55 protein-coding genes and 1 tRNA gene (1 of these 56 running past the window's edge) are annotated in these 57671 nt (G+C 50.5%); 26 read left to right on the plus strand and 30 right to left on the minus strand.

The features are described from left to right. A protein-coding gene (ychF, locus tag BD749_RS01205) for a redox-regulated ATPase YchF (RefSeq protein WP_101442559.1) crosses the window boundary here: on the minus strand, positions 1-84 show its beginning. It extends 1014 nt beyond the left edge of the window; only the first 84 of its 1098 coding nucleotides appear in the window; its start codon is at positions 82-84; the stop codon falls past the left edge of the window. Between the two features lie 132 nt (positions 85-216). After that, positions 217-573 carry a DUF3276 family protein gene (locus BD749_RS01210; protein WP_101442560.1) on the minus strand — a complete coding sequence of 119 codons (357 nt, stop codon included), beginning with the start codon at positions 571-573 and terminating at the stop codon, positions 217-219. Positions 574-721: 148 nt separating this feature from the next. Between BD749_RS01210 and BD749_RS01215 the strand changes: the two genes are divergently transcribed. Then, complete coding sequence (locus tag BD749_RS01215; protein ID WP_101442561.1) at positions 722-1132, plus strand: septal ring lytic transglycosylase RlpA family protein; 411 nt, start codon at positions 722-724, stop codon at positions 1130-1132. A 12-nt stretch (positions 1133-1144) separates the two neighbouring features. Continuing rightward, the gene (locus BD749_RS01220; RefSeq protein ID WP_101442562.1) at positions 1145-2056 is read left to right on the plus strand and encodes a DUF58 domain-containing protein; all 912 of its coding nucleotides are present in this window, start codon (positions 1145-1147) and stop codon (positions 2054-2056) included. A gap of 9 nt (positions 2057-2065) precedes the next feature. On the opposite strand, the gene BD749_RS01225 is transcribed toward BD749_RS01220, so the two are convergent. From BD749_RS01225 to pyrE, 4 genes are all read right to left on the minus strand, one after another. After that, entirely contained in the window at positions 2066-2710 is a 645-nt protein-coding gene (locus BD749_RS01225) for a DNA-3-methyladenine glycosylase family protein (RefSeq protein ID WP_245868592.1), read from the minus strand. A gap of 25 nt (positions 2711-2735) precedes the next feature. Continuing rightward, entirely contained in the window at positions 2736-3776 is a 1041-nt protein-coding gene (locus BD749_RS01230) for a threonine aldolase family protein (RefSeq protein ID WP_101442563.1), read from the minus strand. A 369-nt stretch (positions 3777-4145) separates the two neighbouring features. Next, positions 4146-4643 (minus strand): metallophosphoesterase family protein, encoded by a 498-nt coding sequence (locus BD749_RS01240; RefSeq protein ID WP_101442564.1) that lies wholly within the window; start codon positions 4641-4643, stop codon positions 4146-4148. 77 nt (positions 4644-4720) lie between these two features. Next, the gene (gene pyrE / locus BD749_RS01245; RefSeq protein ID WP_101442565.1) at positions 4721-5359 is read right to left on the minus strand and encodes an orotate phosphoribosyltransferase; all 639 of its coding nucleotides are present in this window, start codon (positions 5357-5359) and stop codon (positions 4721-4723) included. A 110-nt stretch (positions 5360-5469) separates the two neighbouring features. Between pyrE and BD749_RS01250 the strand changes: the two genes are divergently transcribed. After that, positions 5470-6150, plus strand: a complete 681-nt coding sequence (locus BD749_RS01250) for an NUDIX hydrolase (protein ID WP_101442566.1) — start codon at positions 5470-5472, stop codon at positions 6148-6150. Here BD749_RS01250 and coaD read toward each other — a convergent pair. The 3 genes from coaD to BD749_RS01265 all read right to left on the minus strand — a co-directional run bounded on the left by coaD (position 6104) and on the right by BD749_RS01265 (position 8244). After that, positions 6104-6583, minus strand: a complete 480-nt coding sequence (coaD, locus tag BD749_RS01255; protein ID WP_101442567.1) for a pantetheine-phosphate adenylyltransferase — start codon at positions 6581-6583, stop codon at positions 6104-6106. The genes BD749_RS01250 and coaD overlap by 47 nt on opposite strands. Positions 6584-6804: 221 nt before the next feature. Continuing rightward, a complete protein-coding gene (locus BD749_RS01260; protein WP_101442568.1) occupies positions 6805-7692 on the minus strand; it encodes a DUF3822 family protein in 888 nt (295 codons plus the stop codon). A gap of 63 nt (positions 7693-7755) precedes the next feature. After that, complete coding sequence (locus BD749_RS01265; RefSeq protein WP_101442569.1) at positions 7756-8244, minus strand: NUDIX domain-containing protein; 489 nt, start codon at positions 8242-8244, stop codon at positions 7756-7758. Between the two features lie 37 nt (positions 8245-8281). On the opposite strand from BD749_RS01265, the gene BD749_RS01270 reads away from it, so the two are divergent. The 3 genes from BD749_RS01270 (at position 8282) to BD749_RS01280 (ending at position 10853) form a co-directional block, all read left to right on the plus strand. Further along, positions 8282-8731, plus strand: coding sequence for a PaaI family thioesterase (locus BD749_RS01270; protein ID WP_101442570.1), 450 nt, complete (start codon positions 8282-8284; stop codon positions 8729-8731). Positions 8732-8920: 189 nt separating this feature from the next. After that, on the plus strand, positions 8921-10327 hold the full coding sequence (locus tag BD749_RS01275) for an ATP-dependent DNA helicase (protein ID WP_101442571.1): 1407 nt from the start codon (positions 8921-8923) through the stop codon (positions 10325-10327). Positions 10328-10406: 79 nt separating this feature from the next. Beyond that, positions 10407-10853 (plus strand): DUF1573 domain-containing protein, encoded by a 447-nt coding sequence (locus BD749_RS01280; protein ID WP_101442572.1) that lies wholly within the window; start codon positions 10407-10409, stop codon positions 10851-10853. Positions 10854-10932: 79 nt separating this feature from the next. Here the strand turns inward: BD749_RS01280 and BD749_RS01285 are convergent, their stop codons facing one another. From BD749_RS01285 to BD749_RS01315, 7 genes are all read right to left on the minus strand, one after another. Next, positions 10933-11310 (minus strand): DUF423 domain-containing protein, encoded by a 378-nt coding sequence (locus BD749_RS01285; protein ID WP_394341653.1) that lies wholly within the window; start codon positions 11308-11310, stop codon positions 10933-10935. A 54-nt stretch (positions 11311-11364) separates the two neighbouring features. Next, a complete protein-coding gene (locus tag BD749_RS01290; RefSeq protein WP_245868595.1) occupies positions 11365-12228 on the minus strand; it encodes a glycerophosphodiester phosphodiesterase family protein in 864 nt (287 codons plus the stop codon). Between the two features lie 165 nt (positions 12229-12393). Continuing rightward, on the minus strand, positions 12394-12849 hold the full coding sequence (locus BD749_RS01295; RefSeq protein WP_101442575.1) for a DUF2750 domain-containing protein: 456 nt from the start codon (positions 12847-12849) through the stop codon (positions 12394-12396). Positions 12850-12890: 41 nt separating this feature from the next. After that, positions 12891-13577 carry a YggS family pyridoxal phosphate-dependent enzyme gene (locus BD749_RS01300; protein ID WP_101442576.1) on the minus strand — a complete coding sequence of 229 codons (687 nt, stop codon included), beginning with the start codon at positions 13575-13577 and terminating at the stop codon, positions 12891-12893. Positions 13578-13712: 135 nt separating this feature from the next. Beyond that, on the minus strand, positions 13713-14765 hold the full coding sequence (locus BD749_RS01305) for a vWA domain-containing protein (protein WP_101442577.1): 1053 nt from the start codon (positions 14763-14765) through the stop codon (positions 13713-13715). Then, positions 14746-15657 (minus strand): hypothetical protein, encoded by a 912-nt coding sequence (locus BD749_RS01310; protein ID WP_143741209.1) that lies wholly within the window; start codon positions 15655-15657, stop codon positions 14746-14748. The genes BD749_RS01305 and BD749_RS01310 overlap by 20 nt, the downstream gene beginning before the upstream one ends. Continuing rightward, complete coding sequence (locus BD749_RS01315; protein ID WP_101442579.1) at positions 15650-16531, minus strand: DUF58 domain-containing protein; 882 nt, start codon at positions 16529-16531, stop codon at positions 15650-15652. Before BD749_RS01315 ends, BD749_RS01310 begins: the two co-directional genes overlap by 8 nt. Positions 16532-16590: 59 nt before the next feature. Here BD749_RS01315 and BD749_RS01320 point away from each other — a divergent pair, with 59 nt between their 5' ends. Next, positions 16591-17001, plus strand: coding sequence for a DUF4296 domain-containing protein (locus tag BD749_RS01320; protein ID WP_245868598.1), 411 nt, complete (start codon positions 16591-16593; stop codon positions 16999-17001). Here the strand turns inward: BD749_RS01320 and BD749_RS01325 are convergent, their stop codons facing one another. Further along, positions 17002-17358 carry a tRNA-binding protein gene (locus BD749_RS01325; RefSeq protein ID WP_101442581.1) on the minus strand — a complete coding sequence of 119 codons (357 nt, stop codon included), beginning with the start codon at positions 17356-17358 and terminating at the stop codon, positions 17002-17004. A 183-nt stretch (positions 17359-17541) separates the two neighbouring features. On the opposite strand from BD749_RS01325, the gene BD749_RS01330 reads away from it, so the two are divergent. Further along, positions 17542-19083: an FAD-dependent oxidoreductase gene (locus BD749_RS01330; protein WP_101442582.1), complete on the plus strand. Its 1542-nt coding sequence runs from the start codon at positions 17542-17544 to the stop codon at positions 19081-19083. A gap of 61 nt (positions 19084-19144) precedes the next feature. Here the strand turns inward: BD749_RS01330 and BD749_RS01335 are convergent, their stop codons facing one another. The 4 genes from BD749_RS01335 to egtB form a co-directional block, all read right to left on the minus strand. Then, on the minus strand, positions 19145-19732 hold the full coding sequence (locus tag BD749_RS01335; RefSeq protein WP_101442583.1) for a DUF922 domain-containing protein: 588 nt from the start codon (positions 19730-19732) through the stop codon (positions 19145-19147). Between the two features lie 72 nt (positions 19733-19804). Then, complete coding sequence (locus BD749_RS01340; RefSeq protein ID WP_101442584.1) at positions 19805-21145, minus strand: MATE family efflux transporter; 1341 nt, start codon at positions 21143-21145, stop codon at positions 19805-19807. Between the two features lie 214 nt (positions 21146-21359). Further along, positions 21360-22367: an L-histidine N(alpha)-methyltransferase gene (egtD, locus tag BD749_RS01345; RefSeq protein ID WP_101442585.1), complete on the minus strand. Its 1008-nt coding sequence runs from the start codon at positions 22365-22367 to the stop codon at positions 21360-21362. A 4-nt stretch (positions 22368-22371) separates the two neighbouring features. Beyond that, complete coding sequence (gene egtB, locus BD749_RS01350; RefSeq protein WP_101442586.1) at positions 22372-23637, minus strand: ergothioneine biosynthesis protein EgtB; 1266 nt, start codon at positions 23635-23637, stop codon at positions 22372-22374. A 139-nt stretch (positions 23638-23776) separates the two neighbouring features. Here egtB and menC point away from each other — a divergent pair, with 139 nt between their 5' ends. Further along, positions 23777-24856 (plus strand): o-succinylbenzoate synthase, encoded by a 1080-nt coding sequence (gene menC / locus BD749_RS01355; RefSeq protein ID WP_101442587.1) that lies wholly within the window; start codon positions 23777-23779, stop codon positions 24854-24856. Between the two features lie 75 nt (positions 24857-24931). On the opposite strand, the gene BD749_RS01360 is transcribed toward menC, so the two are convergent. From BD749_RS01360 to topA, 3 genes are all read right to left on the minus strand, one after another. Next, entirely contained in the window at positions 24932-27718 is a 2787-nt protein-coding gene (locus tag BD749_RS01360; protein ID WP_245868601.1) for a TonB-dependent receptor, read from the minus strand. A 314-nt stretch (positions 27719-28032) separates the two neighbouring features. Next, positions 28033-28731 carry an SIR2 family NAD-dependent protein deacylase gene (locus BD749_RS01365; protein ID WP_101442589.1) on the minus strand — a complete coding sequence of 233 codons (699 nt, stop codon included), beginning with the start codon at positions 28729-28731 and terminating at the stop codon, positions 28033-28035. A gap of 137 nt (positions 28732-28868) precedes the next feature. Next, entirely contained in the window at positions 28869-31286 is a 2418-nt protein-coding gene (gene topA / locus BD749_RS01370; RefSeq protein ID WP_101442590.1) for a type I DNA topoisomerase, read from the minus strand. A 166-nt stretch (positions 31287-31452) separates the two neighbouring features. Here topA and BD749_RS01375 point away from each other — a divergent pair, with 166 nt between their 5' ends. The 11 genes from BD749_RS01375 (at position 31453) to BD749_RS01425 (ending at position 44984) form a co-directional block, all read left to right on the plus strand. Continuing rightward, positions 31453-31941 carry a SixA phosphatase family protein gene (locus tag BD749_RS01375; RefSeq protein ID WP_101442591.1) on the plus strand — a complete coding sequence of 163 codons (489 nt, stop codon included), beginning with the start codon at positions 31453-31455 and terminating at the stop codon, positions 31939-31941. Positions 31942-32037: 96 nt separating this feature from the next. Then, a complete protein-coding gene (locus tag BD749_RS01380) occupies positions 32038-32784 on the plus strand; it encodes a ParA family protein (RefSeq protein ID WP_101442592.1) in 747 nt (248 codons plus the stop codon). A 133-nt stretch (positions 32785-32917) separates the two neighbouring features. Beyond that, positions 32918-37483, plus strand: coding sequence for a HAMP domain-containing protein (locus BD749_RS01385; protein ID WP_101442593.1), 4566 nt, complete (start codon positions 32918-32920; stop codon positions 37481-37483). 14 nt (positions 37484-37497) lie between these two features. Further along, positions 37498-38094: a chemotaxis protein CheW gene (locus tag BD749_RS01390; protein WP_101442594.1), complete on the plus strand. Its 597-nt coding sequence runs from the start codon at positions 37498-37500 to the stop codon at positions 38092-38094. A gap of 35 nt (positions 38095-38129) precedes the next feature. Beyond that, a complete protein-coding gene (locus tag BD749_RS01395) occupies positions 38130-38492 on the plus strand; it encodes a response regulator (RefSeq protein ID WP_101442595.1) in 363 nt (120 codons plus the stop codon). 87 nt (positions 38493-38579) lie between these two features. Continuing rightward, positions 38580-39671, plus strand: coding sequence for a chemotaxis protein CheB (locus BD749_RS01400; protein WP_245868836.1), 1092 nt, complete (start codon positions 38580-38582; stop codon positions 39669-39671). Continuing rightward, positions 39668-41302 carry a chemotaxis protein CheA gene (locus BD749_RS01405; protein WP_101442597.1) on the plus strand — a complete coding sequence of 545 codons (1635 nt, stop codon included), beginning with the start codon at positions 39668-39670 and terminating at the stop codon, positions 41300-41302. Before BD749_RS01400 ends, BD749_RS01405 begins: the two co-directional genes overlap by 4 nt. Positions 41303-41344: 42 nt before the next feature. Continuing rightward, the gene (locus BD749_RS01410) at positions 41345-41962 is read left to right on the plus strand and encodes a chemotaxis protein CheC (protein ID WP_101443571.1); all 618 of its coding nucleotides are present in this window, start codon (positions 41345-41347) and stop codon (positions 41960-41962) included. Positions 41963-42188: 226 nt separating this feature from the next. Next, positions 42189-43517, plus strand: coding sequence for a polyamine aminopropyltransferase (speE, locus tag BD749_RS01415; RefSeq protein WP_101442598.1), 1329 nt, complete (start codon positions 42189-42191; stop codon positions 43515-43517). Then, complete coding sequence (locus BD749_RS01420) at positions 43489-44580, plus strand: agmatinase family protein (RefSeq protein ID WP_101442599.1); 1092 nt, start codon at positions 43489-43491, stop codon at positions 44578-44580. Before speE ends, BD749_RS01420 begins: the two co-directional genes overlap by 29 nt. Before the next feature lie 71 nt (positions 44581-44651). Then, positions 44652-44984, plus strand: a complete 333-nt coding sequence (locus tag BD749_RS01425) for a phage holin family protein (protein ID WP_101442600.1) — start codon at positions 44652-44654, stop codon at positions 44982-44984. 73 nt (positions 44985-45057) lie between these two features. On the opposite strand, the gene BD749_RS01430 is transcribed toward BD749_RS01425, so the two are convergent. Next, positions 45058-45390, minus strand: a complete 333-nt coding sequence (locus tag BD749_RS01430; protein ID WP_101442601.1) for a four-helix bundle copper-binding protein — start codon at positions 45388-45390, stop codon at positions 45058-45060. 167 nt (positions 45391-45557) lie between these two features. Between BD749_RS01430 and recQ the strand changes: the two genes are divergently transcribed. Continuing rightward, positions 45558-47693: a DNA helicase RecQ gene (gene recQ, locus BD749_RS01435; protein WP_101442602.1), complete on the plus strand. Its 2136-nt coding sequence runs from the start codon at positions 45558-45560 to the stop codon at positions 47691-47693. Between the two features lie 75 nt (positions 47694-47768). Here the strand turns inward: recQ and BD749_RS01440 are convergent, their stop codons facing one another. After that, complete coding sequence (locus BD749_RS01440) at positions 47769-49238, minus strand: S8 family serine peptidase (protein ID WP_101442603.1); 1470 nt, start codon at positions 49236-49238, stop codon at positions 47769-47771. 525 nt (positions 49239-49763) lie between these two features. Here BD749_RS01440 and BD749_RS01445 point away from each other — a divergent pair. After that, complete coding sequence (locus BD749_RS01445) at positions 49764-50540, plus strand: XRE family transcriptional regulator (RefSeq protein ID WP_101443572.1); 777 nt, start codon at positions 49764-49766, stop codon at positions 50538-50540. Between the two features lie 142 nt (positions 50541-50682). Then, a complete protein-coding gene (locus BD749_RS01450; RefSeq protein ID WP_101442604.1) occupies positions 50683-51402 on the plus strand; it encodes a pirin family protein in 720 nt (239 codons plus the stop codon). A gap of 62 nt (positions 51403-51464) precedes the next feature. On the opposite strand, the gene rmuC is transcribed toward BD749_RS01450, so the two are convergent. The 3 genes from rmuC to BD749_RS01465 all read right to left on the minus strand — a co-directional run bounded on the left by rmuC (position 51465) and on the right by BD749_RS01465 (position 54066). Then, positions 51465-52799 carry a DNA recombination protein RmuC gene (gene rmuC / locus BD749_RS01455; protein WP_101442605.1) on the minus strand — a complete coding sequence of 445 codons (1335 nt, stop codon included), beginning with the start codon at positions 52797-52799 and terminating at the stop codon, positions 51465-51467. Positions 52800-52847: 48 nt separating this feature from the next. Further along, positions 52848-53528: an HD domain-containing protein gene (locus tag BD749_RS01460; RefSeq protein WP_101442606.1), complete on the minus strand. Its 681-nt coding sequence runs from the start codon at positions 53526-53528 to the stop codon at positions 52848-52850. A 64-nt stretch (positions 53529-53592) separates the two neighbouring features. Then, the gene (locus BD749_RS01465; RefSeq protein ID WP_101442607.1) at positions 53593-54066 is read right to left on the minus strand and encodes a hypothetical protein; all 474 of its coding nucleotides are present in this window, start codon (positions 54064-54066) and stop codon (positions 53593-53595) included. A 152-nt stretch (positions 54067-54218) separates the two neighbouring features. Between BD749_RS01465 and BD749_RS01470 the strand changes: the two genes are divergently transcribed. The 3 genes from BD749_RS01470 (at position 54219) to gmd (ending at position 57422) form a co-directional block, all read left to right on the plus strand. Then, positions 54219-55049 carry a DUF481 domain-containing protein gene (locus BD749_RS01470; RefSeq protein ID WP_101442608.1) on the plus strand — a complete coding sequence of 277 codons (831 nt, stop codon included), beginning with the start codon at positions 54219-54221 and terminating at the stop codon, positions 55047-55049. Positions 55050-55301: 252 nt separating this feature from the next. After that, on the plus strand, positions 55302-56255 hold the full coding sequence (gene fcl, locus BD749_RS01475) for a GDP-L-fucose synthase (protein ID WP_262502986.1): 954 nt from the start codon (positions 55302-55304) through the stop codon (positions 56253-56255). A 54-nt stretch (positions 56256-56309) separates the two neighbouring features. Continuing rightward, positions 56310-57422, plus strand: coding sequence for a GDP-mannose 4,6-dehydratase (gmd, locus tag BD749_RS01480; protein WP_101442610.1), 1113 nt, complete (start codon positions 56310-56312; stop codon positions 57420-57422). A gap of 170 nt (positions 57423-57592) precedes the next feature. On the opposite strand, the gene BD749_RS01485 is transcribed toward gmd, so the two are convergent. Continuing rightward, positions 57593-57666, minus strand: a tRNA-Asp gene (locus BD749_RS01485). Positions 57667-57671: the final 5 nt, after the last annotated feature.

A 57671-nucleotide genomic window follows, 5' to 3' on the forward strand; every position in this document is an offset into this window, starting at 1 on the left:
CTCTGCCTTGGCATTCGAAATAGCGTTGAACAAAGTGGACTTGCCCACGTTTGGCAGTCCCACGATTCCGCATCTTAGTCCCATTTATCTTTATCTTGTTTTATATCAGGGCGCAAAGATACGAAAATTCGCGCAGTTTAGGGCAGGGGAGGCAGGTATAAAAAAAGCCCGTGCTGGAAACACGGGCTCTCGGTCGCTAAACTAAAAACGGGGAGATTATTCCCACTTCAGTTCTTCATCAAAAGACACCTCGGCAGTGGCTACCGGCACCGGAGCAGTTTCGGCTTCGGTTGGGTTTTCGAGGGCGGCAAGAGCCTCTTCTGTCAAAAGTTCAGATTTAACGTGATCGATTGTTCCCTGCAAGGCTTCCATAAACTTCACGAAGTCCTCTTTGTAAAGGAAGATCTTGTGCTTCTCGTACGAGAACTCATCATCCTTGAACTTGCGCTTGCTCTCTGTGATCGTCACATAGAAGTCATTTGAGCGAGTTGATTTCACATCAAAGAAATACGTTCTCTTCCCTGCTCTTACTCTTTGGGAATAAATTTCTGCTTTGTCGTTGTTCTCTTCCACCGTGTTATAGACGTTAAATTCAACTTTCTGAACCTAAAACTAACATATTGTTCTGATATATAAAAATTTTTGAATTTAAAATTTAGCTCTTTTACAGCCCTATAGAGAATTAATTCTATATTTGCCACCGGACCAAATATAGTATAGTATGAATTTGCTTTCACTTATACTAGTATTTCTCTTTTCTTTCGACTCGGGCGCGGCCCTGTATTCCGCTGATGGCAAGGCCTCTTACTACGCCGACCGCATGCATGGGCACCGGACAGCTAACGGAGAACGCTATGACAAAACGCAGCTCACTGCCGCACATGCCACACTGCCCTTTAATACATTTGTGCAGGTAACCAATGTGCGCAACGGCAAATCGGTGGTGGTGCGCATCAACGACCGCATGGCCCACAGCAGGCACCGCCTCATCGACCTGTCCAGGGCGGCTGCTCAGCAGATCGAGGTGATCCGGGAGGGAATTGCATCGGTACAGCTGCAGGAACTGCCCGATGACGGACAACCTGAAATGGCCACCATCGTTTCTGAGATAAAGCCGACCGGAAAGAAATAAGCCTATACCTGTATGAAGAAGCCCCTCACCCTAGCCGATGTTCAGAAATTTGAAAACATGGAATTTCTGGCCAGGCAGCTGGTGGAGGGCTTTATTACGGGACTTCACCAGTCGCCTTACCACGGCTTCTCGGTAGAGTTTTCGGAACACCGCCTTTATAATAGCGGCGAAAGCACCCGCCACATCGATTGGAAGGTATACGCCCGCACCGACAAACTCTTTATAAAGCGCTTCGAGGAAGAGACCAACCTGCGCTGCCACATCCTGCTCGATGTTTCCCATTCTATGTACTACCCGGTAGAGAACCATGGGAAGCTTACATTTAGCGTATTGTGTGCCGCTGCCCTGGCCACTCTGCTCCGGAAGCAGCGCGACGCGGTGGGGCTTGTCACCTTCGCCGATACCATTCGCCAGCAAACGCCGGTTCGCTCGACAGCCTCGCACCTGCATACTTTGCTGCTGCTCCTGCAAAAACAGCTGGAAGAAGCGCCAACCCGTGCGCAGACCGATGTCGCCGCAGTCATCCACCGAATTGCCCAGCAAATTCCGAAGCGATCGCTGGTGGTCATCTTTAGTGACATGCTCGGTCAGCACGAAAACAGCGACGCCATTTTTGCCGCCCTGCAACACCTCAAGCACCAGAAACACGAAGTGCTGATCTTTCATGTGATGGACCGGCGCACAGAGGAGGAGTTCGACTTTGCCGAGCGTCCTTATGTGTTTGTGGATGTGGAGACAGGCCAGGAACTGAAGCTACAACCCTCGCAGGTAAGAGCCCACTATCAAAGTGCCGTTGCCAGGTATAAAAAAGAGCTGGAGCTCAAATGCGGGCAGTATAAAATTGATTTTGTACCCGTCGACATCAGCGAACCTTTTGACAAGGTGCTGTATAGCTATCTGGTGAAAAGGGCGAAGGTGAGGTAGGTATAGCGTCTACTTCGGCATATTATCCAGCGACTGCCACAGATACTTGCAGGCTATAGTGCGGTAAGGCCGCCAGTTCTCAGCTATTTCGATCATTCTGGCTTTTAGCTCTTTGCCACTTAGCTCCAACCCGTAGTGTCGCTTCATTGCATTTTGTATGCCCAGGTCGTCGACCGGCATCACATCCGGCCGCTCAAGGGCAAACATTAGCAGCATTTCCACTGTCCAACGGCCAATGCCTTTGATCTGGGTCAGGTGTTGAATCAGCGCTTCGTCTTCCATCGCATCAATCACGGCATGCTCCAGGTTTCCCCCTTGTGCGAACGCAGCCACGTTGCGTACATAGCCAATCTTTTGGAAGGACAAGCCTGCGCCTCGCAGCGTTTCATTGGGTGTTTCCAGTACCAGGTGAGGGTGCGGATATTGATCGGTGTATAGCCCTTTGAATCGATTGAAAATAGTAGCCGCTGCTTTTGTGCTGAGTTGCTGCGACACGATGGCGCTGAGCAGCCTAAAGTAAACATCCTCGGAGCGGGATGAGGAAAGCGGTTTCCCCTGACCTACAATCCTGGTGAGTATTGGGTCTTTGGAGAAAACGGCCATCACTTCAGTGGCCGGGTAGTCAGGCAGTGTGAAGCTCATATCGGTAGCCATGAAAATGAAGAAGGTATAGCCGAAGCTATACCTCTACTTGCTGTTTTTTAAGTTGCTGCAATACATCCAGCACATGCTGCAGCATGTCGTCGCTCACATCGAGGTGGGTAACGAAGCGCACCATCTGAGGCCCGAAACTGGATGCCCGGATATTGTTTTCTGCCAAGGCTGCTACAAAATCAGCATCTTTATATCGGTCATTGAGCTTAAAGATCACGATATTGGTCTGTACAGGTAGCACATACTCCACGTAATCGCTTTGACTTAAGACAGTTTCCAGTTGTTTGGCTTTTGCATGATCTTCGGCCAAGCGCTCCACATGATGGTCGAGTGCATAGATGCCTGCTGCTGCCAGATAGCCACCCTGGCGAATGCCGCCCCCCAGTACTTTTCGGATACGGCGCGATTTTTTGATGAAGTCTCTATTGCCTAGCAAAAGCGAGCCGACCGGCGCACCGAGCCCTTTGGAAAGGCAGATCGAAATGCTGTTGAAATACTTGCCATACTCTTGCGGATTCTCGCCGGAGGCAACCAATGCGTTGAACACACGGGCACCGTCCAGGTGCAGGGCAATGCCGTGGCGTTTGCACACTTCCGAAATCGCTGCGATCTCGGGTAAGGTATAGTAGGAGCCACCTCCTTTGTTGCAGGTGTTCTCTAAGGCAACCAGGCGGGTAGGAGGGTAGTGGATGTTATCCGGACGGATGTGCGCCTCTACCTGGGCTGGCGTCATCTTTCCGCGCTCGCCGTGCACCAGCGCTACCGATGCCCCGGAGTTGAACATGATGCCTCCTCCTTCATATTGGTAAATATGCGCCGTAATATCGCAGATCACCTCCGTCATGGGCTCGGTGTGGGCCTTGATGGCAATCTGGTTCGTCATGGTGCCAGACGGGCAGAAAAGCCCTGCTTCCAGACCAAAAAGGTCGGCTGCTTTTTGCTCGAGCGCATTAATGGTCGGATCTTCCTGGTATACGTCGTCGCCCACCTGAGCGGCAAACATGGCCTGTAGCATGGCCGGCGTTGGCCGGGTTACGGTGTCGGATCGGAGATCTGTTATCGTCATATAGAATTTGATGCGGTAAATACTTTACTTTGTAAAAATAATAACTTACTTTTGCCCTTCAAATTTAAATTTTGCAACGATGGGAGTTACTAGACTTAAAAGAAAAGACCGTAAGAATAAGGCAAGAGCAAACAACAAGGTTGCCAGAATTAAGCAATTGTTGTTGACACCAGTTATCAAGAACGTGGACATGGACGAGCTGCGTGCTCAGTTCGGCGAAGCGCCAAAGAACAAGAAGGAAGAAGAAGCTTCTGCTGAGTAGTCTTATACGGCAAAGTAAAACCATCTGCCTGCCAACGCTGTGAAAGCTTCGGTTGGCGGGTTTTGAAAAGACTTCGAAGTGTGCTTGCACCAGCAGGCACGCTTTTTTTATGCCCTTTTGCCCAGCTCAATCACTTGCAGGTCGCGTATCTGCCCGGCTTCAATAGAAAAGCGCATCATGGTGCGTACCTGGTGGAAACCGTGCTTCCCAGCCGCACCCGGATTCAGGTGCAGCAGGTTGTTCAGACTCTTGTCCGGCATGATCTTGAGAATGTGGGAATGGCCCGTGATGAACAAACCAGGTGGATTCGTTTTGATTTCCTGGCGTATGTCAGGGTGGTATTTGCCCGGGTAGCCACCAATGTGTGTCATCAGCACATCCAGCCCGTTCGCTACAAAACGAAGTACTTTTGGGTATAGCAACCGGATGTCCTGCCCATCAATGTTGCCATAAACACCCCGAAGGGGGGCCACCTCACCGAGTCGCTCCGCTACCCTGGCAGTACCGAAATCGCCGGCATGCCAGATCTCGTCCCTGCCTTCGAGCAGGCGCAGGATCTGATCGTCCACATAGTCGTGCGTGTCAGAGAGGAGGCCTATTTTCATGCTGTGCTTCAAAAAAGTCTTTTGTACGTTGATAGAATTCCTTTGTCCTTTGTCAAAAGCTCTTTTGTCCTAAATTATTATACCTTCCAGGTTTCCGGCGATTGGCGCCACTCTGCCAGCGTTGGCATAGCCGATTCTGGTATGTAACCGTTTTGCATGGCCGCTTCTGTCAGTGCCTGGTAATCGCTGAGGCATCGCAGCGGTATACCTGCTTCTTCAAAATTCTTTTCTGCCACAGCAAAGCCATAGGTGAAAATGGCAGCCATGCCGATCACAACGCCACCTGCTGACCGTACGGCTTCTGCAGCTTTCAGGGAGCTGCCGCCTGTCGAGATCAAATCTTCCACCATCACCACTTTCTGACCCGAGATCAGCTTGCCTTCGATCTGGTTGGCCATGCCATGGGTCTTTGGCTGCGGGCGTACATAAAGAAATGGCATTTCGAGCAGATCAGCCACCAGGGCACCCTGCGCTATACCTGCCGTGGCCACGCCTGCTATCGCTTCCGCCTCCGGAAAGTTTTGCCTGATCATTTCAGCGAGCTGCTGCTTGATGTAGCTGCGGATATGCGGAAAGGACAGGGTGACGCGGTTGTCGCAGTAAATGGGCGAATTCCAGCCGGAGCTCCATTTAAAGGGCTGTTCTGGTCTCAATTTTACGGCCTCTGTCTCCAACAGAAAAGAGGCAACCTGATGTGCTGTCGTCTGATTATCCATGGCCGAATTTAAGAAATATTTCCCCTTTTTACCGAACCTGTATTTTCTTTACAGCGAAATATTGATTGATTTGTGTAAATTTCAAGCCTGATATACGAGCACCTTTCCCTATGAACGTTTTTATTAACGATATTCCGCTTATCCTCAAAAAGTCAAACGAGAAGGTATACCGTCATCATTATGACCTCGTGCTCGATGCTGAAAACCACTTCACGTCCAAGGACCTGGTAGGGGATGTGCTCATCAAACGTGCTGATCCGCAACTGATTGACCGCATCGTGCGGCTGATGGAAGTAAAGAAGCTGAAGAAATTAAACTCCCTGACGCTGGTAGCCAATAAGAAAAAACAGCTGATCGAGCACCTCAAGGATCAGTTCAAGATCGTGAAGGCTGGCGGCGGACTGGTGCTGAAAGATGGGAAGATTTTGATGATTTACCGACTGGGTGTATGGGACCTACCGAAAGGAAAATTGAATAAAGGTGAAAAGGTAGAAGCCGGCGCCCTCCGCGAAGTAGAAGAGGAGTGCAACATTACGGTGGAGGTGCTCAGCAAGCTGCCCAAAACCTGGCACTCTTATGCTTACAAAGGCAAGAAGATACTCAAGAAGACCAGCTGGTACCTGATGGCCTGCACCGATGACAGCCTGATGAAACCTCAGGCCGAGGAATTTATAGAGGAAGTGCGCTGGATGACGCCGGAAGAGGCCATGGAAGTGCTACCAAAAGCCTATACCTCCATTGCTTTTATTGTGCGGGAATATCTCCAATCTCTGAAATCCGGAAAGGTATAAAGTCGTCGACATTGCCCCCGAAACGGTGAATTTCGCGGATGATCGTGGAGCTGATCGCTGCCAAGGCGGGTGAGGTGATCAGGAAAACGGTCTCCAGTTCGGGATTGATGTGGCGGTTTGCCTGCGCAATGGTGTTTTCGTACTCGAAGTCGGTGGTGTTGCGCAAGCCCCGCAGCAAAAACGTGGCACCCACTTCACGGGCAAATTCTGCCGTCAGCCCTTTATAAGCCTGCGCCTGTATATTGGGCTGGTCTTTAAAAATCCCGTTTATCACTTCAACCATTTTCTCTACCGGAATGTAGCGCTGCTTGCTACTGTTGTTGCCGATGGCAATTACAATCTCGTCAAACATTTTGGAACCTCGCAACACCACATCCAGGTGGCCATTGGTAAAGGGGTCAAACGATCCTGGGAAAATAGCAGTTCTCTTCATGGTTGATTGAGTTAGTAAATGAGTGGGTTGGCTGGGGGTTGAATGACTAGATTGTTTAATTGTTGATTGCTGATTGTTTGTGGGTGTATTCTTAACAACGTGAATTTCGGGGCAGGAGTGGTGGTTTAATGACAGTTATGATTGTCCAACGGTCCAAGAATTGCAACTATTTGACCATCAATAATTTAATAAATCACTCATTCACTAACTCACTCAATCACTCATTCACAAAAGTGCAAGCTGAAGAGTTCGAAATAGCGGTGGTCGAACAGGTCGTCGAACTTGTAGCTGTAGCCCACATCGGTGGGGCGCTTGCCAAATTTTACCTGCCTGATGTACTTTTTGAGCATGTTGAAGAGGCTGGAGTCTGGGGTGATGTCGCCCCAGGCGGTGATGGTTTCCTGCTCTGGATTCATCTTCTGCTCCTGCATCACAAAAATGACAAAGTAAATGAAATCTTCCGGGCTCAGGTAATGAAACACGTTACAGAACTGCAGGCCATTCTCGTCTATCACTACAACGGTTACATAGTTACGTTCCACGAACAGATGCATGGTACGGCCTGCTTTACGGTCTGTCTGATGTAGCAGGCTTTTGATCAGGGCGCTGGTCTGGTGCGTGAAATGGACCGAGCGCTCCTGGAAAAAACTTCGGAGCATCCGGAACAACACACCGTCAATTGCAAAAATATTCACGGCATCGAGGCCGAACGTACGGTTGTAGAGGATGACGTGCTGCTGAGGGTCGAGGTTGCTGTGCAGGCGCAGGTAGTCTTCCTGGTGGGCCGGGTCAAACAGTGTTTCTGGTACAAGGGTAAAGAACTGGTTGCTGATGCTGATGCGGATATTCAGCCAGCACTGCTCCTGCAAAATGGGACTTTGGTCGGCAATCAACCGTAGCTGCTCGGCAATTTGAAGCGGCGTAAACACCGTAATGAGCTCATAATCCTCCAGGGCAACGAATTTGTTTCGCTCCACATCGGCTACGGCCAGGCGCATGGCTTTGGAGCTGATGGCAATGTACAGGTTACAGTTGCCCGCCTGCGAAAGCTGAAAAGCCTCATCCTGTAGCTGATAGGAAAGCCGGAAATGTGTGTTGATGGTGTTCAAGGTATAGGAGCTCGAGGTTGCTATATTGTGCTATGCAAGTATACTAAAAATAAAGTAAAAGGATCATGCCTGCACGAAGTGATGCGGCAAACCAAACAGATCGTCGAGAGAGAAAAGGTAATGCAGGACGCGGTGCTTGTCTCGCAACGGGATCTGCCGGATCTCCTCCAGGCTCAGAAAAGCTACCTCCTCGATCAGCTGCTGGTCAGCGCTTGCCTCCGGGTCTATACCTGTTGTCAGCTCACCTCCTACAAGTTCCAGCTCAAAGAACAGCTCCACTGCCTGAAGCGGCTCCTCCAGAAACTCATTCACAAAAAGAAAGCGCTTCACTTTTGTCTGCAAACCCGTCTCTTCCAGCACTTCCCGCACCAGGCAGGCCTCTACGGACTCGCCGTACTGCAGTCCGCCGCCGGGTGGTGCCCAAAAGGCCGTGTTGTGGAGGGTTGGCTGATGCCGTACGAGCAGCAGTTTATTATCTTTCAGGCAGATGCCACACACGCGCAGCCTGACTTTACCAGCATAGGCCGCAGCATTGGGGTTTAGAGTATTCATGTTTGCGATAGCGGGGTATAGGTGGTAAATTTACAAAATGATACAGACGTTTAACCCCGATTTTAGGGCGGATATAAAAGAAAAGCTGGAGCGGCAGGAGTTTATGAAGCTCATGGGCTTCGAAGTGACTAAAATTGATGTGGGCCGGGTAGAAGGAGAACTGGTGCTGGAACAGAAGCACAAACAGCACAAAGGCTTTGCGCATGGTGGCCTTATTGCCACACTGGCCGATATTGTAGCTGGTTTTGCCGCAGTAAGCCTGGTGCCAAAAGGCCACCATGTGGTGACAGCCGAAATTAAAGTCTCTTACTTTCATCCGGGTGTGGGCGATAAATTGCTGGCCAAAGGCTACGTGCTGAAGCAGGGGCGCAAAATTAATTTCTGTGAGGCCGAGGTATATGTGGTAAAAGGAGCAGCCGAGCCGCTGCTCATAGCCAAAGCCAGCGCCTCCATGGCCAATATCGCTCCCGATGAGTTGAGGGGTTAGAGAGTTGAGGAGTTTAAGAGTTGACCAGATAGCAGGTCGCTTGTGCAAAAGAAGCCAGACAGTATATTATTTGACATTCAGCAATCATACTGCTCGAATATGATCCATGTTTATTCACCAACTCCTAAACTCCCTAATTCCCAAACTCATTAATTCACTCATTCACTCATTCACTCAATAATTTAACTCATGCGTCCAGTAGAGGCATTAAGAACAAGTTTTCCGTTTGAGCCTACCCAGGACCAGGCGCGGCTATTTGCCAAGCTTGACGAATTTATTTCTGATTCCGAATCCGAGAAATCGGTATTTCTGCTCAAAGGCTACGCCGGTACAGGTAAAACAACGGTTGTAACCTCACTGGTGAAGATTCTGCGCACCTTTGGGTATAAATATGTGCTGCTGGCCCCAACAGGGCGTGCTGCCAAGGTTATGGCTTCGTACAGCGGCCGCAAAGCCTTCACCATCCACAAAAAGATCTACCGGCAGACAGCCAACCCGTACTCCGAGGGACTGGCTTTTACGCGGATGCCCAACAAGGCAGACAAAACCTTCTACATCGTTGATGAGTCGTCGATGATCTCGGACGATAGCGGTTTCGGTCAGAATGGGTTGTTGCGGGACCTGCTGGGTTATGTGTTTGAGAACAAGAGCAACAAACTGCTACTGATCGGTGACACGGCGCAGTTGCCGCCGGTTAACCAGACTTTGAGCCCGGCGCTTAATGCCGATTACCTTAAAAGTAACTTTCGGTGCCAGGTGCACGAACTGGAGCTAAGGCAGGTGATGCGCCAGGCGGAGTCGTCGGGTATACTCATGAACGCCACCCAGCTGCGCAACCAGTTGCAGGGCGATAAACCCGAAATCCAACTGCATACCAAGGGCTGGCGCGACATCTACCGCATGACAGGAGAGAAGCTCGAGGATGGCCTGCGTTATGCTTATGACAAGTTCGGTATTGAGAACTCCATTGTGATCTGCCGCTCCAATAAGTCAGCTAACCTGTATAACCAGCACATCCGGCGGCAGATCTTCTTCTCGGAGGACGAGATTGGGGTGGGGGACTTTCTGATGATCGTGCGCAACAACTACTTCTGGTTACCCAAGGAGTCAAATATTGGCTTTATGGCCAATGGCGACTTCGTTGAGATCACCAAGATTATCCGCTACGAGGACATGTACGACCTGCGTTTTGCCGATGTGCGCGTGCGCTTCGTTGACTACCCCGAGGAAGAAGAACTGGAAGTCAAGATCATGCTCGATACCTTGTATACCGATGCCCCTGCACTGCCAGCCGACCAGAATAAAAAGCTGTATGATGCCGTGTTGCAGGACTACCTCGACATCAAAAACAAGCGGGAGCGCTCCAAGGAGATGAAGCAGAACCCCTACCTGAACGCCCTGCAGGTAAAGTTCGCCTATGCGCTTACCTGCCACAAGGCACAGGGTGGCCAGTGGAAAGCGGTGTTCGTGGACCAGGGATTTCTGAAGGATGATATGATAAACGAAGAGTTTGCACGTTGGCTGTATACAGCGCTCACCCGATCGTCGGAAGAGCTCTACCTGCTGAACTTTAACAAACAACTATTGGTTGACTGATATATTTGGATGACTCGCCAAAACGTTGGAACTTAACATCAGACAAACCGTAACAGCATTAGCTAAACCCTTAATACATATGAAAAAGTTTATCCTGTCTTTTGCAATGGCGGCACTGGTAGCCGGTGGTGCCGTGGCGCAGCAAGCTCCTGCAAAACAAACTTCCGCTACGCAAACTCAGGCCAAATCAGGCCCGGCTATTACGTTTGAGGCTACAGAGCACAACTTCGGGGAGATTACCCAAGGCGATGTGGTAGAGCATACCTTTACGTTCACCAACACAGGTACGCAACCGGTGGTGATTGACCGTGTGGACGTTACCTGCGGCTGCACCTCCCCGGCCTGGACCAAAGAGGCCGTGATGCCCGGCAAGACTGGTTTCGTAAAAGCGAAGTATAACAGCGCCGGCCGCATGGGGCAGCAAAAGAAAGCCATTACGATCCACTCCAACACAGGTGAGCCCACCTATGTGTACATCGTAGCCAACATAAAAGAAAAACCTGCTACTGCCGCTAAAACGCAGTAAGGCTTTCCATACCTTCATAAAACAGAAAGGCTCCCGGTTATCTGCCGGGAGCCTTTCTGTTTTGTAGGCTTGCTATACCTTAAAGCGCTTTCAGAATGGCATAGAACAGAGCCGCCCAGCCCACGATCATGGCTGTTCCGCCGATTGGGGTGATGGCACCCATCCAGGTGACACCGGTCAGGATCAAGGTATAGAGGGAGCCCGAGAAAATGATGATACCGATCAGGAAAGCCCAGGCAGCAATCTGCAAAGCCGGATGCTCAATCTTGAATAGCAACAGCCCCACCGCCAGCAGGGCCAAGGTATGGTACATCTGGTATTTCACGGCCGTCTCGAAAGTTTCGACGCGGTTGGTGGCACGCAGCATTGGCGCCAGGGCATGCGCCCCAAACGCACCGATCATCACACTAAGAGCTCCGAGCGTGCTGGCTATAAGAAGAATGGCTTTTTGAGTCACGATTTTAGGTATTAAGTTATTTCAGCCGCTAATTTCCGACATTAATCCTCCATTTCATAATTCCCGGTACAGGTTTGGGTAATCTGAGATCAAGCCGTCAACGCCCATCTCTTGTAGCCGCTTCATTTCCGAAAGATCGTTTATCGTCCAGGGAATAACTTTCATGCCGCGTTCATGGCAATCGCTGATGAGTCTAGGTGTGACCAGGCGGTAATAGGGGCTGTAGATATCAGGTATAAAACCAAGCGCTTCCAGGTTCTTGTTCAGCCCTTTCATGTTCTCCACCAAAAGCGATGCTTTGACATGCGGGTAGCGTTGTCGCATCACTTGCAGGGTACGAACATCAAAAGACTGTATGATGACCCACTCCGCTATACCTTTCGCTTCAATCACACCCATCAGCAAGTCCACAAATTCATCGGGAGCGGGGTGCAATTTTCCGTCTCCACTTGGCTTCGACTTTGTTTCGATGTTGTAGTATACCTGTGGCAATTGCTGCTGCTTCAGGTATACTTGCACCGAGTCGATCAGGTCGGAGAGCAGGGGTTTATAAGTTGCGAGCTTTTGCTGCTGCGGAAACTTATCGTAGAATTTGGAGCCGGCATCAAACGTACGAATGGTGTCATAGTCCAGTTGGTAGAGCACATACTTGTGCTTGTCTGTTTCCGGTATTTCGCTGCCGTCGGGAAGAAGATCATGCTCGGGGTTGATATACGGGTCGTGCGAAAGGACAACCTGTTTGTCCCGGGTAATGTGCGTGTCCATTTCCAGGGTCGTTACACCCAGCTCCAGCGCCCGGATCATGCCCGGAATGGTGTTCTCTGGCATCAGGCCGCGGGCGCCCCGATGGCCTTCCAGGTCGAAGGCTGGCATGAGCCGGTCAGTGCTATCAGGTATAGCGCCTTTTTGTGCAGGCATGGTGCAGGAGCTTATCAGATATAGAGAGGAGGCAAACAGCAGGATTCTCAGCATGCGAAAGATTTTTGCAGCAAGATAGGCTTATTGGCAGGTTGCGCGGTGCCTTCCGCCCGTTAAGAAATCGTTAATTCTTATACCTGCCCGTTTGCCCGGTGCTGCAGCAGCTTACTCGTCTTCGCCTTCCAGCGCTTCGATCACCTGCTCTTCAAACTCCTCCTGGCTGTCGTATTGCGAGAACTCCAGGGTTTTGCCTTTGTGCTTCAGCTCATTAATCACATCCAGTGCCACCACCAGTGGCTCCATTTCGCGGCCCACCAGGCTGGCATCCCAATCCGGGCCGAGCAGGAGCTCGTCGCCGTACATACCCACGCACCAGTTCTCCAGAAACTCCACCAGTGTGATGGATTCGGGGGCATAGTCTTTCCAATCGTCTTCGGCGCAAACCTTGGCGCCTGCCGAGTCGGACCAGAACAGGATAACCTCCGCTTCTTCGTACTCGGCAGAGCTCGAAGTGGCCCAGGTATCGTCGTGTGTCAGCCCCCAAACGCTTTCGGTTTCGACGATGCGCTGGATGAACTTTCTGTAATTGGCTTCCATGTTCCCGTTGGTGTTCTCTTGCATGTGATGGTTGGTTTAGCGTGAAAAGATGGTGTAAGGTATCATTATTTGTTGTAATTGCGAGCACCAAAAATGCCGCTGCCCACGCGTATCAGTGTACTGCCCTCAGCCAAAGCAAGTTCCCAATCGGAGGTCATGCCCATTGAGATTTCTTTGAAGTCGTCGTTGGCGGCAAAGAAAGTTTCTTTCAATCTTTCGAAGTGATTTCGCAGGGTCCTGAACTCAGCCCGCAGCTTATCCTGATCTTCGGTATTGGTGGCAATGCCCATCACTCCTGTGATACGGATGAAATGCATGTTGCGGTACTCCTCGCTTTGCAGCAGGGCGACCGCCTCGTCGTAACTCATGCCAAACTTGGTTTCTTCGTCGGCTATATCGAACTGCAGCATGCAGTTAACGGGAAGGGTACGGTTAAACTGTTCCGCCCGCTTGTTGATTTCCACCAGTAGTTTGAGGCTATCCACAGATTGGATCGTGTCGATAAACTGGGCGATCTGCTTTACCTTGTTTGTCTGCAAGTGCCCGATGAGGTGCCAGGCGATGTCGTGGGGCAATAGATCGCGCTTTTCCAGCAGTTCCTGCACCTTGTTCTCACCGAAAATCCGATGCCCCGCCTCATAAGCCTCCATAATTCTTTCGGGCGAGTGGGTTTTGGAAACAGCTACCAGGCGGCAAGGTGTACCACGTAGTTTCTCGTCAAAAAAACGGATGTTATCAGCAATATCAGACATAGTTTTATGTTTGTGTTCTACGTAATTTGCGCTCTTCTGCAAAGCAGGTACAGGTCAAAGCAGGCATAGGTTTAAAGAAACAGCTATACCTTACCTCGTCTTTCTAACTTTCTAGCTTGCAAACTCTCAAACTTCCTAGTCTTCGAGCACATTGGTCATGAAAGTATTCTTCAGCAGCATCCAGGATACGAGCAGCAGCAGGGCCCACTTCAGGTATACCTGGTAGTAGTCGTAGGTATCGCGGAAGCGCTTTTCGCGTACCTCGGTTTTCTCATACCTGTCGATGTTCCGGAAAATCTCCTGCAGCCCATCGCGTGAGTCAGCTCTGAAAAACTGGCCCTCGCCGGTACTGGATATTTCACGCAGACTTTTTTCGTCTAACTGTGTTTCTACTAACAAGGTTTTGCCATCCGCATCCACATCGTAAGGCACCAGGCCGTCTTTTCCTATCCCAATCGTGTATACCTTGATCTGGTGCGCGTATGCCAGGCGAGCTGCCATGTTAGGGTCCAGACTACCAGCCGTGTTCTCTCCGTCGCTGATCAGAATGGCCACTTTGCTTTTGGCATTGGAATCGCGCATGCGGTTGATGGCCACGGCAAGCGCGCTGCCAATGGCCGTGCCGTCGTTCGGGATCATCCGGTGTTCAATAGAGCGAATGCTTTCGCGGAGTAGTTCGTAATCGGTGGTGAGCGGGGCCAGGGAATAGGCATCGCCGGCGAAGACCACCAAGCCAATCCGATCGGCCACACGACCGTTAATGAAATCGATCGCCACTTCTTTGGCTGCCTCCAGGCGACTGGGTTTGATGTCCTGCAGTTCCATGGAGCCCGATACATCCAGCACCAGCACAATGTCGATGCCCTCGGCTGTTTGCTCTACCTGTTCGTTTATACGCTGCGGTCGTGCCAGGGCCAGGAGCACCAGCATCACAAACAGCATGTAAACCACTTCCGGCACAAAGCGCAGCAGGCTCGACCATTGCCAGCGCACACTGCCCTCGAACATGGCCATATCCAGCTTGCTGCGCGATTTGTAGCGGAGCAGGCCTTTGAACAGGAAGATGAGCGGCACGACTGGCAGGGCATATAATACCAATGGGTATACCCAGTCAAACGAGCGCATCGTGCTCAGGCTAAACCACTCCAGGCTCAGCCAGTCCAGCATGTCACTGCTTATTTCTAGCATTTCCGGTTATTTCGCGATGGGTTTTGTAGCGGCTGCGGGCAAATCGGCGGAGCATGCTCAGTGCCTGGTTTGTTTCCTGATCGGGTTCGGCAGTCACGTTGCCGTAAATGGCCTTGTCGCACAGGCGTAGCGCCACGTTCACCTGCTCGTCGTCGTTGTAATATTCCACAATCTCCTTCGTCGTGAACGAATTGATCGCGCTCCGCTCCAGTTTTGTCAGGTAGTTTTTCCAGAGCGCCACGGCCTTCTCCATGCTCGTCGGCACGCCTGTTTTCACGAAGCGGTCGACGTGGGAGTTATACCTGGAGTTAAAGTACAGGTGGTCTTTTCGCAGGCGGTACAGTTGGTATTTTATTTTGATCGTCTGACCAAAGATCAGCCATATCAGGGTCACAAGCGCCAGAATAGTTACGATCCAGATCAGCAGAATCGGCCAGTCGAATCGTTCCTCTACCGGGGCCAGGTTGGTTTGCGTGCGCAGTTGCAGGGGAGTGTCGACTTGCTTCACCAACTGCCGCAACACCACTTTTTGCATGGGCGACACCACCTGCAGCGTATCTTTGCCTTGCAGCACAATGGCAGGCAACTCAAGCAACTGCACAGGCGAGGTGTCAAACGTGCGTAAGGTATAGACGGTGCTGTCTGTGCTGATGCCGGCGCGTGTGATGGTGGGGAAATAATCCTGACGCACCAGTTCGAAAGGAGCAAAGTTGTGACTCGAGTCCGGGAGGATAACTTCCTGCGCAGCCGGATGCCGGTGCACCAGGGTATAGCGCACCAATTCCCCGATATACACCGAGTCTTTGCTGAAACTTCCTTCAGGAGGAAGCAACTGCTGCGCCTGCGTGCCCATGGAAATCAAACACAATAATATAAGCAGGGTGTTACGCACTTTTCTTAGAGGTTCGGTTACGGAGGCGGAATAAATTGACCAGTTGCATTACATAGTCTTCGTTGGCCTGTATGGCCAGGTAGTTGGCCTGGTATTTCTGGCAGATCCTGATCACGCGGTCCTGGTTTTGTTTATATTGCGCAAAATAATGCTCTTTGAATTCAGCACCGGATGTGTTGAGCCAGATCGTCTTTCCCGTTTCCTTGTCAACCACCGGCACAATGCCCAGGCTTGGCATGCTGCGTTCCCGGAGATCCAACAGCTGAATCACGATCAGGTCGTGCCGTTTGGCCAGCATGGCCAGTTCCCTTTCGTAGTTTACATCAATGAAATCAGAGATGAGGAGGATAATGCTGCGCCGCTTCACAATGTCCAGCGTTAGTTTGATGCCGGCGGCCAGGTTGGTCTTTACTGATTTTGGTTTCAGATCATTCAAAGCCTTGATCAAGGTATAGGCCTGCTCTATACCTTTAGCTGGTTTAATGTAGCGCTCCTTCTGGTCGCTGAAGCAGATGATGCCGATCTGGCTTTGCTGACGGGCGGCTGCGAGGGCCAGCACACCACAGATTTCCTTTCCAACATCCAGCTTGTGCTGGCGGCCGGTGCCCACGGTTTGGGAAGCGCTCACATCGAGCATCAGGAAAACCGACTGCTCTTTTTCCTCCCGGTAGGTTTTCACGAAAGTACCCTGTCCTTTGGCCGATACGTGCCAGTCGATGGAGCGCACATCGTCGCCGTACTGGTAGGCGCGCACGTCGTCGAACTCCAGCCCCGTTCCTTTAAAAACAGAGTGGAAATCGCCTTGCATCTGGGTATTGATGGCTTTGCGGATGCGTATTTCGTACTTGCGCAGCTTTTGAACAAGTTCCTTCATGGGGTAGGGGCTTTGCCTCAGATTTTAAAATTAGGACATATTCCCGTAATATTACATTCGTGAAACGAATTTTATACCTACTTTCCTTCGCCGTGCTAACCAGCTGCGGCCAGAGCACAGAAAAACGCCCTGCCGATTTACTGCCGGAACAGCAAATGGTGCAGATTCTGGCGGATGTGCATATTGCCGAAGCCCGCATCGAGAACTATGTACTCTACCCTGATACGGCGCTGATGGTCTTTAACAAAGAGCAAAAGCAGATTCTGGACAATCATGGTGTAGCAGAGGAAGAATTTCGCAAAACCTACCGTTACTACCTGAACAACCTGGCTAAGATGGATAAGCTCTATGAGATCATCCTGGACACACTGAGTGTGCGCGAGGCTAAATTACGTGCCACCGACACAACGTCAACCAGGCAGGGGCAGCCCCCGGTGCCTTTAAATGACGGTATGCGGATGGCGAACTAATTAGATCAGCTTGCTGCCGTTAGGCACGCGACCAGCGGGCTGCGCCAGCACGATATCGCCGTTCTCGTCGGCAAAACCTGTCACGAGTACTTCCGACATATACTTGCCGATCTGTTTGTTACCAAGGTTGGCCACGCACAGCACTTGCTTGCCCGGCAGTTCCTCCAGGGTATAGTGTTTCGTGATCTGGGCGCTCGATCTCTTCTGCCCCAAAGGGCCCAGGTCAATCAGTAATTTATAGGCTGGTTTGCGCGCCTCCGGAAACTCCGTTGCTTCCAAAATGGTGCCTACTCGTATATCTGTCTGCTCAAAATGCTGCCACGAAATGGTGGGCATGGACTGCTCGGGTGTGTGCATGTCGCTGTCTTTTTTCTTTCCAAGTTAGCAATTCTCTTTTAAATCAAGGTATAGGTATAGCCTGCTGCTGGCCGTAACGGTAACATTAGGCCTATACCCGCGTATCCTATGCAACTGGCTTTCTTACTGTTAAAAGAGCAAAAAGTATAAGCCACTGTAAGCTATCGCAAAACCAAAAAAACTATGAAAAGAGAATCCGGAGCTACTTTACCCGTGTGGGTCGAGAATATAGCCATGCCAGTGACAAGCCCCCTGCAGGATAACATTAAATGTGATGTGTGCATTGTGGGTGCAGGTATAGCAGGCATCACCACCGCCTACCTGCTGGCCAAGGAGGGGCGTGATGTGGTGTTGCTGGAGGCCAAAGAAATTGGGGGCGGCGAGACCAGCCGCACCACGGCCCACTTATCCAACGCGCTTGATGAGCGTTTTGATGAATTGATCCGCCTTTTTGGTGAGGAAGGTGCGCGACTGGCTGCCCAAAGCCACGGAAAGGCCATCGACAAGATAGAGGAGATCATCAAAGATGAGAAAATCGACTGCGACTTCGCGCGAGTAGACGGCTACCTTTTTGCCACAGACAACCAGCAACAGGAGGATTTGATGCGTGAGTTAGAGGCCCTTCAAAAGATTGGCTGGATGGATGTGGTGCTTCGCAAACACAGCCCATTGAGCTCTCTGACGGAGTACCCTTGTTTGGAGTACCCAAACCAGGCCCACTTTCATGTTCTGAAATACCTGTCAGCTTTGGCGAATGCCTTTCTAAATGCAGGTGGCCGGATCTTCACCAAAACCAAGGCAGAGCGATTTGAAACAGGCCCTGTAGTGTCGGTTGTATCGAAAGAAGGACATGCTGTGGCCGCGAACCACCTGGTGGTGACAACCAACACCCCCATCAACGATATGGTGACGATGCACACAAAGCAGGCGCCCTACCGAACCTATGCCATTGGCGTGGCCGTACGGCAAGGCGAAGTGCCGGATGCGCTGTATTGGGACATGGAAGACCCTTACCACTACGTTCGACTGTTGAAAGGCAAAACAGGCGGTGAAAATGCAGATGAGCTGGACCTGCTGATCGTGGGTGGCGAGGACCACAAAACAGGTCAGGGAGATAATTTGAGTCAGCGCTTCGATGCGTTGGAGCGCTGGACGCGCAAGCATTTCCCGATGGCGAAGGAAGTGGTTTACCGCTGGTCGGGTCAGGTGCTGGAGCCAGTGGACGGGCTCGGCTTTATTGGCCGCAATCCGGGCGATTCCGAGAATGTGTACATTGCGACCGGCGATTCAGGCCACGGCATGACGCATGGCACGATTGCAGGTATGCTGATCACTGATCTGATCCAGGGAAGACCAAACGCCTGGGAAAAGCTTTATGATCCTGGCCGTAAAAATACCAAGTCTGTCGGAGAGTTTTTGAAAGAGAATATCAACGTGGCCGCTCAGTTCAAAGACTTTGTGACACCCGGCGAAGTAAACGACCCCATGGAGGTTATGCCCGGCACGGGCAAGATCATGCGCAGTGGCATGAAGAAAGTGGCTGTGTACTGTGACCAGGATGGTGTGCGGCACCAATGTTCGGCGGTATGCACCCACCTGGGCTGCGTTGTGCACTGGAACGAAGTGGAAAGCTCCTGGGACTGCCCATGCCATGGCTCGCGCTTCGATCCGTTTGGCAAAGTGATCACGGGGCCGGCTAGCAAAGATCTGGGGCCAGTTGAGTAAAATCGTCGGTACAAAGCAAAAGCCCTGCTTCATTAATACCTTGGAGCAGGGCTTTTCTATGTTATTTCCAGGCGTCGAGTTCCTTCAGGCGCTGCGAGATGCGGTCAGACCACTCTTGCTGCACCTGGGCATCCAACCCATGTCGCGATACCTTGTCAAAGTGATCCTGCTCGGCTTTCCATGCCTTAAATGCATTGCCAACCGTAGTGTTCAGATTCGTTTTCAGGTTGCCGCACGACATCCCTAAGCGGTCCAGCTCGCGGCGCAGCAAGCGGGCATGCACCTCGGTCAGGTCGAAATGCAACTGCTCGTGGGCCAGCAGCTTTTCCGACTGTTTATTCTTCGACCATGATTCTCCCGGCAGGAAAACGCACTTCACCTCGTAGTAAAACTTGTTGTCTTTGCAACGGGCATCAACCGCCAGGTTAGCGGCTGTGAGCGCATGGTGTGGGTTCGTAGACTCGGGAGTACCCCTGAAATCCTCCCAGTTGAGCCTGCGGGTAGCAGACCAGGCCAGGTGTTCGTTACTGGCCAGACTGACGTTGGCCGTGCTGGGAACAGATACAACAGATGCCGGCGAACCGGCTGGGGTGGGGTACGGCAATAGCAGGCCCACCAGTAGGCTAAGGAGTAGAGTAAAGATAAACATCGGCTAAAAGTTTAAAAAGTCTCTATCGGGGCAACACTGTCACCTGTAAATAGGTGCCACTATTGCATTATTTTATTTGCTGAGCCTGCTGCTTAGCATTTTAAAGCGCCAGAATAGCAATATAGCGGCAACTGAAAGACCAACTAACAGACCCGTCCAGACGCCATGCACGCCGAAATCCAGTTTGAAGCACAGCATATACCCTACTGGCAAACCAATGATCCAATAGGCAATCAGCGAGATGAGGCCAGGTATACGTACATCCTCCAATCCGCGCAGCGCACCCAGTCCAACTACCTGTACCCCATCCGAAATCTGAAACAGTGCGGCAATGATCAGCAGGGTAGAGGCCAGTTCGATCACGATCGGGTCATCGAGGTATAGGGAAGGTATGAAATTTTTACCAGCAATCATAAGCAACCCGCTCACCATCATAAAAAGCACGCCCATCACAAAGCTGCTGATACCCGCCACTCGCATGGCTCTGTAATTACGGAGGCCCTTTTGGTTGCCCACCCGGATGGTAGCCGCGGCAGCTATGCCACTGGCCATCATGTAGGTGACAGAAGCTACGTTAATGGCAATCTGGTGAGCGGCCAGTTCGCGCGCACCCAACCACCCGATCATGATCGCAGAAAAGCTGAAGGCGCCCATCTCAAACACCATTTGCCCGGATATAGGCAGCCCCAGTCGGAAAATATGGTACATGTGCACGAACGACAGGTGCCGGAAAGTAAGGAACCGATGAAAAGCAGCGAAACGCTTCGCATATAGTATGTAACCTCCCATCATCAAGGCCATGATCACGCGCGAGATCAACGTGGCCCATCCTGCACCAACCAGCCCCATCGGCTCGAAGCCCAGCTTACCATAAATTAAAATATAGTTCAGGACGATGTTAAGGGCATTGGCTACGATCGAAATATACATGGCCTGCTTGGTAAGTGAAAGTCCTTCCGCAAACTGGCGAAAAGCCTGAAACACCATGAGCGGCACCATTGACAGGAAAAGGATATTGATATAAGGGATGGCCTGTCTTACGACTTCCTCGGGCTGGTTAAGCCAGGTGATGTAGGGCGAAAGAAAATAGCCGGCAATAAACAAGATAATGCCGAGAAGCAAATTGGAAAAAAGTCCGTTAAGCAAAAGCAGGGAGATGCGGGTATAGTTTCGGCGGCCATCAGCAGCTGCTATCAGCGGGGTAATGCTGTAAGATACCCCCAGACCGAACACCATTGTGATCGTGAAAATACTGTTGCCCAGCGATGCCGCCGCCAAAGGTATAGTGCCGATCTGCCCCACCATCAGGCTGTCGAACACGCTCACCATAATATGCCCCAACTGACTGAGCACAACGGGGTATGCCAGCAGGAAATTTTTACGGAAGTGCTCTTTGTATTCTTCTGATCTCATGTGCGGGTTCGGGAAAAGGACTGCAAAAGTAGCATTTTTTCCCTTGCCATGCACCAGTTGTCTAGCATCAGTGCATTTCCATTAGAGGATCAAGAGGGCTTTCCGGAGTGGCGCAGCTTCTGAAGGATGGCTTTCGCCGGAATCGGAAGCAGCAGCAACGCGGCGGTTAAGATAATTTTTTTGGTACTCATAAGGAACTGGATGTTTACTTCAATTAGACAACCTCAAAAAGCATGTCTGCAAAGCCGCTGTTTTCATCTAAATAGGATGTAACTAACTTAAAGCCAGCTTTATTTCCCATTTCAGCGGCTTGCTGCAAGGTATACTTGTGTGAGTTCTCGGTATGGATCGCTTCCCAGGCGGCAAAGGCATAACGCGCGCCAGTTGCCTCCATGTATACTTCCTGCTCGCGTCTGCTTACCAGGTAGCTTTTCATAACGCCTAGCTGCGGGTCATACAGTGCGAAGTGGCTGAAGGCTTCCAGGTCGAAATTCCCGCCCAGTTCCCGGTTAATGCGGCTCAGGAGGTTCAGGTTAAAAGCTGCTGTCACGCCGCCCGGGTCGTTGTAAGCCGCCAGGATGGTTTCGGGATCTTTTGCGAGGTCTACGCCAAGCAAAAACAGGTCACCGGGTTGCAGGTGTTGCCTGATCTGGCGGACGAAATCCATTCCTTCTTCCCGCTCGAAATTACCCAGGTTTGATCCCAGAAACAGCACTACTTTGCGCTCCGTGAGGTGCTGCTTCAACCATTTTAACCCCGTGATATACTCGGCCACAACGGCCTGCACGTGTAGTTCCGGGTAGGTTTGCTGCAGATCATCACCAAGCTCGCGCATAGCCGCCCCCGATATATCCATCGGCACATAGTCAAAGTTTTTTTTCTGGTTGGCGAGCTCCTCTAACAGCAGCTTTGTTTTCATGGCATCGCCGGCACCCAGGTCAACGAGGTGGAAGAAACCGGCTGCGGCAAATGCACTGACCATAGCCGACCTGTGGCGTTGTATGACGCTGAACTCGGCGCGTGTGAGGTAATACTCCGGCAGCGCCATGATCTGTTGAAATAGGCGACTTCCGTTCGCATCATAAAAGTAGCGCGATGAAAGCCTTTTAGGGCTTTGGCTTAATCCCGCAGCCACATCTTTGGCAAAAGCGGCACGATCCTGACTGCCGTCATTTTTTCGGGAGAGGTCGATCAAGGTATAGGGGGGCGTTTGGAATAGCATAGTTTTATTGGGCCAGCCTGATCCCGGTGAATTGCCAGCGTTTGTCAGGGTGAAAGAAATTGCGGTAGCTTGTTCTGATATGGTTTTCCGGGGTAGCGCACGATCCGCCGCGCAGCACCATCTGGTTAATCATAAATTTGCCATTGTACTCGCCCAGGGCACCAGCCGCAGTGCTGAAGCCGGGGTATGGATGGTACGCGCTGTAAGTCCATTCCCAGGCATCTCCGTAGAGTTGCTGCATGCCTTTACCATTTGGGGCGGCCATGGGCTCATATACACCTGATTCCTGAAAGTTACCTGTAGCGGGCGGGTATACCTGTGCAGCGGCTTCCCATTCAAACTCAGTCAAAAGGCGCTTGCCGGACCAGGCAGCATAAGCCTGTGCTTCATAAAAACTGATGTGGCTCACCGGTTTGTGCGGATCTATTTTCCGGAGTCCGTGTAAGGTATACTGGTACCACTCGCCCTCCTGTTCCAGCCAATACAAAGGTGCTTTGAGGTTGGCGCTGCGCACCATTGCCAATCCTTCGTCCAGCCAAAAACGAAAATCGCTATACGCGCCGTCCTGCATAAACTCCAGGTATTCGGCGTTTGTCACGAGCCGGTTCATGATGCTGAAGTCAGAGAGCAACACCTCGTGCACGCCTAACTCATTGTCGAAGCAAAAGCCTTCCCCTTGGAAGCCGATGCGGTATACACCTCCGGGTACTTCCAGAAACACAGGTTTTCCCGGGTTTTGAGAACTCGGCACTTCGGTTAGTTGGGAATACGCCGGCAACAGCGGGTTTGTACTAAGGATGTATTTAATATCAGTCAGAAGCAGTTCCTGGTGTTGCTGTTCGTGCTGCAGGCCCAGCTCCAAAACAGGCATTAGTTTTTCCAGTTGCTCTTCGCCAATTGTTTGGAGCAACTGCTCCATGTGCTCATTCACATACTTACGGTAGGCGTACACATCCCGCAAGGGAGGCCTGGTAAGCGTGCTCCGTTCCGCTCGCTGCACCCGGTTTCCTACCGAGTTATAGTAAGAATTGAACAAGAATGCGTAGTTCGGATGAAAAACGCGGTAGTCTTTTAGGTAGGTGCTCAGCACGAACTGCTCAAAAAACCAGGTGGTATGCGCCATGTGCCATTTCGGCGGACTCACATCCACCATCGGCTGCACGACCGTGTCCTCAGGCTCTAGCGGCGAGCAGATTTTTTCTGTCTGTGTCCGAATGCGCGTAAATCGCTCTTTTATGGTCTGGCTGATGGAGGCAGTAAGGACGGTCATAGGGATGCTGGGTTTACTTGGGCGGTTTGGTTGTTGGTCTTGTACGAAGCTTTAATAGGCTTACAACTGTCGTGTTAACTCTTTTTCTACGTACTTTGTTTTCGATAAGCCGATTACTGAAAGTCAAATTTTAGCGACCATGCCCTTACACCTGTCCTTTACGCCCCATCAGCTGCAGTTTAAATTTGATGCCCGCACCTCTCGGGGGGCTATGCGTTCGCACCAGGTATACTACTTACTACTCCACGATTCTGACAATCCGGGGGTGACAGGTATAGGAGAGTGCGCCCCGTTACCCGGCCTGAGCATAGACGCGCGACCTGATCTGAAGACCAGGCTACAGAATCTGGCTGATGAGATTGAAGCAGAACAGCTAAGCAAAGAGGGTTTATGGCAGCTGCTAAATTCGGATGTTTTGCTTGACTGGCCGTCTGTCCGGTTCGGCTTGGAGACGGCATTGCTGGATCTGCAAAACGGAGGCAAGAAAGTACTTTACGATAATAGCTTCAGCCAAGGCAAGACAGGTATACCGATCAACGGTTTGATCTGGATGGGGGAGAAGGATTTTATGCAGGAACAGATTCGAAAGAAACTGGCAGAGGGCTATACCTGCCTGAAATTAAAGATAGGCAGCCTCGATTTTGCCACTGAACTCGATCTGCTCCACCAGATCCGGGAGGTGGCTGGTCCCGATGAACTAACGATACGGGTAGACGCCAACGGTGCTTTTGCCCCAGACGAGGCGTTTCGTAAACTAGAGCGACTGGCCAGGTATAGCCTGCACTCCATTGAGCAACCCATCCGGCAGGGGCAGGCCGAGCATATGCAACAACTCTGCGCCTATACCCCCATACCGATCGCTTTGGACGAAGAGTTGATTGGTGTACCGCAAACTGCGAAACAAACCGAACTGTTGGAATTTATCCGGCCACAATACATTATACTCAAGCCAACGCTGGTAGGCGGTCTGCAAGCGAGCGCAGATTGGATTACTTTGGCTCATAAAAAAGGAATAGGGTGGTGGATGACCTCGGCGCTCGAGTCGAATATCGGGTTGAATGCGATCAGCCAGTTCACGGCCAATTACCCTATTACCATGCCGCAAGGGCTTGGCACCGGACAACTATACCATAACAACATCGCCTCGCCGCTGCAAATTGACAAGGGCTGGCTTTGGTACAGTAATAGCAACTGGGCTACTTTGCCGGCTGACGAATAAGCTATACCTAAACTTTGTATAAACAGAAAAGGCCTGCAGTACTTGCAGGCCTTTTCTGTCAATGTCATCCTTGTATTAGTTCATACCTGGGCGACCACGGTACATACCCGGTCCACCCGGCGTATTTTCCTCCATGGCTGGGGCTCCTTTAAAGCTGCGGATGTTGTAAGAGAATGTCAGCATGAAGAAGCGTTGCAACACAGTAGACTGCACGTCTTCCACATAAGACTCGGTGATGTTACGACGCACGCTCACGTTCTGGTTCAACAGGTCATTCACGCTCAGGCTGATCTCACCTTGCTTGTCTTTGAATATTTTCTTACCCAAGCTCATGTTCCAGAGCAGGAAGCTCTTGTCCACCCCAGCAGAAAGTCCGCCATTGTACTGGTGGTTCAGCTCGGTACGGTATACCAGGTCTTTCCAAAGAATCCAGTTGTAACGCAGGTTTGTGTTCTGGTTAAAGTAATTGTTGTTCTGGGTAGTGCGCAGCGTGTTCGACACGATGTTGTAGCTGGAGAAGGTAGAAACGGTAAAGTCGATCTTCTCGCTGATGTTACTGCTGATGTTAAAGCCAGCGCCCAGGTTCGTGTTATTCGAGTAGTTTGTCTGCTCGTCAATCATACCTGGTATTCTGGAATAACCCACCGAGCCATTCACGTTAAAGTTTGAGCTAATGAAGTTGAGCGGCTGACCGTAGTTAAAGAAAGAACGCACATTGTAGTAACCGTCCATGTTTACGGGGCGACTCAGGCGAGCGCCCGGACGCAGTTCGTAACCTTCTGCTATACCCTCCGGCACGCTGTTGGTATACACACTGTTCGCCACATAGTCGTTTGTCATGGTACCGAACATACCGATAAAGAACACGCGGTTGGTCTCGGCATTGAAATTACGGTAGCGCATGTTAAAGCGGGTCTGGTAGTCCTGCTTCAGGTCGGCGTTACCGATGCGGGCCTGAAGCGGGTTGGAGATATCCAGCACTTCCTGCAACTGCTCTACAGACGGCGCATTGGTATTGGTTCTCAGGTTAATGGTCAGGTTCTGCGATTGGGAGAACTTGTATTCGTACTCAGCAGATGGCAGGAAATTGTTGAAACGACGCTTCAGCGGATCCAGGTCAACGGGGAACTGGCTGTCAGAATCGAGGGTAGCGAACTGGTAGCGCGCATCCACCTGCAATCTGGCTTTGTCGTTGCGGTACTGGTAGCTTGGGCCAACATTCTGCGAAAGGTAATCGCTCTTGAAGGTGCTGCTCAGTGGCGTGTTGAAGTTAATGTAGTCTCCGGCAGTCTCCACGTAGTCATAGGTTCTGCGGTCGGAGTCACGCTTCTGGTTACCGATGCTGTACTCAATCTGCAGGCGCGACTTCTCGCCCAGGCGCTGTGAATAATTTGTGCTACCAGACCAGCTAAAGTTTTTGCGGTCGAGGCGGATGTACTGGTCACGGAGCACGTCGCGTTCCGGGTCTTCGAAGTTCTGCGTGCGTTCGAACTGGAAACCATCGCCATCCACGTTATTGATGCTGGTGTTAAAATTTGTTGTCAGGATACGACCGGAATTGCCGAAACGCTTCGAGTACAGGATGTTGTTGTTAAAGTTAAATGTGGTGTTATCTGAGCTAGACCGGTTCTGTGATTCAGACAAGGTGCCATTCAGGTCGAATGTCTCCGCTGTTCTGTTGATCGAGTTCTCATCATTCTGAATACGCAGGCTCGGAGTAACGAGCAGGCGGTTGTTCTCATTGATGTTGTACTGCAGGCGCATGTTCAGGCGGTGGCCATCTTCGCGGTCTCGGTTATTGGCGTCTTCCTTATACTGCAGCCCTGCTTCATCCGACACAAAGTCACGGAAACGGTACTGATCGTTCACGATGTCGCGGTTGGTATAGTTGTAGTTTGCACTCACGTCCAGCTTCTTGCCCCATTTGTCCTGGTAGTTGATGCCGAAGTTGTTCGTGTTGATGATACCAACAGGGGAGCCGCCGCCCCAGCCGCCTCTACGACCACGCATACCGCCACCTGGCGTTTCACCAATCGAGAAATCGAACATGTTGATGTTGTTGGTAAGACCTGTTACCGTAATGCGGCGGTTGTCCTTAAAGTAATTGATGGCAGCTCCGGCCATGTAGCGCTCGTCGGTACCATAACCTGCAGAAATCTTGCCGGTATAGCCCTGGCGACGGTCTTTGCGCGTAATGAAGTTGATCGTTTTAAGACGGTTGCCATCTTCAAAGCCACTGAAAGCAGCCTGGTCGCTTTGCGCGTCAAAAATCTGCACATTCTCGATCATGTCAGAAGAGATGTTTCGCATTGCAGTGGTCACGTCCTCGCCGGTGTAGCGCTTGCCGTCGATCATCACCTGGCGCACTTCCTCGCCCTGTGCCTGAATACGGCCTTCCTGTATCTGAACACCTGGCATTTTGGTTACCAGATCCTCTGCACTGGCGTCGGGAGCAGTCTTGAAGGCTTTGGCATTCAACTGCGTTGTATCGCCTTTTTGCTCGCCAAGTGGTGCGCGTCCAATGATCTGTACTTCACCTAAACGCGTGTTTTGCTCCTGCAGACTCAAAACACCCAGGTTGAGAGGGGCTTGTGCCACCTGCACGGACCTGGTTAACATGTCAAAGCCCAGGAAGCGAACCTCCAGGGTATAGTTGCCGGATGGAACACGCTCAAAACGGAAGGCGCCCTGTCCATCGGTCATGGTTGTAAGCACGGCCTCGCTGGCGGCTCGTTTCATTACCACGCTGGCACCCGGCAGCCCGCTCTTGTCCGTAGCGCTCTGTACTGTACCGCTTACCGTTTGTGCGTATACCTGTGAAAAGCCGATCAGCATGACCAGCAGAGAGAATAACTTTCTCATTCTAAATGATGTGTAGTAGTAGTTGTGGTAGTTGATGTATTGCTTTAATGGGGTAATGCTATTGTAAAGCCCTGTAAGCTGCCTGCAGAGCCTTTGTTTAAACACTTAGAACTTGCGAAAGCAGTGAAGGTTTAACCCGCATTTAAAAATATTTTCAGGGAATTATCCGATGTGCTCACGGGCGTAAGTTAACCGGACGGAACAAACGACGGCGGCTGAACATTACTGCTCAGCCGCCATTCGTATTATCCAACGAGTTGATGTTTTTTGATCAGGTATAGCTATCTGGTAAAGCCAATTTTGATGGGATCAAGTTAAAGATACTTTTCTTGAAGGAGGGCCTGTACCTTGCGCATACCTGTGCTGGCTTTCTCCTCGAACAGGTGCAGTTGTGGGCGCTGGCGTACGTAGGGTAGATTGGGGTCCACGACCATGATCGGAGCCTCGTCCGGCACCAGGTCGACAAGGCCGGCGGCCGGGTATACGACCAGTGAAGTACCTACAACCAGAAAGATGTCAGCCCGCATTGTCTCTTCCATTGCCTGCTCCATTAACGGTACCGGCTCCCCAAACCAAACGATGTTGGGGCGCAGCTGAGAGCCACGCTCACACTTATCTCCCAGGTTTAACTGCCAGCCCGTGATCGGGTAGATCAACTTGGGGTCAAGTGTACTGCGGCTCTCAAACAATTTTCCGTGTAGGTGGATCACATCACTGGAACCTGCACGCTCGTGCAAGTCATCCACGTTTTGCGTAATGATCTTCACGTCAAAGTCTTGCTCCAATTCCGCCAGTATCTGATGACCGGCATTGGGTTGCACACTATGCGCATTTTTGCGACGCTGGTTGTAGAAGTCGAGTACAAGCTCCGGGTTTTTGCGCCAACCCTGCGGAGAAGCCACCTCCATCACATCATGGCCCTCCCACAGGCCGTTTGCATCCCGAAATGTCGCAATACCACTCTCTGCGCTTATACCCGCACCTGTCAGGGCTACAATTCTTTTCTTGGCCATGCTTTACCGTTTTGATCTGCTTAACTTACTTCCAGAACCAGATTTGGGTTGGCGAGTTGTACATGGAAATGCTGTCTTCTATACCTTATCAGTTATAAGAAAAAGAAGCCGCTCTTAGTGGAGCGGCTTCAATCAAGCTATTTCTTTTTGGGAGCGGCTGCCTTTTTAGCCGCTGGTTTTTTAGCGGCGGCTTTCTTGGTAGCCGGTTTTTTCTCTGTCGTGGCCGTTTCCGCTTTTTTCTTGAATCCACCGCGGCCTTTCTTTTCGGGGGTCTGCTCTGCCAGGTCCAGGCATTCCTGCAGGGTTAGTTCTGCCGGTTCTTTCCCTTTCGGGATCTTCACGTTTTTCTTACCCACCACAATGTAAGGGCCATACCTGCCATTGAGCACCTGCACTTCCGGGTTATCCGGAAACGATTTGATCAGCTTCTCGGCATCCGCCTTACGTTTGGCCTCGATCAGGGCGATCGCTTCTTCAGCAGTAACCGTCATCGGATCCATTGTTTTGGGCAGCGAGTAGAATTTACTGGCGTGGCTGATGTAAGGACCAAAGCGCCCAATGGCAGCCTTCATTTCCTTTTCTTCATACATGCCCACGATGCGGGGCAGCTTAAACAGATCCAGGGCGTCTTCCAGCGTCAGACTTTCGATAAACTGACCTTTGCGCAGACTCGCGTAGACAGGTTTATCGCCCGTTTCCGGGTTTTCCTCACCCAGCTGCACATAAGGTCCGAAACGACCCAGTTTAGCTAGAATTTTCTGACCGGAAACAGGGTCTATACCTACCTCCCGTGCACCGGATACGTCGGCACGGTTGATGCTTTCGCTGTTTTCGATGCGTTTGTGAAACTTTTCATAGAAGTTCTCCAGCATCTGCTCCCATTCCTGCTGGCCGTGGGCGATTTCGTCGAACTCGGCCTCTACACGGGCCGTGAACGAATAATCGATCACGTTCGGGAAGTGCTCCACCAGGAAATCGTTCACCACCATGGCCATGTCCGTCGGGAACAGTTTGTTCTTTTCAGCACCCGTGATCTCGGTTTTAGTCTGAGCGCTGATCTGATCATTTTTCAGGGTCAGTACATTGAACTTGCGCTCTTTGCCCTCACGACTGTCTTTCTCGACATACCCACGTTTTTGAATTGTGGAGATAGTAGGAGCGTAGGTAGAAGGACGGCCGATGCCCATTTCCTCCAGTTTCTTCACCAGGCTGGCTTCAGTATACCTTGGCGCAGGGCGCGAATAGCGCTGCGTGGCCTGCATCTGGCGCAAGCCAAGAGTCTGGCCGATGCTTAGCGGAGGCAGCATGCCTTTCACATCCTCGTCACCGCCTTCTTCATCGTCTTTTGACTCGATGTATACCTTCAGGAAGCCCTCGAATTTGATCACCTCACCGGTGGCTATCAGCTTGTCCGGCTGCGTGGAGATATCGATGGTAGCAGTTGTTTTCTCGATCTCGGCATCAGCCATTTGTGAGGCGATGGCGCGCTTCCAGATCAGTTCATACAAACGCTGCTCGTTGCGGTCGCTGCTGGCTGTCAACTGCGAAAAGTCAGTTGGGCGGATGGCTTCGTGTGCTTCCTGCGCGCCCGACGATTTTGTTTTGAACCGGCGTGTCTTCACAAACTTTTCCCCGAATGAATTCCGGATAGCGTTGGAAGCACCCTGTATGGCTTCGTCAGACAGGTTCAGGGAGTCGGTACGCATGTAGGAAATCTTACCAGCCTCGTACAGGCGCTGCGCTACAGTCATGGTCTGGGCCACGGAGAAGTACAGTTTGCGGCTGGCTTCCTGCTGCAGGGTAGAGGTCGTAAACGGAGGAGCCGGACTACGTTTGAGTGGCTTGGTCTCCAGGTTACCGATGGTATAACTGGCCCCAACACAACGCTGCAGAAAATCCTGCGCTTCCTGTTCTGTTTTAAATTTCGTTGGGAGTTCAGCCTCCAACGTCTTGCCCTGCACATCAAACTGGGCCGTTATGCGGAAGCTCGACTCGGCATTGAATTTTTCAATCTCGCGTTCGCGCTCTACCACCAGGCGCACCGCCACCGACTGCACACGTCCAGCCGACAGACCGGTTTTGATTTTTTTCCAGAGAACGGGCGACAGCTCAAAACCCACCAGGCGGTCCAGCACACGGCGGGCCTGCTGTGCGTTTACCAGGTCCATGTCGATGCCACGGGGCGAACTGATGGCGTTGAGAATGGCATTTTTAGTAATCTCGCGGAACACGATGCGGCGTGTTTTGGCTTCGTTCAGGTTCAGGGCTTCGGTCAGGTGCCAGGAAATGGCTTCTCCCTCCCGGTCGTCGTCCGATGCCAGCCAAACGGTTTCAGCCTCTTTTGCCAGTTTCTTGAGCTGGGATACCACATCCTTTTTGTCACTTGATATCACATAAGTGGGTTTAAACTTATTTTTGATATCAATGGCGTTGTTGTCTTTAGGCAGGTCCCGCACATGACCGAAACTCGATTTCACCACAAAATCTTTTCCCAGGTATCCTTCAATCGTTTTGGCCTTGGCCGGTGACTCGACTATGACTAAATTTTTTATCATCCTTTATATTTAGGGGCGATTCGTTTGAATTTTGCCCAAAGTTCAAATTTTTTTTCAAACATATACAACCTGAAATTGATAACATAGGTTTAACATGCCAACATTGTTTTGCTGAACAGGCTGTTTTATTAGCTTAACTATCTATACGGACCACTTTTATATTTATATGCAACGATTGTTAGTCATTTGCCGCCATGCCGAGTCAAATGATCCTTTTCCGCTACAACCTGACTTCGAGCGGGAACTTACGAAAAACGGGCAGCATCAGGCACGAATTACCGGTCAGTGGCTACGGGATTCGTTTCAGAAGGTCGACGCCATCCTTAGCAGCCCGGCTCCACGCGCCTGCCTGACCGCCAAGTTGATGGCCGATAAACTGTATTTCGATGCAGAGCAGATCAATTACGAGCCAGACCTCTACAATGCCCGCGAAAGCGTACTGGTGAACGTATTGGCTAAATTACCAGATCATATCACACGTGTGCTCCTGGTAGGTCATAATCCAGGTATAACAAGCCTCACCCGTACGCTCACAGGACAGCACGTTGCCTATCTCGAACCAGCCGGTGCATACGCCATTAAACTGGAATTGGACAAGTGGGAGGAACTACACATCAAAACCGGAAAGCTGGAATCGCAGTTCGTGCAGTCCTGAGGGCAGCATGCTCAAAGCAACAAAACTTGTCAATTTTTTTTGATAGCTTTAGACTCTCTAAATTATTGCACCTATACCTGATCATCAAAAAGCCGGATGAAAACCAAAATAGTAGCCGTAATTAATCAAAAGGGCGGCACAGGCAAAACCACCACCACCATCAACCTGGGCAGTGCTCTGAGCAAACTGGGCCACAAGGTCCTGTTAGTTGACCTTGATCCACAGAGTAATCTTTCCTACAGCCTGGCTGTCGCTTCGCCGGACTATACGCTGGCAGAAGCCTTTTTAGGCACACATTCTTTTAAGGATATTCTGGTCGAAAAAGACGGGCTATGGGTAGCACCAGGGTCAAACGAACTAGTAGATGTCGAGATATCACTGGTGGCGCAGCCAGACCGGGAGCAATTTTTGAAAACGATGCTCCAGCAAGTGAAAGGCTTTGATTATGTGTTGATTGACTGCCCGCCTTCGCTCTCGGTGCTTACCCTGAATGCCCTGACAGCTGCGCATGAGGTGCTTATACCTTTGCAAATGGAGGTGCTGACGCTACAGGGCCTGGACCAAATCATGCAAACGATCGGGAAAGTAAAAAAAGCCTTCAACCCGAAACTTAAAATAAAGGGAATCGTAGTGGTCATGTTTGATGTGCGTCGCAAACTAAGCCAAGAGGTACTGGCATACCTGCAGGAGAACGTGAAAGAAAAGATTTTCGAAAGTCAGATCAGGCTAAACGTGAAGCTGGCCGAGGCTCCCTCTTTTGGGAAAAGTGTGCTTGATTATGACAGCTCTTCTAACGGCGCAAAAGATTATGCTGCGCTTGCCGCAGAATTCAGTGAGGCATAACACATGGTTGCGAACAATCGCAATTTTTTAAGTAAATTGCAGTAACATTCCCTTTGTACTGTTCAGCCTGTCAGATCAACCTGATGCTGACAAAGGGCCGAGCAGATGACAAACCCCATACAACCCTAAACATATGGCCTTAGGTAAAAATTTGAAGCTGAGCAAAGACAAGCTCATTAGTGACGTAGAAACCAGCCAACCAGAAAAGTCGACTCCGGCGCGAACCAAAGCTAAACAGCAGGCGCCCACTGCCACCACAACCGTGGAAGAAAGGCGGGACACGCCACAACCGAAGTCTGTTGATGCTGATGCGGCTAATCCGGCAGCAAAGGCCGCTGGGCCTGATGCGGCAAAGAAAGACGCTGGCCTCAGTAAACTTGCTGTGAAAGGCGCCTCTAATGGTAAACAAAGCCAAAAGCAGGTATTGCCCTCCAGTCCCGAATACATTGGCGAGCAACTCAACAAAGTGCTTTATGCCCTCGATGCCTTCAAAAAGGGTGATATTTCGGTTCGACTGACCAAACAGAACGACGACATCTTCGCCGAGATCGCTGAAGCCTACAACTCGATGGTGGAAATGATCGGTGGTGTGGGTGGCGAGGTATCGCGCATCTCAAAAGTAGCCGGGGTGGAGGGTAACCTGAAAGCCCGTGCCTCAGCCGAGAACGCTTCCGGTTTCTGGAAGGACATGATCAACAACATCAACGGCCTGGTGGACTCTATTGCGGTTCCGGTACTTGAAGTGGGGAAAGTACTGAAGAACATCTCGCGTGGTAACCTGGACGAGACCTTCCAGATCCCGGTATCAGGTGACTTCAAGGTAATGGCCGAAACCATTAACCGCACGATTGACAACCTGAACCTGTTTGCGGGTGAGGTAACGCGTGTGGCGCTTGAGGTGGGTACCGAGGGTAAACTGGGTGGACAGGCATCGGTTCCGAACGTGGCCGGTGTATGGAAGGACCTGACAGATAATGTAAATACCATGGCCAGCAACCTGACCTCGCAGGTACGTGACATCTCGAATGTGGCAACTGCGGTGGCGAAAGGTAACCTGGCTCAGAAAGTATCGGTGGATGTACGCGGTGAGTTTGCCCAGCTGAAGGACAACATGAACCAGATGGTGGACTCGCTCAACATCTTCGCCGACGAAGTAACCCGTGTGGCTCGTGAAGTAGGAACAGAAGGACGTCTGGGCGGCCAGGCCAAAGTGCCGAACGTAGGCGGGGTTTGGAAAGACCTTACCGACAATGTGAACACCATGGCCTCCAACCTGACCTCTCAGATGCGTGACATTGCAAACGTATCCACAGCAGTTGCAAAAGGTGACCTGACTCAGAAAATCACGGTGAACGTACGCGGCGAGATGGCCGAGCTGAAAGACATCATCAACCAAATGGTGGACTCGCTCAACATCTTCGCCGGTGAGGTAACTCGAGTGGCTCGTGAAGTAGGAACAGAAGGTAAACTGGGCGGACAGGCAGCTGTACCAAATGTAGAGGGTACCTGGAAAGAACTGACTGACAACGTGAACCTGATGGCCGGCAACCTGACGCTGCAGGTACGCGACATTGCTGAGGTAGCGACTGCGGTGGCGAAAGGTGACCTGACCCAGAAAGTGTCGGTGGACGTGAAAGGTGAGCTGGGTGACCTTAAGGACATATTGAATGAAATGGTGGACCGACTGAATGTGTTTGGCGCGGAAGTAACCCGTGTGGCACGTGAGGTAGGAACCGAAGGTATACTGGGTGGCCAGGCAAACGTGCCAAACGTAGCAGGCATCTGGAAAGAACTTACGGACAACGTGAACTACATGGCGTCCAACCTGACGCTGCAGGTACGTGACATTGCCAAGGTAGCCACCGCCGTAGCGAAAGGTGATTTGAGCCAGAAGATTACCGTGAACGTACGCGGTGAACTTGCTGATCTGAAAGAGAACCTGAACCAGATGGTGGACTCCCTGAACATCTTTGCTGACGAGGTAACCCGTGTGGCAAGAGAAGTGGGTACGGAAGGGCGTCTCGGCGGCCAGGCATCGGTGCCTAATGTGGGCGGTGTTTGGAAAGACCTAACCGATAATGTGAACACCATGGCCTCCAACCTGACCCTGCAGGTACGCGACATCGCGAATGTGGCGACTGCGGTGGCGAAAGGTGATCTGGCGCAGAAAGTGTCGGTGGATGTGAAAGGTGAGCTGGGCGAGTTGAAGGAAAACATCAACCGCATGGTGGACTCGCTCAACATCTTCGCCGGTGAGGTAACCCGTGTGGCCCTCGAGGTAGGTACCGAAGGTAAGCTGGGCGGTCAGGCAACTGTGCCTAATGTTGGCGGTGTTTGGAAAGACCTTACTGACAATGTAAATACAATGGCCTCTAACCTGACAACACAGGTGCGAGGTATAGCAAAGGTTGCTACTGCGGTGGCAAAAGGCGACTTGAGCCAGAAAATTACGGTAGAAGCACGTGGTGAGCTCCTTGATTTGAAGGAGAACCTGAACGAAATGGTGGACTCGCTCAATATATTTGGTGACGAGGTAACCAGAGTGGCACGTGAAGTAGGTACCGAGGGTAAACTAGGTGGCCAGGCCAACGTGCCAAACGTAGCCGGTACCTGGAAAGACCTCACCGACAACGTGAACTACATGGCCTCCAACCTGACTTCTCAGGTACGGGACATTGCCAAAGTAGCCACCGCCGTGGCGAAAGGTGATTTGAGCCAGAAGATCACAGTTGAAGCACGCGGCGAACTACTCGACCTGAAGGAGAACTTAAACCAAATGGTGGACTCCCTGAACATCTTTGCCGACGAGGTAACCCGTGTGGCTAGAGAAGTGGGTACAGAAGGTCGCCTCGGCGGCCAGGCCAATGTACCGAAAGTGCGTGGTACCTGGAAAGAACTTACCGACAATGTGAACACCATGGCCTCCAACCTGACCCTGCAGGTACGCGACATTGCCAAGGTAGCGACTGCGGTGGCGAAAGGTGACCTGACTCAGAAAGTGTCTGTGGATGTGAAAGGTGAGCTGGGCGAGTTGAAGGAAAACATCAACCGCATGGTGGACTCGCTCAACATCTTCGCCGGTGAGGTAACCCGTGTGGCCCTCGAGGTAGGTACCGAAGGTAAACTAGGCGGACAGGCCAATGTACCGAATGTAGCCGGTGTTTGGAAAGACCTTACCGACAATGTAAATACGATGGCCTCTAACCTGACAACACAGGTGCGAGGTATAGTAAAAGTAGTAACCGCTGTATCAAAAGGTGACCTGACACAAAAGCTGACGCTGGAGGCAAGAGGCGAGATGGCAGAACTGGCCGATACCATTAATACCATGGTGATTGACCTGAACCGCCTGGCGGGTGAGGTTAGCCGCGTGGCCAGAGTAGCGGGTGTGGAAGGTAAACTGACCGAGCGTGCTACGCTGCAAGGTGTAGGTGGCAGCTGGAAAGAACTGGTAGATACCCTGAATGATCTTTTGGAGTCCATTGTAACGCCGGTACTGGAAGTATCCCGTGTAGTACGTGCCATCTCTGAAGGTGATTTGACCCAGAAAGTAGAGGCCCATACCGCTGGTGATATCCTGGATATGGCCAATGCCCTGAACCTGGCAGTTGACAACCTGAACGCCCTTTTAGGTGAAATCAATGACTCTTCGCTGGTAGTAGGAAGCTCGTCTGAAGAAATGGCAGGCAAAGGTTTGGAAATGAACCGTGTGACGCTGGACGTGGCGCTTGCCATGCAGCAGATGGCGGAAGGTGCCCAGAATCAGGCCCTTAAGACAGACCAGGCCTTTAAACTGATAGAAGAAATCATGAAAACCACGAAAGACACGGCTAACCGTGCGGAAGTGGTGAACAAATCGGCCTTACTGGGTGAGGAAACCTCGCAACTGGGTCTGAAAACAGTAGCGGAAGTGGTGAAGAACATGGAAGAGATCTCCAGTTCGGCATCGCTTACTTCTAAAACCATTGAAGTACTGAGCGTACGCTCACAGGAAATATCCAAATCGCTTGGTGTGATTACCGACATTGCCGCACAAACCAACTTGCTCGCCCTGAACGCTGCCATTGAGGCGGCCCGTGCAGGTGAGGCAGGACGTGGCTTCGCGGTGGTAGCCGAAGAGATCCGTAAACTGGCCGAGGGATCCCGTAAGTCAGCCAGCGAGATTGCTACCCTGGTTGAGGACGTGAAAAAAGACACCGCCTCTGCTGCGATGGCGATTTCGACCATGGAAGGCCGCGTATTGAAAGGAAAGAATGCTACATTCGAAGCATCCGGCGCCTTTAAGAACATTGCGGCATCCAGCGGTGAAACACTCCGTACCGCGCAGGACATCCTGACAGCAACCGAGGTACAGAAGTCATCCATCGGGGACGTAGTGAAGTACGTGGAGGAAGTAGTAGCCATTGCCGAGCAAACAGCCTCTGGTACGCAGCAGGTAGCCAGTACAGCCAAGCAACTGTCTACTTCGATGCAGGAGCTGACTTCTTCCTCTCAGAACCTGAACGACATTGCTGCTGACCTGCAGATCAGTATCTCCGCCTTCAAACTGGTGGATGGTAACCTGGTGTTTAACCATAGCCCTAGCAACCGTCGTTTGGCTTCTATGCCTGCCAAACCAAAGCAGAAGCAGTTGGCAGGTAACGCTCGTCTAAGCTCCGTTAGCTCCAGAAATAAGAATAGCGAGGACAATAGCAGATAACCCGATTTGGACTGATGAAAGAGAAGACCAACAAAAAGGAGGAGCAATCTGTGAGCGAAGCTACGGAAAACAAGTCGCAGACGATTGCTGAAACCGCAGTAGCTGCTACTGATAATCCGGCTAAACCAGATCTACTAAAGGAAGAGATGATCCATCTGATCGTCTTTAAACTGGGTGGGGAGGAATACGGAATCAAAATTGACCAGGTGAAGGAAGTTACGGTTACTCCGAGTGTGACCCGGATGCCACGCACCCCAGATTTTATAAAAGGTGTTGCCAATATTCGGGGCGATATTATCGCTATCATGAATTTGGAAGAACGCTTTGGCATACGTCCGGTTCCGGTGGACAGCGATCTGAATCCTCAGATTACCTATACCCTGGTTATAGAGGCGAAGGAATACAGCATCGGGGTTATCGTGCGCGAAGTACCGCAGTCCCTGAACCTTTCGATGACCAAGATAGACAAGACCCCATCGTTTTTACAGGATATCAACATCCATGAAAATTACATTGAGGGGATTGCCAAAGTAAACAATCGCTTGATCATTGTGCTGGATATGTACAAAATCCTGACAAATGACGAGATCAGGGAATTGAAGAGTAATTAAAGCAATTCATTCAAATTGAAGCTATACTTTAAAGTATGAAAAGAATTCTGATTGTAGATGACTCATTCTACATGCGCACCATGCTCAAAAACATGCTCACAGATGCAGGTTATGAGATAGTTGGTGAGGCTCCTAATGGGCAGACAGCTCTGGAACTTGCAAAAGAGACCAATCCTGACCTGATCACCCTGGATGTGATCCTTCCGGATAATACCGGACTTGATGTTTTGAAAGGCATCAAGGCAGATCAGCCTGACATGAAGATCGTGATTGTAAGCGCCGTGGGGCAGGAGGTGATTGTGAATGAAGCCTTGGAGTACGGTGCAATTTCCTATATCGTAAAGCCATTTTCAGAAGAGAAGGTACTGGAGGTGGTAAAGAAAGCGCTGGAAGAATAGCAACTTTCTGACCAGAGGAGTACACATTGTTGGTTGTAGGAAAGGGAGAGTACTTTGAAAGGACAGATTAACAAACTCAGGGTCTTGGTGGCGGACGGGTCAAGCTACGCCCGGTTGATACTGGAAAGCATTCTAAGTTGTTCGCCTGAGCTGGAAGTAGTAGGCCTTGCTTCGAACGGGCCGCAAGTGTTAGAAACTTTACGCCAGCGAAAAGCTGATGTCATACTGGCCTCAGCAGACCTACGCAGGAATGAGCAGCTGCTGGTTTTCAAGCAAATCTTCAGCGAGTGCCCTACGCCGATCGTGATGCTGATTGAGAAAGAAAAACTCAGCCTTGAACTACTGAAAGAAGCGATTGACCTGGGTGTTTATGGCGTGGTGCTTAAACCGGGGCCTGCAGCAAGGCCAGCCTATAGGACGCTGGCGGAGGAGATTTGCAGAAAAGTAGCCGCTGTGCGGGACACTGCCTATTGGGACCCTTCGAAACGCCTGTGTGTGCTGGGAGAAGAAATGCAGGTTTTGCCGCAGCCCACGCAACGGGAGCTTCGGAATGCCACGGCTGACACCATTATTGTGTTGGGAGCGTCGACGGGTGGCACACAAGCGGTAGAGCAGATTATCCGGCAACTGGATCCAAAACTGAAAGCTGCTGTGCTGGTTGCCATTCATTTACCACCTAAGTTCACGCACAGCTACGCCAGGAGACTAAAGGGCATGACAGACTTAACCGTGATTGAAGGACGAACGGGCCTGATTCCCAAGCCTGGTAAAGTGATCATAGCCCCCGGTGGCAGAAACATGGTCGTGCAAACGGTAATGGGAAATACCTCCAGCCTGAAAATTAGCCTCAATGAAGACGAAGAGGCGGTGCATGATCTGCCATCTGTTGACCAACTCATGGTCGCAGTTGCGCAAAGCGGTGTGCGACGCGTGGTAGGCGTGGTACTGACAGGTATGGGAAAAGACGGCACTGCCGGAGTAGCGGCCATTTCGCAGCGCAATGGAGGTCATGTGATCGCACAGGATGAGGCCTCATCAGTCATTTTTGGAATGGCGAAGTCAGCCATTGATAGTGGAAATACCGACAAAGTGCTGCCTTTGTCAGAGATTGGCCCTTACCTGAACCGGTATGTGGCAGCAGAACAGCAGCTAGTCAGTACAACTGACGTAAATTCATGAAATCGAGAGAGCAGGAGTATAAAGAGATATTTATAGCAGAAGCGCTGGAATACTATGACGCCCTAAACAGGCTCATCAGCGAACTGGAAAAAAGGCCGCAGGACGATCAGGTTCTGGCGGAGATTTTCCGTATGCTCCATAACCTGAAGGCAAATGCCAAGGCCATCGGCTACCTGCAGATCTCGGATGTGTCGCATAAGTTGGAGACGGCCTTTGGCCTGATCCGAAACAAGGAGCTCAGTTTCAGCGACGAGGTGGTGGGCGTGCTTTTTGACGGCATCGACCTGCTCGGCGAGCTGATCAAAAGCATCGACACCGATCGACAAGTTGACATTGACCCGGTCCTGATTCGAAACCTTGATATTATTGTCGACAGCCTGTCGGATAGCACCGTGGAACTGGCGAAGGTGCAGAAGTTCAGTACCTCGCGCAACCTTACGCTCTCCGACCTGATTTACATTCAGGTTAAAAAGCTGGACCACCTCATGAACCTGGTGGGCGAGTTGATCATTGACCGCGACCGCATTCTCTCGCTTAGCCGGGAGCTGGATAATGATGAGCTCAAGACGGTGAGCTCCCATCTATACCGTATCACCGAAGAGTTGCAGTACAGCGTGATGGATGCGCGCCTGGTAAGCATCGGCACCTTGTTCAACAAGTTCCCAAGGGTGGTGCGCGATATTTCTGCTGCTGAGAAGAAGGAAATCGACCTAGAGCTGAGCGGTCAGGATATTCAGATTGACCGGAACATTCTTCAGATCATGACAGACTCCCTGCTTCACCTGGTCCGCAACGCCATTACGCACGGCATCGAAAGGCCAGAGCAACGGGCTAAAGCAGGCAAAACCAAGGCAGGAATGCTGCAATTATCGGCCCGCAGTGATCGTGAAAGTGTCGTGATCAGTCTGTCGGATGATGGGAAAGGCATTGACATCGATAAAGTAAGGAAAGCAGCTGTTGCCCGGCAACTGGTCCCTGCCGATGTAGCTGAAGGGCTGCCCGATTCAGAAGTATACTCTTTCTTATTTGAGCCAGGGTTTTCGCTGGCAAAAGAAGTAACTGAGTTTTCAGGACGGGGTGTGGGCCTGGATGTGGTGAAAAATGCAATTGACTCGATAGGCGGCCGCATACGTATAGAGTCTGAGAAAGGTAAAGGCACTTCGTTTATTCTGCAGTTGCCAACCTCGATTGCTGTTAAGGGAGCGCTGTTGTTTGAAATAGACAGTATTTTTTACGCCATTCCACTGATTCATACCGATTCGGTGGTAGCACTGGACAAGGATGAGCTCCACGAAGTGGGCGAGGTGCTTGTAGCCGATATCAAAGGAGAAACTGTAACGGTCGTATACCTGGACGAGCTTCTTAACGTGGAAGAAAAACAGATGCGCCTGGGCGATAAAACACGACTGAAGGGGCAGGTACAAAACATCATTATTGTTTCGTATAACAACCGCAAGCTCGGTCTGATTGTAGACAAGCTTTACCGCCAGCAGGATATAGTGGTAAAACCACTCAGCAAACCGTTGGATAGCATTGATTTATATGGTGGTGTCACGCTGCTGGGAACAGGCAAGGTATGCCTGGTGCTGGATGTGCCCGCCATTACCAGATACTTTGTGAACAGAAGATGAGGGACTGAGGCGATGGATAACAGAACTAATCACACGATGAACATGATGGATACGCATGTAACCGAGTTGGAAAAGGATATTATCAAGGAGATCCTAAACATAGGACTGGCCCGCGCCGCCGATTCTTTTGCCACAATCGCCAAAGATAAGGTGATGCTCAAGGTGCCCGATGTGCAGCTGATCGAGGTGAAAGAACTCATCTCGCTTATTGCGAAGTTTGAAAGCTCACACTTTATTATTCAGTCTGATATTAAAGGTGATTTTAACGGTGCCACGCTCATGCTCTTTTCAGACGAGCACATCACCCAGCTCTCCAATGTGTGCCTCAGCATGCTGAATGTGCAGAAAGGTGAACTGAATGTGATGCAGGAGTCGCTGTTACTCGAGATCAGCAACATTATTACGGGAGCTTTGGTAACACAATTAGCCAATATCCTGAAGAGCAATATCTACGGTTCCCCGCCTAAAGCCCCTAAAAGCCATATTGCCAACTCGTTGAAAGATATATTGGTACAGCACCCGCTTTTCCAACCACTTGTATTCACGGTCATTACCAAGTTTCAGCACAACTCTAAAGACATCGAACTCCCATTGCTGCTGTTTTTTGATACCAGCACCTTACTTAAAATGCTTGACATCATCCGCACTTTCAAGGTATAGACGGCTATCGTATACCAGCCTGTACTTTAATTTTAAAAACGAGCGGGCTATACCTGGCAGCATTAACCTGCCAGGTATAGCCCGCTCGTTTTTTTGCCTTTTATTACCTGTTTCAACGCTGTACCATGACAGAGCCGTATCAGCCTTACTGCGTGTTTATGTTTGATTATAGCGCCAGTTTTCGTTTTTTTGCATTTTTATTTACAAGAAACCACAAAGTCAATTAATGAACGCATTAGGAAGACACATTTTAGTTGAATTTTACGATTGCTCTCCTGAACTGATGAACGATGTGATTCACATCGAAAACAGCATGGTTGCCGCCGCCGAAACAGCCGGAGCCACTGTCATCAACAGTACTTTCCATCACTTCTCGCCCTACGGTGTTTCGGGTGTGGTGGTCATTCAGGAAAGCCACCTGGCCATCCATACCTGGCCTGAGTATGGCTACGCAGCCGTAGACCTGTTTACCTGTGGCGACTCTGTTGACCCATGGGTTTCTTATAGCTACCTGAAAGAGGCTTTCCAATCCGGACACGGATCTTCGATGGAGCTTCGCCGGGGCCAGTTGAGCCTTTTGAAACGCAACGACTTTAACCTGGAGTCGCTGCGCGATGCTTCGGCCAAAACCATTGAGGCAGATGGATCAATTACAAGAGACGTCTGGTTTACTGAGCGTGACGAAAACATTGCTTTGTCTTTGAAGCACACCGGCAACCAATTGTACAAGAAAGACTCTGAATACCAGCGGGTAGAGGTATACGAAACGCTCGCTTACGGTAACATGCTGACGCTGGATGGCATGGTGATGTGTACCCAGAAGGACGAGTACGTATACCATGAAATGATCACACATGTGCCGATGTTCAGCAACCGGTCAGCCAGACGCGCCCTTGTAATCGGTGGCGGAGACGGAGGCACGGTGCGCGAACTGTTGCGCCACGAGCAACTCGAGGAAGTGACGCTGGTGGAGATCGACGAACTGGTAATTGAAGCCTGCAAACTGCACCTGCCTGAAACAGCGGTTGCATTTGACAACCCACGCCTGAACTTGTTGGTAGAAGATGGCATTAAGTATATAAAAGAGTGTGCCGACGAACATTACGACCTGATCATTGTGGACTCTGCGGATCCGGTTGGGCCAGGTGAAGGTCTGTTTACAGCAGCATTCTACAGCGAAGTATACCGCTGCCTGACGAAAGACGGCGTAATGATCACGCAAAGTGAGTCGCCACGATTCAACTCGGCTGTTTTCGTAGAAATATACGACACCTACAAGAAGATATTCGGACAGGACAAAGTACACTGCTACCTGGCGGCTATACCTACCTATCCGACCGGTACCTGGAGCTTCTCTTATTCAGCCAAAGGCAATGCAAATCCGTTAGTGTTTGATAAAGAAGCAGCAGCGGCATTCTCTCAAAGCGAGGGACTTAAGTATTACAATGAAGATATGCACATGGCTGCCTTCGCACTCCCGAACTTTGTGAAGGAGCTTTTAAATTCGAACCCTGAAAACGTTACTGATGAGTACTCCGCAGAACCAACCAATTAATAGCAAACAGCAGAAGATAGACGCATTCGACCCGAACGGTGTAGGCGATGTGAACGGTGGCCTTTTCGGTTTGCCTTTTACGATTGATGAGTCTGATGTGGTGCTTATACCTGTGCCATGGGAAGTAACTGTGTCCTACAGTGCCGGTACGGCGGCTGGTCCACAGGCCATTAAAGAAGCCTCTCCGCAGCTCGACCTTTTTGAGCCTGCCATTAAAGATGCCTGGAAACTAGGTATAGCAATGGAAGAGATTTCGGAAGAATGGGCTGCCGTGAGCGATAACCTGCGCCAGCGAGCGGAGAATTACATCAACTGGCTGGAGGAGGGAAGCCCGGAATCGGACAAGGCCGAATTCGAGAACCTGCCTGCTGAAGTTACTGAAAAAGGGGAGGAGCTGCTACAGTGGCTGAAGGCCAAAGCAAACAGCTACCTGGAGCAGGGTAAACTAGTTGGCGTTATTGGCGGTGACCACAGCACGCCGCTCGGGTTGATGCATGCCCTGGCGGATCGCCACGAAGAGTATGGTATTCTGCAGGTAGATGCCCACGCCGATTTACGGGATGCCTACGAAGGCTTCAAGTATTCGCATGCTTCCATCATGTTTAATGCGCTGCAGCTGCCTCAGGTTAAAAAACTGGTGCAGGTAGGCATACGCGACATCTGTCAGGCAGAGGCAGAGCTGGCCAACCAATCGAACGGTCGCGTGGCCATTTTTTACGACAGCGTGCTGAAGGAGAACATGTACGAAGGCGATAGCTGGAAAAAGGAATGCAAAAAGATCATCGCCCAGCTGCCGCAGAAGGTATACATCAGTTTTGATATCGACGGACTGGACCCTAAACTTTGCCCGGCCACAGGTACACCGGTACCCGGCGGACTGGAGTTTGAAGAGGCCGTATACCTGATCAAGGCGCTTGTACGTTCAGGCCGTGAGATCATCGGCTTCGATTTGTGCGAGGTGGCGCCCGGCGACAGCGAGTGGAATGGAAACGTTGGAGCCCGTCTGCTTTACAAGCTCTGCAACTGGATGGCAGTTTCGCAGAATCGCCTGGAAGCGCAGTAATCTTACCTTAATTCCCACTTTGACGTATAGCGAGATAGGAAAAATGTACTATCACTATATATCGAAACAAAATGGGAATTATCATTAAAATTTTACTGACCGGCGTGGCAGCGCTTATAGCAGCCTACATACTCCCGGGGGTGCACATTGATGGCTTTGTAACGGCGCTGATTCTGGCGATTGTGCTGGCCTTACTTAATGCAGTGGTTCGCCCGATTCTGGTTATCCTGACCATACCGGTTACTGTGCTGACACTCGGCTTGTTTTTGCTGGTGATCAATGCACTGATCATCTTACTAGCAGATTACCTGATCGGAGGTTTTAGCGTAGACGGCTTTCTATGGGCGCTTGTCTTCAGTTTGGTTCTCTCGCTTATAACAGCAATTCTGGATATGATCTTCTAGCATCCATCCGGATTACCTAAACAAAAAGCCCCTGGTTAATACCAGGGGCTTTTTGTTTTCTATACCTTAGTAATTAGCGTGACATCCAGGCTTCGCAGGCATCAGCACACTCGCGGCAGGCATCAGCACATTTCTGGCAGTGGTCATGGTCATGCTTGCGACACTCTTCTTCGCAAAGCCGGCATATCTCGATGCACTCCTTCATCACATGCTTGGCATGTGCCGATTCACGGGCTACAAAGCGGGCTGTGAGGGTACAGATGTCGGCGCAGTCGCGGTCGAGCATGATGCAGCTTACCATCATTTTCACATCGTCTTCCTGCAGGCAGGCAGTGGCACAGGTTTCGCACGCCGTAATACATTTGATCAGCACATGTTCAAGGTCATTGGTTCTTTCAGACTTCATAGTTTGTGGTTTATAAGGTTCATACTGTTTTAAAGTACGGTTACACAAGGGCATGGTTCATTTATCGAAAAGCAAAGCCAATACAGGAACCTATTTCACGATCAGAATGGTTAACTTTGGGTTTAGTACAGGAAAACTATTTTGCATCGTTACATTTTCTACACAGCATGAGTTTAGGTATAAGAGAAGCACGTGAGGCATTAAAGCTGTATTTTGGCTATGAGCAGTTCAGGCCCATGCAGGAGCAGATCATCTCGGATATCCTGCAGCAGAAAGATGTGCTGGTTCTTATGCCGACAGGCGGCGGAAAATCTGTCTGCTACCAGGTACCGGCTGTTGTGATGCCTGGCCTCTGTGTGGTTGTGTCGCCGCTCATTGCTTTGATGAAGGACCAAGTAGAGGCGCTTCTGGTAAATGGTATACCTGCTGCCTATTTGAACAGCTCGCAAACGGCTGATGAACAGTACAAGATAGAGGAAAAGGTACTGGCGGGGCAACTCAAATTGCTTTATGTGTCACCAGAGAAACTGCTCTCAGCTGGCTTTTTTTCCTTTTTGAAAAGGCTCCAGGTCTCCCTTTTTGCTGTGGACGAAGCGCACTGTATCTCGGCCTGGGGCCACGATTTCAGGCCGGAGTATACCCAGCTCCGCGCCCTGAAGCAGCAATTCCCTGCTATACCTGTCGTGGCGCTTACCGCCACAGCCGACAAGCTCACACAAAAAGATATTCAGGAGCAACTGCAACTGCGTCAGCCCAAAGTGTTTCTGTCTTCTTTCGATCGTCCCAATATTAACCTGACAGTTCTGCCTGGGCAGAACCGTTTCAATAAGATCACCGATTTTCTGTCGCGCCGTACTGGCCAGCCGGGCATTATTTACTGCCTGAGTCGCAAGGCGACAGAAAGCCTTTCGGCTAAACTGCGCGAGAACGGCTACAATGCCACATTTTACCACGCGGGTATGAGTGCTCAGCAACGCGCAAAGGCGCAAGAGGCATTCCTGCGTGACGACGTGCAAATCGTCTGCGCTACCATTGCGTTTGGTATGGGTATCGACAAATCGAATGTGCGCTGGGTCATCCACTACAACCTGCCTAAAAATATTGAGGGGTACTACCAGGAAATCGGGCGGGCCGGCCGTGACGGGGCTAAGTCGGATGCGCTGCTCTTTTACAGCTTTGCCGATGTGATGAACTTGCGCACCATGCTGTCGGACAACGACAAGGCCCAGAATGAACTGCAATTGGTGAAGCTGGAGCGAATGCAACAGTTTGCTGAGGCCACATTCTGCCGCCGCCGGATTTTGCTGCAGTACTTCGGTGAGCAAATGGGCAAGGACTGCGGAAACTGCGATATCTGCCGTAACCCCCCAAGCTGCTTTGATGGCACCCTTATTGCCCAGAAGGCACTTTCGGCTGTTGCGCGCTCACAGGAAAAGCTCAACATGAGTTTGTTGGTTGATGTGTTGCGCGGCTCGCGTAACAGCCAGGTACTGGCCGGCGGCTATGACCGCATCAAGACCTATGGCGCCGGTCGCGACATCGGTACATTGGACTGGCACCGCTATCTGCACCAAATGCTGAATGCGGGCTTGTTTGAACTGGCCTATGATCAGAATTATACCCTCAAGCTGACGGCGCTTAGCAAGCAAGTTCTTTTCGACGGACGTAAGATAGAGCTTGTGAAGTTTGAGGATGCCAAACAGCAAACAGAAGCCCTACAAAAAGAGAAGCCGAAACGCGAGATAATCAAAGATGCCCTGTTTGAGCGGCTTCGTGCCTTGCGCAAGCGCCTGGCCGATGAGCAGAACGTTCCGCCTTACGTAGTTTTCACAGATAGCACCTTGCAGGAAATGGCTGCTGAAAAGCCTTCCAACCGAATTGCCATGTTGGCCATTAGCGGGGTAGGTGCTCAGAAGTTCGAGCGCTACGGACATAGTTTCATCAACGAAATCATTGCTTTCATGACAGAAGAGCAGGCAAAAGGCAGCGCGATAAAAGGGGCTACACATTTGGTGACCTGGGAGGCTTACCAGCAGGGTCTCAGTCCAGAGGAAATCGCACGGCGCCGCAATCTAAACCCTGTCACCATCTACTCGCATCTGGCTACCTTGCTGGAGCAGGGCTATGATGTACCTGTACACGATTTTGTGTCGAAGCGTGAATACGAGGCGATTGCTGAGGCAATAGATAGTTTGGGTAAAGATGCTAAATTGAAGGATCTGTTCGAGCATCTGGAGGAGCGCTATGAGTACTTTAAAATTAGACTGTCGCTGGCCATGTACAAAATGCAGTATGCCTGGTAATGTCCATTGCGCATGATCTAAAAAAAAAGAAGGCCGCTCGTTTTAGAGCGGCCTTCTTTTTTAAGTGTATAGGTATTACTCAACAGAAGCGATCGGATCTGGCCAGCTGTCTTTGTCGCCGTTAACAGTACCCTGTGAAAACACCTCGCCGCGAAGTAACAAAATGCCTGCAACGTGTGGTGCTGCCAGTGAAGTACCGCTTCCGGCACTGCCAATACCACCGCCTATGCGTGTAGAAGTGGCGCTCACGCCTGGAGCAGCAAAGTCAACAGGAGCACCGTAGTTAGAGCTCGCCCAGAAATTCTGGTAACGGTCCATAGCTGAAACAGTATACACACCAACAGCATTTACGCGTGCCGGGGAATTAACAGAGCAGTCAGTGGCGCTGTTACCTGCTGCAATAGCAAATAGAATACCTTTGCTAGCAGCAGCTGTCACAGCATTATCAAGCGTGCTGGAGATGCCTGCGCCCAAGCTCATGTTCACGACATCACCCGGCTTAGCCATGTTATTCACATAATTAACGGCACTGATGGCGCGTGAAACGGTGCCATAGCCTGTATTGTCAAACACGCGCAGGGCTACAATGCTGGCGTTGGCTGCCACACCCACCATGCCGGTGCCGTTGTTTTTGGCAGCAATAATACCGGCTACGTTAGTACCATGTCCGAAGCCATCTTCAATAGAGGCATCACCGTAGATCAGGGATACGCTGCGCTGAAAGTCAATATTCAGGTCTGGGTGGTCAGTATCAACCCCTGAGTCGATAACCCAAACGGTTTTGCCGGTACCATCACCAAAACCATTCATGGCGATGTGCCAGGGCAGTGTTTCACCTGCCAGCGGTGTTATTTTAGTATAGGCGCTGGTTGGCTGTTCAGGCTCTGTAGGAGCAGGTTCAACCGGTGTAGGTTCTACAGGTATAGGCTCTACAGGAGTAGGTTCCGATGGTGTAGGCTCTGTAGGGGCAGGTTCGGTAGGAGTTGGCTCGGTTGGAGCAGGCTCTTCGGGTGTAGGCTCTGTCGTGTTCTTCTTTCCATTGCCGTTGCCTTTCGTGTTGGTATCAGTGCCACCTTTTGTATTGCCGCCGTTTCCTTTTGTGGTCGTATTGTCGGTACCAGGTTTTGCGAGCATAATAATCCTGTCCTGCTCAACATAGGCTACTTCCGGGTTATTTCGCAATTGCTCCAACTGGTTTTTGGTAAGTCGGGCAGCAAAACCGTTTACATTTCCTTCAAAAGTTTGTTTGATAGCTTCGCGCTCTATACCTGTGGCAAGCAGCATACGCTCACGCATTGCTACGGTAGCAGAACGGCCGGCAATGGTCATAGCACTCACGCCAGTTGAGCTTAACTTGTTTGAGCCGTTTTTGAATACTACGATGTACTGATCAGGTATTGCCTGGCCATGTTGAGCGTTTACCTGAACAGCATTTGTCTGAAACTGCTCCTCCATAAAATCCTCTTTCTGGCAACCAGAAAGAGTAACTACTGAGGCCAGGGCTAATCCTGACAACGCCTTGAATAGTGTAGAATTGTTCATCATATAAGTTTGGTTGGATTGGGAAATTAATTGCACTATAATTTTTCAAAGCCTCGTAACACAACAGGAATTTGAAAAGTTTAAGAATGAGATAAAATTGTAAGAATTTTATTTTCTCTTTAGATAGTAAAGGGCATAATATTCCTGTCTACATTTTAAAATGTGGATTCTTAAAGAATATGCCCTCGCGAAGAGAATCTCGTAAAAGAGTGGTTTAGTAGATTTTTATCATATAAAATGGGTTATGGGTTACTTTTCACGAAAGATAATTGGATTAAAAGTAAGATTACAAACATTTGTGCAATATTATTTTTATTGAACTTTAAAGAGTTGGATTTTAAGTAAAATAAATGATTTTGTATTGCCTTAATGGTACTTTACCAATTTATATAGTTTTTTATAAATATAACTAAAAATTACCACAATTATTTGCTAATAAAATTAGTATAATACGTATAGATTTAGTATGTTTACATGCCGGCACCCAGAGTGCTCTGTTTATTTTGTGGTCACGAACAAAGAATAAAAGTGGAAAAGGTAACATCGAATATAAGGCACCTTCGCAAGCACGCCGGGTATACCCAGGCACAGCTTGCTGAAAAGTTAGATATAAAGCGTTCGTTGGTGGGAGCGTATGAAGAAGGAAGGGCAGAGCCAAAACTCAGCACGCTGGTCAATGTGGCCCGGCTTTTTGATGTCTCCATGGACGAACTCATCACAGCTGATCTTTCAGATCCGAATTATAAACCTGTAACCGGACATGCAGGCGGCGGTAAGTTGCGCGTACTGGCTATTACGGTTGACCAGGACGATCGGGAAAACATTGAACTGGTGCCGCACAAGGCAAGCGCGGGTTACCTCAATGGGTATGCAGATCCGGAGTTTATCGAAGAGTTGCCTCGTTTCCGCCTTCCTACATTAGGCAGTGGCGGCACTTATCGCGCTTTTGAGATCAGCGGCGACTCCATGCTACCTCTTTCTTCTGGTACAGTTATAGTTGGTCGCTATGTGGAAGATTGGAGTACATTGAAAGACGGAACCCCCTGCATCATTGTCAGCGCCAAGGAAGGTGTGGTCTTTAAAAGAGTTTATAATAAGGTAAAAGAGGCAGCTACACTTCGGCTTCATTCAGACAATCCGCTATATGCGCCTTATGAACTTCCTATCGACGACGTTGTGGAGATTTGGGAGGCTAAATCCTACATCAGCTCTACTTTCCCAATCGCTGATATTTCGCTTGATAAGCTTTCCTCCATTGTGCTGGATCTTCAGAAAGAAATGCTCAAACTTAAGAAGGCAGACTAACTTCTGAGATTTTGTAGGTATCACTACCGTAGCGCATCCTGCCCCAGATAGGGCAGGATGCGCTGTTTTAGCCATGTTTTGTGCAGCCTGTTAACTACAAACGGCATTATCCGTAAAGGCATAGCATAAACAAAAGCGCGATATGATACGATTAATTACCGATTCTCAAAGGTATGAGGCCAAGGTAGGGGAAGGGCTCCGTTCTCATTACCTCTTTTCATTTGCAGATTACTACGATCCGGAAAATATGGAATTCGGCCCTTTACGTGTCTTTAACGACGACTACATTAGTCCTCGCTCCGGCTTTCCCTCACATCCGCACTCCGAATTAGAGATTATCACCATTGTGCTGGCAGGTGAGCTAACGCACAAAGACAACATCGGCAACGAGACCAAAGTAACGCCCGGGCTGGTACAACGCATGACTTCCGGCACTGGCATCACCCACTCCGAAACGAACGAAACGGACGAGGAGGTGCATCTGCTCCAACTTTGGTTTTTGCCAAACAAAAGAGGGCTTGCGCCTTCTTACGAAGTGATGGATGTTGATTTTATAAAAGCGAAGAATGAGCTCGTACCATTGGTTACCGGTCAAAAGGTGCTGGAGGATGTGGTTTACATCAATTCCAACTCAACAGTATACTACGGCAGTGTGACTCAAGGAGAGGAAATAACATTCCGAACGTTTAAGCTCCGACGAACCCTTATCTATGTGCTGACAGGCAGCGTGCTGGTGAACAACGTAGAGGCAGACGGCCATGACCAGATCAGGCTGGATGAACAGGAGGTGATAGGTATACGGGGTACGGCAGATGCTACTTTTATTTTAGTAGACGTACCAGCTGTGGAAGCCAATTATTAATCGATAACACTGATTTTCAAAACCGGTGGGTATGTTAGATGTAAACAGCCCACCGGTTTTGTTTATTCATCCAATTCGTCACCAGGAACTGCAATGGCCTCCTGGAGCAGGTGCTCATCAAGTTGCTTACTAGTTTTAGCTCCCAGTTCGCGTAGTATTTCCACTTTGCGTATTAGGTTGCCCTTGCCGTCGGTGAGTTTGTTCATAGCGCCACTGTAGGCATTCTGGCTCTGCTCCAAATGGCGGCCAACTGTTTTCAGGTCATCGACAAATCCCACGAATTTGTCGTAGAGCCTGCCACTTTCTTCTGCTATCTTAAGCACGTTTCGTTTCTGGTCTTCCTGGCGCCACACACCGGCTACTGTGCGCAGCGTAGCCAGCAGGGTAGAGGTAGTGACTAATACAATGTTCTTGTCGAAGGCATCCGTGAATATGTTCTGGTCATGCTGTAGCGCCAGGTTAAAAGCCGGCTCGATGGGAATGTACATCAGCACAAAATCCGGAGAGTTGATGCCGCTCAACCGGTGATAGTTCTTGCGACCCAGATCAGTATAGTGTGTTCGGATTGAAGCAATGTGGCTGCGCAGGTATGTCTCCAGCTGAGAATCGTCTTCGCAACTGCAGTAGGCCTCGTAAGCTACCAGCGATAGTTTCGAGTCGATGACTAGGTGTTTGGCATCCGGCAGGCGAATGATCACATCGGGCCGGTATACCTGTTGTTCGTCGTTCTTCCTGACCTCCTCGCGTTCGTAATGCACACCCTTGCGCAGGCCTGATTTCTCAAGCAGGCTCTCCAGTAGGTATTCACCCCAGTTACCCTGTGTTTTACTCTCACCTTTCAGTGCTTTGGTCAGGTTTAGTGCATCCTGGCTCATTTGCTGGTTCAGGGCGGACAATTGTGTGATCTGTTCTTTGAGGGAGATGCTGTCCTTGAGTGTTTTCTCGTATGTTTGGTCCACTTTGGCTTCGAACTCACGGATACGTTCTTTTAGCGGAGACAGGATGCGTTCCAGGTTTTCGGAGGAGGCCTTGTTGAAGTGCTCCGCGTTGGTCATGAGCACCTGGTTGGAGATATGCTGGAATTGCTGTAGGAATTTTTCGCGCAACTGCTCCAATTCTTTGGCCTGCTCGTGCATGCGCTCACGCAGATGTTCGTAGTCAGATTCTGTCTTAGTGAGCGCATTGGTCAGCTCCATGGTTTCAGTCTGCGACTCACGTAGTTGGTTCCGCAGTGCTTCCGCTTCCTGTGCCTGGTGCCTGGCCTGGCCTTCCTGCACACCTTGCGCTATCACCGATTGGTTAAGTTTGTCCTGCAGTGCGCTTACTCTCCCTTTCATAGCCAGGTAAGCCACTACGAGCCCCACCAAAAATGCCGCTATACCTACCATTATCTCCATACGGTAAAGGTATGTTTTTTTAGCATTTCAAACCAGATGCTAACTGTTTTAGTTTTCAGGTGTTTCTATCAAATGGTCCGTTGCATTCCATTCCGCATAAAACTGATTCAGAAAATCCTGCATGTATTGGTGTCGCTTTTCGGCCATGGCGCGGGCCGTGGGTGTGTGCATCCGGTCTTTCAACAGCAGCAGTTTTTCATAGAAATGATTGATAGTAGGGGCAGTGTTTGTTTTATACGACTCAAAAGAATCATGCAGCTCTGGGTTGATTGCTGGGTTGTAAAGTTCCCGACCTTTATGGCCTCCGTAGGCAAATGTGCGGGCAATGCCAATCGCCCCGATCGCATCCAGCCGATCGGCATCCTGCACGATGCGCCCTTCTATAGTTGGCATAGCCGATGAGGTGCCCGCACCTTTATAAGACAGCCCGCTGACAATATTGCAAACAGTAGTTATCAGTTCTTCTTCCAAAGCCAGCTTTTCCAGCCATTCCCGCACCAGGCGCGGGCCAACAGTCTCGTCCCCATTGTGGAATTTATGATCGCCAATGTCATGGAGAAGGGCTGCCAGCTCGACAGTGAAAATATCGGCTCCCCCTTCCTGTGAGGCAATGTAAAGCGCATTTTTCCAGACCCTGAAAATGTGCCACCAGTCATGGCCGGAGCCTTCACCCTCTAACTGTTGCCGAACGTAATCTGCTGTTTTCTGGATAATGTCTCCTTGCTTCATTGTATGTGATATAAGCCTTAAAGCTGCAAAATATCCAGCAAAGCCACAAAAAGGATGTTATAATCTATACCTCTATACCTGTTGCAGTCTCTGCAGCTATACCTTCCAGTACAGGCAATTTAACCAGTTCCAGTTCCAGCAAGTCGGCCCATGTAGTCAGGTATAGCACCACATCGTCGCGCAGGTTATGTTTCAGGTAGCGCCTTTCAGCTGGCAGAGCCTGCAATATGGTGGCGTCCGAAAGCCGTTCCAGGTGCGCCAAGTCATCTTTCGTCAGTCCCCAGGAAATCATCTGGTCGATGATCTCATCCATGGGCATCCCGCTTTGCGGACAGTAGTCGCGGAGTTGTTCATTCCAGTCGCCGTGTCGCCACATAGCAGCCCCGTGGATGAAACCTTTGTCAAGCTGCGTGAGTGTCTGAGCCAGGTGGCCGCAGTTGCAGCTACCCATGTGTCCCCATTGGTAATTGGCGCCTTGTGCCAGTCGGTTGGCTGTCTGGCGTATGGCCGCCACCAGTATTGCTGAACTTCTTGCCATGAGTTTAAAATTGAATGCGTGTATTTATGTAGGGCGTGGTCCCCTATATAAAACGCCAACCGCTGGAAATGTTATCAAATTCAGTCTGATTTTCATACTTGCCCCGTGCTTCCTACCTTTGTAGGTATAGCCCCACACCCGGAAACCCGTTCATGATGCGCATTTTAGTTGCCGTTGCTGTTTTGTCTCTCTCGATGTTGCTGTTCACTGCCTCAGAGGTTCGTGCGCAGATCCTCAACATTGAGCGGTCGAGGGTAGAGCGGGACACGGCCGATTTTTTAACAGGAAAAGCGGGTCTTAACTTTTCGATGTTCAACCGCAACGCAGGACGCAACAATCCTAACAATTTTCTGCAGCTGACCTTTAACGGAGACCTTGCCTACATTTCTAAAAAACATACTTACCTGTTTCTCAACTATTATAATTACCTGCTGGTGAATTACGACTCACGTGAGTTGCGCAACACGGTGGCCAGCAATGGTTACTCTCATTTCAGGGTTAACCTCATGAGTCGGCGCAAAGTGTCTTATGAGCTGTTTACGCAGTACCAGGCTGATATGGCCCGTGGTCTGGAGCGGCGAATCCTGACGGGAGGAGGACTTCGCTGGCAGCTTTACCGCACAGCGAGCACATCGTGGTTTGCGGGTACAGGCCTGATGCACGAGCACGAGAGCTGGAAGGACCCCGAGCAGGAGGGCGTAACACAAGTATCCGATTTACTGAAATCGTCCAACTACATCAGCCTGCGGTCAAAACTATCGGAGCATGTAGAGACAAATAACATCGCCTACTTCCAGACAGGCTATGACCAATCGATCAGCCGCTTCCGGAACCGGATCAGCGGCGACCTGGGCGTAACGGTGAAACTGATCGGCCGGGTGTCCATGCGCACAAATTTTAACTTTACCTACGAAGACAGACCGATCGTTCCGGTGACGCGCTTTATCTATGCCATTACCAATGGTTTACAGGTCGATTTTTAGGGAATCCGCAGGTTCATAACAGCAAGTGCAAGGTTAGCTGGTCGGTAATGGAGTTTCATATCAAACTTTTTTAATATAATTTGGACCGAACCAAACTATGCGGCCAATTTTGGCGTAAGCTGCGTCATAGGATTAGTCGAGGGTATGTACAGTATATTCCTTGGCACCAATATCCTGCAACCGGAACGCTCAATCCTGGTAAATTTCGTTTAATTATATAACTGGTAAATCCAGCGCGCGATAACTGCGCATATTTGTACTCAATTATCGATGGAAAAAACTTCTAAAATTTACATTGCTGGCCACCGGGGCATGGTAGGCTCTGCCATTATGCGTCAGTTGGAGGCCAACGGTCACACCAACATCATTACCAGAACCTCTTCAGAACTGGACTTGCGCAACCAGCAGGCCGTGCAGGATTTTTTCGAAAGCGAGCAGCCTGACTATGTTTTTCTGGCAGCTGCCAAAGTGGGCGGTATTCACGCCAACAATACCTTTCGAGCCGAATTTTTGTATGACAACTTGATGATCGAAGCCAACATCATCCACGCCGCTCACTTGGCCGGGGTGAAGAAACTGATGTTCCTGGGCTCTTCCTGCATTTACCCGAAGATGGCACCGCAACCGCTCAAGGAGGAGTACCTGCTCACAGGGCCACTGGAGCAGACGAACGAGCCGTATGCCATTGCCAAAATTGCCGGTATCAAACTCTGCGAATCGTATCGCGACCAGTATGGTAGCAACTTCATCAGCGTAATGCCAACCAACCTTTATGGATACAACGACAATTACGACCTGCAGAATTCGCATGTGCTGCCGGCCCTGATCCGGAAAATTCATGAAGCGAAAGACAACGGAGCGCCCACTGTTACCGTATGGGGTACGGGCAGTCCGAAACGCGAGTTCCTGTTTGCCGACGATCTGGCAGCCGCCTGCGTATACCTGATGGAGAATTATGATGGCCGTGAACTCGTGAATATCGGCACTGGCGAGGATGTCTCGATCAAAGAACTGGCCCTTCTTATCAAGGACGTGATTGGTTACGAGGGAGAGCTGGAGTTTGACACTACCAAGCCGGACGGAACACCACGAAAACTGATGGACGTGAGCAAGCTGCACGGTCTTGGTTTCAAGCACAAAATTGAACTGCGTGAAGGCATAGCACTGGCCTATGCCGACTTTAAAGAAAAATACGTGACGGCCTAGTCACACCTTATTTATACAACCATAAAAGAGAATTACATTTAAGAAGTATATCACATGAAGACAGCCCTTATCACTGGCGTAACCGGACAGGACGGTGCATATTTAGCAGAGCTTTTATTGAGCAAAGGATATAAAGTACATGGCGTGAAGCGTCGTAGCTCGATGTTCAACACCGAGCGCATTGACCACCTCTACCAGGACCCACACGAGAAGAACATCAACTTCAAGCTGCACTACGGCGACCTGACCGACTCCACCAACTTGATCCGCATCATCCAGGAGACCCAGCCAGACGAAATCTACAACCTGGCTGCCATGAGCCACGTGAAGGTGAGCTTCGACACGCCGGAGTATACAGCCAACGCCGACGGATTAGGCACATTGCGCATCCTGGAAGCCATTCGCATCCTGGGGCTGACAAAGAAAACGAAGGTATACCAGGCCTCTACTTCAGAGCTTTATGGTCTGGTGCAGGCTGTGCCGCAGTCAGAAACTACGCCTTTTTACCCACGTTCCCCGTACGCGGTGGCTAAACTTTACGCTTACTGGATCACAGTGAACTATCGCGAGGCTTATGGCATGTTTGCCTGCAATGGTATTCTTTTCAATCACGAGTCGCCGCTGCGTGGTGAGACGTTCGTAACGCGTAAGATTACCCGTGCCGCTGCCCGTATTGCCATGGGTCTGCAGGAAGGACTGTACCTGGGTAACCTCGACGCCAAGCGTGACTGGGGCCATGCCAAAGACTATGTGGAAGCGATGTGGCGCATTTTGCAGCAGGACGAGCCGGAAGACTTCGTAATTGCCACAGGTGTAACGACTACGGTGCGTGACTTTGTGCGTATGGCTTTTGCTGAGGTAGGCATCGAAATCGAGTTCAAAGGTGAGGGCGTTGAAGAGAAAGGCTATGTAGTGGCCTGCAACAATCCGGAGTACCAGGTAGAGATTGGCAAAGAGATCGTTTGCGTAGACCCGAATTATTTCCGTCCGACAGAGGTGGAACTGCTGATAGGTGACGCGACCAAGTCGAAAGAGAAGCTGGGCTGGACTCCGAAGTACGACCTGCCTGCGCTGGTGAAGGACATGATGCAGAATGACATCGAGCTCTTCAAGCGCGACACTTACCTGATGGAGGGCGGTCACCGCATCCTCAACTACCACGAATAATGCCCTATACCCTTAGAGGTATAATCTATATGCAGAAAGGCAGTCCTATCCCTAGGGCTGCCTTTTTTTCATTTTAGGTATAGGTATAGGTATAGGTATAGGTATAGGTACTGCGGGAGGGGGAGGGTCTGTAAACGCAAAAAGCCCTTGTTTTCACAAGAGCTTTTAAGCGGTCTGGACGGGACTCGAACCCGCGACCTCCGCCGTGACAGGGCGGCATTCTAACCAACTGAACTACCAGACCAATAC

Source organism: Pontibacter ramchanderi (assembly GCF_002846395.1).
In the GTDB taxonomy this organism is placed as follows: Bacteria; Bacteroidota; Bacteroidia; order Cytophagales; family Hymenobacteraceae; genus Pontibacter; species Pontibacter ramchanderi.

Bases quoted from the DNA above. Each gene is read 5' to 3' on its own strand.
- BD749_RS01215 (WP_101442561.1), top strand. From the start codon at position 722: ATGAATTTGCTTTCACTTATACTAGTATTTCTCTTTTCTTTCGACTCG.
- BD749_RS01220 (WP_101442562.1), top strand. From the start codon at position 1,145: ATGAAGAAGCCCCTCACCCTAGCCGATGTTCAGAAATTTGAAAACATG.
- BD749_RS01225 (WP_245868592.1), bottom strand. From the start codon at position 2,710: ATGGCTACCGATATGAGCTTCACACTGCCTGACTACCCGGCCACTGAA.
- BD749_RS01230 (WP_101442563.1), bottom strand. From the start codon at position 3,776: ATGACGATAACAGATCTCCGATCCGACACCGTAACCCGGCCAACGCCG.
- BD749_RS01240 (WP_101442564.1), bottom strand. From the start codon at position 4,643: ATGAAAATAGGCCTCCTCTCTGACACGCACGACTATGTGGACGATCAG.
- pyrE (WP_101442565.1), bottom strand. From the start codon at position 5,359: ATGGATAATCAGACGACAGCACATCAGGTTGCCTCTTTTCTGTTGGAG.
- BD749_RS01250 (WP_101442566.1), top strand. From the start codon at position 5,470: ATGAACGTTTTTATTAACGATATTCCGCTTATCCTCAAAAAGTCAAAC.
- coaD (WP_101442567.1), bottom strand. From the start codon at position 6,583: ATGAAGAGAACTGCTATTTTCCCAGGATCGTTTGACCCCTTTACCAAT.
- BD749_RS01265 (WP_101442569.1), bottom strand. From the start codon at position 8,244: ATGAATACTCTAAACCCCAATGCTGCGGCCTATGCTGGTAAAGTCAGG.
- BD749_RS01270 (WP_101442570.1), top strand. From the start codon at position 8,282: ATGATACAGACGTTTAACCCCGATTTTAGGGCGGATATAAAAGAAAAG.
- BD749_RS01275 (WP_101442571.1), top strand. From the start codon at position 8,921: ATGCGTCCAGTAGAGGCATTAAGAACAAGTTTTCCGTTTGAGCCTACC.
- BD749_RS01280 (WP_101442572.1), top strand. From the start codon at position 10,407: ATGAAAAAGTTTATCCTGTCTTTTGCAATGGCGGCACTGGTAGCCGGT.
- BD749_RS01290 (WP_245868595.1), bottom strand. From the start codon at position 12,228: ATGCCTGCACAAAAAGGCGCTATACCTGATAGCACTGACCGGCTCATG.
- BD749_RS01295 (WP_101442575.1), bottom strand. From the start codon at position 12,849: ATGCAAGAGAACACCAACGGGAACATGGAAGCCAATTACAGAAAGTTC.
- BD749_RS01300 (WP_101442576.1), bottom strand. From the start codon at position 13,577: ATGTCTGATATTGCTGATAACATCCGTTTTTTTGACGAGAAACTACGT.
- BD749_RS01305 (WP_101442577.1), bottom strand. From the start codon at position 14,765: ATGCTAGAAATAAGCAGTGACATGCTGGACTGGCTGAGCCTGGAGTGG.
- BD749_RS01315 (WP_101442579.1), bottom strand. From the start codon at position 16,531: ATGAAGGAACTTGTTCAAAAGCTGCGCAAGTACGAAATACGCATCCGC.
- BD749_RS01325 (WP_101442581.1), bottom strand. From the start codon at position 17,358: ATGCACACACCCGAGCAGTCCATGCCCACCATTTCGTGGCAGCATTTT.
- BD749_RS01330 (WP_101442582.1), top strand. From the start codon at position 17,542: ATGAAAAGAGAATCCGGAGCTACTTTACCCGTGTGGGTCGAGAATATA.
- BD749_RS01335 (WP_101442583.1), bottom strand. From the start codon at position 19,732: ATGTTTATCTTTACTCTACTCCTTAGCCTACTGGTGGGCCTGCTATTG.
- BD749_RS01340 (WP_101442584.1), bottom strand. From the start codon at position 21,145: ATGAGATCAGAAGAATACAAAGAGCACTTCCGTAAAAATTTCCTGCTG.
- egtD (WP_101442585.1), bottom strand. From the start codon at position 22,367: ATGCTATTCCAAACGCCCCCCTATACCTTGATCGACCTCTCCCGAAAA.
- egtB (WP_101442586.1), bottom strand. From the start codon at position 23,637: ATGACCGTCCTTACTGCCTCCATCAGCCAGACCATAAAAGAGCGATTT.
- menC (WP_101442587.1), top strand. From the start codon at position 23,777: ATGCCCTTACACCTGTCCTTTACGCCCCATCAGCTGCAGTTTAAATTT.
- BD749_RS01360 (WP_245868601.1), bottom strand. From the start codon at position 27,718: ATGAGAAAGTTATTCTCTCTGCTGGTCATGCTGATCGGCTTTTCACAG.
- BD749_RS01365 (WP_101442589.1), bottom strand. From the start codon at position 28,731: ATGGCCAAGAAAAGAATTGTAGCCCTGACAGGTGCGGGTATAAGCGCA.
- topA (WP_101442590.1), bottom strand. From the start codon at position 31,286: ATGATAAAAAATTTAGTCATAGTCGAGTCACCGGCCAAGGCCAAAACG.
- BD749_RS01375 (WP_101442591.1), top strand. From the start codon at position 31,453: ATGCAACGATTGTTAGTCATTTGCCGCCATGCCGAGTCAAATGATCCT.
- BD749_RS01380 (WP_101442592.1), top strand. From the start codon at position 32,038: ATGAAAACCAAAATAGTAGCCGTAATTAATCAAAAGGGCGGCACAGGC.
- BD749_RS01385 (WP_101442593.1), top strand. From the start codon at position 32,918: ATGGCCTTAGGTAAAAATTTGAAGCTGAGCAAAGACAAGCTCATTAGT.
- BD749_RS01390 (WP_101442594.1), top strand. From the start codon at position 37,498: ATGAAAGAGAAGACCAACAAAAAGGAGGAGCAATCTGTGAGCGAAGCT.
- BD749_RS01395 (WP_101442595.1), top strand. From the start codon at position 38,130: ATGAAAAGAATTCTGATTGTAGATGACTCATTCTACATGCGCACCATG.
- BD749_RS01405 (WP_101442597.1), top strand. From the start codon at position 39,668: ATGAAATCGAGAGAGCAGGAGTATAAAGAGATATTTATAGCAGAAGCG.
- BD749_RS01410 (WP_101443571.1), top strand. From the start codon at position 41,345: ATGATGGATACGCATGTAACCGAGTTGGAAAAGGATATTATCAAGGAG.
- speE (WP_101442598.1), top strand. From the start codon at position 42,189: ATGAACGCATTAGGAAGACACATTTTAGTTGAATTTTACGATTGCTCT.
- BD749_RS01420 (WP_101442599.1), top strand. From the start codon at position 43,489: ATGAGTACTCCGCAGAACCAACCAATTAATAGCAAACAGCAGAAGATA.
- BD749_RS01425 (WP_101442600.1), top strand. From the start codon at position 44,652: ATGGGAATTATCATTAAAATTTTACTGACCGGCGTGGCAGCGCTTATA.
- BD749_RS01430 (WP_101442601.1), bottom strand. From the start codon at position 45,390: ATGAAGTCTGAAAGAACCAATGACCTTGAACATGTGCTGATCAAATGT.
- recQ (WP_101442602.1), top strand. From the start codon at position 45,558: ATGAGTTTAGGTATAAGAGAAGCACGTGAGGCATTAAAGCTGTATTTT.
- BD749_RS01440 (WP_101442603.1), bottom strand. From the start codon at position 49,238: ATGATGAACAATTCTACACTATTCAAGGCGTTGTCAGGATTAGCCCTG.
- BD749_RS01450 (WP_101442604.1), top strand. From the start codon at position 50,683: ATGATACGATTAATTACCGATTCTCAAAGGTATGAGGCCAAGGTAGGG.
- rmuC (WP_101442605.1), bottom strand. From the start codon at position 52,799: ATGGAGATAATGGTAGGTATAGCGGCATTTTTGGTGGGGCTCGTAGTG.
- BD749_RS01460 (WP_101442606.1), bottom strand. From the start codon at position 53,528: ATGAAGCAAGGAGACATTATCCAGAAAACAGCAGATTACGTTCGGCAA.
- BD749_RS01465 (WP_101442607.1), bottom strand. From the start codon at position 54,066: ATGGCAAGAAGTTCAGCAATACTGGTGGCGGCCATACGCCAGACAGCC.
- BD749_RS01470 (WP_101442608.1), top strand. From the start codon at position 54,219: ATGATGCGCATTTTAGTTGCCGTTGCTGTTTTGTCTCTCTCGATGTTG.
- gmd (WP_101442610.1), top strand. From the start codon at position 56,310: ATGAAGACAGCCCTTATCACTGGCGTAACCGGACAGGACGGTGCATAT.